Source organism: Streptomyces sp. NPDC054834 (assembly GCF_053611185.1).
Map to the genome: position 1 here is coordinate 1 of NZ_JBSGZV010000055.1, position 57671 is coordinate 57671.

The 57671-nt window shown below is 74.2% G+C and carries 23 protein-coding genes (1 of these 23 running past the window's edge); 16 read left to right on the forward strand and 7 right to left on the reverse strand.

The window, feature by feature from the left end:
* From ACWGJM_RS42180 to ACWGJM_RS42210, 7 genes are all read left to right on the forward strand, one after another.
* A partial coding sequence (locus ACWGJM_RS42180) for an SDR family NAD(P)-dependent oxidoreductase (protein WP_453417062.1) occupies window positions 1–10493 on the forward strand: 10493 nt, incomplete at its 5' end.
* Window positions 10494–10584: 91 nt separating this feature from the next.
* The gene (locus ACWGJM_RS42185) at window positions 10585–11469 is read left to right on the forward strand and encodes a hypothetical protein (protein WP_453417063.1); all 885 of its coding nucleotides are present in this window, start codon (window positions 10585–10587) and stop codon (window positions 11467–11469) included.
* A gap of 53 nt (window positions 11470–11522) precedes the next feature.
* On the forward strand, window positions 11523–14744 hold the full coding sequence (locus tag ACWGJM_RS42190) for a non-ribosomal peptide synthetase (RefSeq protein WP_453417064.1): 3222 nt from the start codon (window positions 11523–11525) through the stop codon (window positions 14742–14744).
* A complete protein-coding gene (locus ACWGJM_RS42195; protein ID WP_453417065.1) occupies window positions 14741–17866 on the forward strand; it encodes a type I polyketide synthase in 3126 nt (1041 codons plus the stop codon). Before ACWGJM_RS42190 ends, ACWGJM_RS42195 begins: the two co-directional genes overlap by 4 nt.
* A 12-nt stretch (window positions 17867–17878) precedes the next feature.
* Window positions 17879–32269: an SDR family NAD(P)-dependent oxidoreductase gene (locus tag ACWGJM_RS42200; protein WP_453417066.1), complete on the forward strand. Its 14391-nt coding sequence runs from the start codon at window positions 17879–17881 to the stop codon at window positions 32267–32269.
* A gap of 17 nt (window positions 32270–32286) precedes the next feature.
* Window positions 32287–33318 (forward strand): ketoacyl-ACP synthase III family protein, encoded by a 1032-nt coding sequence (locus ACWGJM_RS42205; protein WP_453417067.1) that lies wholly within the window; start codon window positions 32287–32289, stop codon window positions 33316–33318.
* Window positions 33319–33512: 194 nt separating this feature from the next.
* Window positions 33513–34349, forward strand: coding sequence for an alpha/beta fold hydrolase (locus tag ACWGJM_RS42210; protein ID WP_453417068.1), 837 nt, complete (start codon window positions 33513–33515; stop codon window positions 34347–34349).
* A 72-nt stretch (window positions 34350–34421) separates the two neighbouring features.
* On the opposite strand, the gene ACWGJM_RS42215 is transcribed toward ACWGJM_RS42210, so the two are convergent.
* The 4 genes from ACWGJM_RS42215 to ACWGJM_RS42230 form a co-directional block, all read right to left on the reverse strand.
* Window positions 34422–35378: a hypothetical protein gene (locus ACWGJM_RS42215; protein WP_453417069.1), complete on the reverse strand. Its 957-nt coding sequence runs from the start codon at window positions 35376–35378 to the stop codon at window positions 34422–34424.
* Window positions 35375–36259, reverse strand: coding sequence for a hypothetical protein (locus ACWGJM_RS42220; protein WP_453417070.1), 885 nt, complete (start codon window positions 36257–36259; stop codon window positions 35375–35377). The genes ACWGJM_RS42215 and ACWGJM_RS42220 overlap by 4 nt, the downstream gene beginning before the upstream one ends.
* A 66-nt stretch (window positions 36260–36325) precedes the next feature.
* A complete protein-coding gene (locus tag ACWGJM_RS42225; RefSeq protein ID WP_453417071.1) occupies window positions 36326–36469 on the reverse strand; it encodes a hypothetical protein in 144 nt (47 codons plus the stop codon).
* Window positions 36470–36620: 151 nt separating this feature from the next.
* Window positions 36621–39221, reverse strand: a complete 2601-nt coding sequence (locus ACWGJM_RS42230) for a BTAD domain-containing putative transcriptional regulator (RefSeq protein WP_453417072.1) — start codon at window positions 39219–39221, stop codon at window positions 36621–36623.
* 380 nt (window positions 39222–39601) lie between these two features.
* Here ACWGJM_RS42230 and ACWGJM_RS42235 point away from each other — a divergent pair, with 380 nt between their 5' ends.
* The 8 genes from ACWGJM_RS42235 (at window position 39602) to ACWGJM_RS42270 (ending at window position 51232) form a co-directional block, all read left to right on the forward strand.
* Window positions 39602–41857 (forward strand): AMP-binding protein, encoded by a 2256-nt coding sequence (locus ACWGJM_RS42235; protein ID WP_453417073.1) that lies wholly within the window; start codon window positions 39602–39604, stop codon window positions 41855–41857.
* Window positions 41851–43611, forward strand: a complete 1761-nt coding sequence (locus ACWGJM_RS42240) for an acyl-CoA dehydrogenase (protein ID WP_453417074.1) — start codon at window positions 41851–41853, stop codon at window positions 43609–43611. The genes ACWGJM_RS42235 and ACWGJM_RS42240 overlap by 7 nt, the downstream gene beginning before the upstream one ends.
* Before the next feature lie 35 nt (window positions 43612–43646).
* On the forward strand, window positions 43647–43931 hold the full coding sequence (locus ACWGJM_RS42245; RefSeq protein ID WP_453417075.1) for an acyl carrier protein: 285 nt from the start codon (window positions 43647–43649) through the stop codon (window positions 43929–43931).
* Window positions 43928–46849, forward strand: a complete 2922-nt coding sequence (locus ACWGJM_RS42250) for a type I polyketide synthase (protein ID WP_453417076.1) — start codon at window positions 43928–43930, stop codon at window positions 46847–46849. The genes ACWGJM_RS42245 and ACWGJM_RS42250 overlap by 4 nt, the downstream gene beginning before the upstream one ends.
* The gene (locus tag ACWGJM_RS42255) at window positions 46846–47904 is read left to right on the forward strand and encodes a 3-oxoacyl-[acyl-carrier-protein] synthase III C-terminal domain-containing protein (RefSeq protein WP_453417077.1); all 1059 of its coding nucleotides are present in this window, start codon (window positions 46846–46848) and stop codon (window positions 47902–47904) included. The genes ACWGJM_RS42250 and ACWGJM_RS42255 overlap by 4 nt, the downstream gene beginning before the upstream one ends.
* Before the next feature lie 253 nt (window positions 47905–48157).
* Window positions 48158–50116: an HAD-IIIC family phosphatase gene (locus ACWGJM_RS42260; protein ID WP_453417078.1), complete on the forward strand. Its 1959-nt coding sequence runs from the start codon at window positions 48158–48160 to the stop codon at window positions 50114–50116.
* Window positions 50106–50375, forward strand: a complete 270-nt coding sequence (locus ACWGJM_RS42265) for a phosphopantetheine-binding protein (RefSeq protein ID WP_453417079.1) — start codon at window positions 50106–50108, stop codon at window positions 50373–50375. Before ACWGJM_RS42260 ends, ACWGJM_RS42265 begins: the two co-directional genes overlap by 11 nt.
* On the forward strand, window positions 50372–51232 hold the full coding sequence (locus ACWGJM_RS42270; RefSeq protein WP_453417080.1) for a 4'-phosphopantetheinyl transferase family protein: 861 nt from the start codon (window positions 50372–50374) through the stop codon (window positions 51230–51232). Before ACWGJM_RS42265 ends, ACWGJM_RS42270 begins: the two co-directional genes overlap by 4 nt.
* Here the strand turns inward: ACWGJM_RS42270 and ACWGJM_RS42275 are convergent.
* The 3 genes from ACWGJM_RS42275 to ACWGJM_RS42285 all read right to left on the reverse strand — a co-directional run bounded on the left by ACWGJM_RS42275 (window position 51212) and on the right by ACWGJM_RS42285 (window position 56303).
* A complete protein-coding gene (locus ACWGJM_RS42275; RefSeq protein WP_453417081.1) occupies window positions 51212–52231 on the reverse strand; it encodes an AfsA-related hotdog domain-containing protein in 1020 nt (339 codons plus the stop codon). The genes ACWGJM_RS42270 and ACWGJM_RS42275 overlap by 21 nt on opposite strands.
* A 146-nt stretch (window positions 52232–52377) precedes the next feature.
* The gene (locus ACWGJM_RS42280; protein WP_453417082.1) at window positions 52378–53397 is read right to left on the reverse strand and encodes a hypothetical protein; all 1020 of its coding nucleotides are present in this window, start codon (window positions 53395–53397) and stop codon (window positions 52378–52380) included.
* A 503-nt stretch (window positions 53398–53900) separates the two neighbouring features.
* Window positions 53901–56303, reverse strand: a complete 2403-nt coding sequence (locus ACWGJM_RS42285; protein WP_453417083.1) for a LuxR C-terminal-related transcriptional regulator — start codon at window positions 56301–56303, stop codon at window positions 53901–53903.
* A gap of 496 nt (window positions 56304–56799) precedes the next feature.
* Here ACWGJM_RS42285 and ACWGJM_RS42290 point away from each other — a divergent pair, with 496 nt between their 5' ends.
* Window positions 56800–57671, forward strand: partial view of an MFS transporter gene (locus tag ACWGJM_RS42290; protein ID WP_453417087.1) — the 5' portion only. 463 nt of this gene lie beyond the right edge of the window; 872 of the gene's 1335 nt are visible here — the first part of the coding sequence; the start codon lies at window positions 56800–56802; its stop codon lies off the right edge, out of view.

Here is a 57671-nt window from a genome sequence, read left to right on the forward strand (position 1 = left end):
TGGGCGACCCGATCGAGGCGCAGGCGCTCATCGCGACGTACGGCCAGGAACGTGACGCCGAACAGCCCCTGTGGCTGGGCTCGTTGAAGTCCAACGTCGGCCACACGCAGGCGGCGGCGGGCGTCGGCAGCGTCATCAAGATGGTGTACGCCATGCGGCACGGCATGCTGCCGCGCACCCTGCACGTGGACGCGCCGAGCCCGCACGTGGACTGGTCGGCGGGAGCGGTGTCCCTGCTGACGGAGGAGCGCGCCTGGCCGGAGCTGGAGCGGCCCCGGCGTGCGGCGGTGTCGTCGTTCGGGATCAGCGGGACGAACGCCCACGTCATCCTCGAGCAAGCCCCTGAGCAGACGGTTGCCGAGGCCGAGCCGGAGACGGGTGCGCCGCTGCCCTGGGTGCTGTCGGCTCGTTCGGCGGAAGCGTTGCGGGAGCAGGCGGGGCGGCTGCGGGAGTTCGTGACCGCCGACTCCTCGCTCGGGGTGCGGGATGTGGCGTTCTCGCTGGCCGAGACCCGGACGGTGTTCGAGCACCGGGCCGTGGTGCTGGGTGGTGACCGTACGGAGCTGGTGGCGGGGCTGGGTGCGCTGGCGGCCGGTGAGGCACCGGTGGGTGCCGTGAACGCCGGTCGTACGGCGTTCTTGTTCACCGGGCAGGGTAGTCAGCGGGCCGGGATGGGGCGGGAGCTGTATGCCTCGCAGCCGGTGTTCGCGGAGGCTTTCGACGCGGTGTGCGCGGCGGTCGACCCGCATCTGGATCGGCCTCTGAAGGACATCGTCTTCGGTGACGCTTCGGGGCTGATCGATCAGACCCAGTACACGCAGGTAGCGCTGTTCGCGGTGGAAACGGCGTTGTTCCGGCTGGTGGAGTCCTTCGGGGTGCGGCCGGATGTGCTGATCGGGCATTCGGTCGGTGAGCTGAGCGCCGCGCATGTGGCGGGGGTGCTGTCCCTGGCCGACGCGGGGGCGCTGGTGGCGGCTCGGGGGCGGCTGATGCAGGCCGCGCGTGGGGGTGGGGCGATGCTCGCCGTCGCCGCACCTGAAGCCCAGGTCGCGCCGGTGATAGCGGAGTTCGCGGGCAGGGTGGACCTGGCGGCCGTGAACGGGCCGGCTGCGACTGTCATCTCCGGGGACGCGGACGCGGTGGAGGAGATCGCCGAGCGGTTCACCGGTGAGGGCGTGAAGGTGAAGCGGCTGACGGTCAGTCACGCCTTCCACTCCCCGCACATGGACGAGGCACTGGAGGAGTTCACACAGGTCGCCTCGACCCTGACCTTCAACCCGCCGACGACTCCGGTCGTCTCCAACGTCACGGGCCGGCTCGCGACAGCCGAGGAGCTGACCGACCCCGCGTACTGGGCCCGTCACATCCGTGGCACGGTCCGTTTCCACGACGGCGTCCAGACCCTCGCCGCCGACGGCGTCACCACCTACCTCGAACTCGGCCCGGACCCGGTCCTGACCGCGATGGTCCAAGGAGTGCTGGAAGCTGGGGAGTTCACGGCAACGGCTGTCCTGCGCAGGGACAGGGACGAGGCGCGTACGTTCCTGTCCGCGCTTGCGGGCGCCTACGAGTCCGGAGCCGAGGTCGACTTCGGCCCGCTGCTGTCCGGTGGTCGCCGAATCCAACTTCCGACGTACGCCTTCCAGCGCCAGCGCTACTGGCTGCTAGGCATCGCCCGCACGGACGTCACCACCGCAGGCCTGGAAACGGCGGGACACCCGCTGCTGGGTGCGCAGGTGGAGCTGGCCGACTCCGGTCATCTGCTGCTGACCGGCCGTCTCTCCCTCACCGCCCAGCCGTGGCTGGCCGACCACGCCATCGCCGGCACCGTCCTGCTGCCCGGCACCGCGCTGGTCGACCTCGCCCTGCACACCGCCACCCACACCGGCCACACCACCGTCGACGACCTCACCCTCCACGCCCCCGCCACCCTCGACGAAGACACCACCCTGACACTTCAGGTCACCGCCCAGCCCCCCGCCGAGGACGGCACCCGCGCCCTGACCATCCACACCCGCCCCGACGGCGACGACACCACCTGGACACTGCACGCCACCGCCACCCTCACCACAGCCCAGATCGCCAAAGCCCCCACCCCCGCAGCCTGGCCCCCGCCCGGTACCCACCCCGTCGACCTCACCGGCCTCTACGACCGCCTGAGCGACCACGGCTACCACTACGGCCCCGCCTTCCAGAACCTCACCCACCTCGCCCAGGACCCCACCACCGGCACCCTCTACGCGACCGTCACCCTCCCCGACACCCTCACCCCCACCGGCCACACACTCCACCCCGCCCTCCTCGACGCAGCCCTCCACGCCCTCCTCGCCACCAGCACCGACCCCACCACCACCCTCATCCCCCACACCTGGACCGGCATCACCACACACACCCCCACCGAGACCGCAACCACCACCCTCCACGTCACCCTCACCCCCACCACCGACACCACCCTCACGATCACCACCCCCCACCTCACCATCACCCAACTCACCCTCCACCCCATCACCGCCGACCAACTCCGGACCGCGTCTCCGGCCTCCCGCGACACGCTGCACGTACTGAACTGGGTGCCGCTGTCGGCCGAGGAGGGCCCGGCGTCCGGTCTCCGTGCCGCCGTCATCGGCGCGGAGGGATCGACGCTCGCCGACGCCCTGGGCGGGGGAGCGACAACGCACTCCGGTCCGGACGAGTTGCTCGCCGACGGTGCCGCCGTGCCGGACGTCGTGTTCGTCGACCTCCGTCGTACGACGGCCGGAGACGATGACGTCGTGGCGGCCACGCACACCGCCGTGACGGAGGCGCTGTACCTGGTCCAGCGGTGGCTGGCGGACGAGCGGTTCGGCGCCGGGCGGCTGGTCGTGGTCACCCGGGGCACGCAGGCGACCCGGGCCGGTGAGGACGTCACCGACCTGGCCGGTGCTGCTGTGTGGGGCCTGATCCGTACCGCGCAGAGCGAGTCGCCCGGTTGCTTCACGCTGCTCGACCTGGGCGCCGACGGGGAGGAGCCGTCCGCCGGTGCCCTGTGGGCGGCGGTGGCCACGCAGGAGCCCCAACTTGCCTTTCGGAACGGTGATCTGTACGCCAACCGGCTGGCCAAGGCGTCCGCGGACCCCGTCCTCGTACCGCCCGGTGACACTCCCGGCTGGCACCTCGGCAGCACCGGCAAGGGAACCCTGGACAACGTCGCCCTCGTCGCCTCGCCCTCGGCGACCGGGCCGCTGGGCGAGGGCGAGGTGCGGGTCGCCGTACGGGCGGTCGGCCTGAACTTCCGGGATGTGCTGATCGCCCTCGGCAGTTACCCCGGCGATGCGCCCATGGGCAGCGAGGGCGCCGGTGTCGTGATCGAGACCGGGCCCGGGGTGAGCCGGTTCGCGCCCGGGGACCGGGTGATGGGGCTGTTCGCCGACGGCGGGGGCCCGGTGGCCGTCACCGACCACCGTACGCTGGCCCGCGTTCCGGACGGCTGGACGTTCGCGCAGGCGGCGGCGACCCCGATCGTCTTCCTGACGGCGTACTACGGGCTGGTGGACCTGGCCGGCCTGCGGGCCGGGGAGCGGCTGCTGGTGCACGCGGCGGCCGGCGGTGTCGGCATGGCCGCCGTGCAGATCGCCCGCCACCTGGGTGCCGAGGTCTACGGCACCGCCTCACCCGGCAAGCAGGACACCCTGCGCACCCTCGGCCTGGACGACGCCCACCTCGCCAACTCCCGCACCACCGACTTCGAACAGCACTTCCTCACCACCACCGACGGCCGGGGCATGGACGTCGTCCTCGACGCCCTGGTCAAGGAGTTCGTGGACGCCTCGCTGCGGTTGCTGCCGCGCGGCGGACGCTTCCTCGAGATCGGCAAGGCGGACATCCGCGACGCCGACGAGGTCGCCGCACGTCATCCGGGAGTGACGTACCGGGCGTACGACCTCATGGACGCCGGTCCGGACCGTGTCCGGGAGATGCTGGAGGAGCTGCTGGCCCTGTTCGAGGCCGGGGCGCTGACGCCGCTGCCGGTCGCCGCCTGGGACTTTCGCCGGGCCCGTGACGCCTACCGCCACATGAGCCAGGCCCGGCACACCGGAAAGGTAGCGCTGACGGTCCCGCGGGAGCTGGATCCGGAGGGTACGGTCCTGATCACCGGTGCCACTGGTTCCCTCGGCCGTCTCCTCGCCCGTCACCTCACCACCCGGCACGGCATCCGCCACCTGCTCCTGACCAGCCGCCGCGGCCCCGACGCCGACGGCGCCACCGACCTCCTCGACGACCTCCGCGAAGCCGGAGCCGAAGCGACGCTGGTCGCCTGCGACACCGCCGACCCCCACGCCCTCGCCCACCTCATCGACACCATCGACCCCGACCACCCCCTCACCGCCGTCATCCACACCGCCGGCGTCCTCGACGACACCCTCCTCACCCACCTCACCCCCACCCAGCTCACCACCGTCCTGCGCCCCAAGGTCGACGCCGCCTGGCACCTGCACCACCTCACCCGCCACCACGACCTCGCCGCCTTCGTCCTGTACTCCTCCGCCGCCGGCCTCCTCGGCAACCCGGGACAGGCCAACTACGCCGCCGCCAACACCTTCCTCGACGCCCTCGCCCACCACCGTCACGCCCACGGCCTGCCCGCCACCTCCCTCGCCTGGGGCCTGTGGCACACCACCCACGGCATGGGCGGCACCCTGACCCCCGCCGAACTGGAGCGGATGACCGCCACCGGTGTCGCCCCCCTGACCGAGGAACAGGGCCTCGCCGCCCTCGACGCGGCGCTCGGCCACCATCGGCCCTCCCTCGTGCCGGTGGCCGTGGACACGCCCGCGCTGCGCGCCCGCGCCGCGCACGGCCCGCTTCCCCCGCTGCTCAGCGGCCTGCTGCGGACCCCGGCCCGCCGCCGCACCGGGACGGCCGCCCCGAGCGGCGACCAGGCCCTGTCCGCCCGGTTGGCCCGGCTGTCCGACGCCGACCAGCTCCAAGCGCTGCTCGACGTCGTACGTACCGAGGTGGACGCCGTACTCGGCCGCACCGGTGGCGAAGTCCTGGACCCCGGGCGGGCCTTCAAGACGATGGGCTTCGACTCGCTGTCCGCCGTCGAACTGCGCAACCGCCTCAGCGCCGCCACCGGCCGCCGCCTGTCATCGACCCTGATCTTCGACCACCCCACCCCGGCCGCGCTCGCCGCCCACCTGCGCGAGACCCTGGTCGACACCCCTGCCGCCGTCGCCGCGGCACCGGCCGGGCGGGCCGCGGCCTCCGTCACGGACGACGACGACCCGATCGTCATCGTCGGCATGGCATGCCGTTTCCCGGGTGGCGCGGACAGCCCCGAGGCACTGTGGCGGGTGCTCGCCGACGGCGTGGACACGGTCGGGGAGTTCCCCGCAGACCGGGGATGGGCTGAGGATCTGTACGATCCCGACCCCGAGTCGGCCGGCCACTCCTACACCCGCCAGGGCGGTTTCCTCTACGACGCCGCCGAGTTCGACGCGGACTTCTTCGGCATCAGCCCGCGCGAGGCCCTGGCCATGGATCCGCAGCAGCGGCTGCTCCTGGAGACCTCCTGGGAGGCACTGGAACGGGCCGGCATCGACCCGCGCACCCTGCGCGGCAGCGACACCGGCGTCTACGCCGGCGTGATCACCGGCGACTACGTCACCCGTGTCGGCGCGCTCCCCGAGGGAATCGAGGGATACGTCTCCACCGGCACCACCACGAGCATCGCTTCCGGCCGCGTCGCCTACACCCTGGGCCTCGAGGGCCCGGCGATCACCGTCGACACGGCCTGCTCCTCCTCCCTCGTCGCCCTGCACCTGGCCGCCCAGGCGCTGCGTCAGGGCGAGTGCTCCCTCGCCCTGGTCGGTGGCGCCACCGTCATGGCGGGTCCCGTCAACTTCGTGGAGTTCAGCCGCCAGCGGGCCCTGTCACCCGACGGCCGCTGCAAGGCCTTCGCCGAGTCCGCCGACGGCACCGGCTGGGGCGAGGGCGTCGGCATGCTCCTCGTCGAACGCCTCTCCGACGCCCAGCGCAAGGGACACCCCGTCCTCGCCGTGGTCCGCGGCAGCGCGGTCAACCAGGACGGCGCGTCCAACGGCCTTACCGCGCCGAACGGCCCCTCGCAGCAGCGGGTGATCCGGCAGGCCCTGGCCAACGCCCGGCTGACCGGCGCCGACGTGGACGCGGTGGAGGCGCACGGTACCGGAACGAAGCTGGGCGACCCGATCGAGGCCCAGGCGCTCATCGCGACGTACGGCCAGGAACGTGACGCCGAACAGCCCCTCTGGCTCGGCTCGTTGAAGTCCAACGTCGGCCACACCCTCGCCGCCGCCGGTGTCGGCGGAGTGATCAAGATGGTGCAGGCGATGCGGCACGGAGTCCTTCCGCGCACCCTGCACGTGGACGCGCCGAGCCCGCACGTGGACTGGTCGGCGGGAGCGGTGTCCCTGCTGACGGAGGAGCGCGCCTGGCCGGAGCTTGACCGCCCGCGCCGGGCAGCCGTCTCCTCCTTCGGAATCAGTGGGACGAACGCACACATCATCCTGGAACAGGCACCGCCGGAGGAGACGGTCGCCGAGGCCGAGCCGGAGGCGGCGGGTGTGCTGCCCTGGGTGCTCAGCGCGCGCTCCGAGGCGGCGTTGCGGGACCAGGCGGGGCGGCTGCGGGAGTTCGTGACCGCGGACCCGTCTCTGGGGGTGCGCGACATCGCGCGGTCCCTGGCCGAGACCCGGACGGTGTTCGAGCACCGGGCCGTGGTGCTGGGTGGCGACCGTACGGAGCTGGTGGCGGGGCTGGGCGCGCTGGCGGCCGGTGAGACACCGGTGGGTGCCGCGAACGCCGGTCGTACGGCGTTCTTGTTCACCGGGCAGGGGAGTCAGCGGGCCGGGATGGGGCGGGAGCTGTATGCCTCGCAGCCGGTGTTCGCGGAGGCTTTCGACGCGGTGTGCGCGGCGGTGGATCCGCATCTCGCACACCCGCTGAAGGAGGTGGTCTTCGGCGAGTCCGAGCTGCTGCACCAGACGCAGTACACGCAGGTGGCGCTGTTCGCGGTGGAAACGGCGTTGTTCCGGCTGGTGGAGTCCTTCGGGGTGCGGCCGGATGTGCTGATCGGGCATTCGGTCGGTGAGCTGAGCGCTGCGCATGTGGCGGGGGTGCTGTCTCTGGCCGACGCGGGGGCGCTGGTGGCGGCTCGGGGGCGGCTGATGCAGGCCGCGCGTGGGGGTGGGGCGATGCTCGCTGTCGCCGCCCCTGAAGCCCAGGTCGCGCCGGTGATGGCGGAGTTCGCGGGCAGGGTGGACCTGGCTGCGGTGAACGGGCCGGCTGCGACTGTCATCTCCGGGGACGCGGACGCGGTGGAGGAGATCGCGGAGCGGTTCACCGGTGCGGGTGTGAAGGTGAAGCGGCTGACGGTCAGTCACGCCTTCCACTCCCCGCACATGGACGAGGCGCTGGAGGAGTTCACACAGGTCGCCTCGACCCTGACCTTCAACCCGTCGGCGATCCCCGTCGTGTCGAATGTGACCGGCCAGCTGGTGGAAGCAGAGCTGACGGACCCCGCGTACTGGGCCCGCCACATCCGTGGCACGGTCCGTTTCCACGACGGCGTCCAGACCCTCGCCGCCGACGGCGTGAGCCGATTCATCGAGCTGGGCCCGGACCCCGTACTGACCGCGATGGTCCAAGGCACCCTGGGATCAGGCGAGTTCATCGCAACCGCCGTACTCCGCAAGGACAGGGACGAGGAGCGCACCTTCCTGTCGGCGCTGGCAGCGGCCTACGAGTCCGGAGCCGCAGTCGACTTCGGTCCCCTCCTCTCCGGTGGACGCCGGATCACCCTGCCCACGTACGCCTTCCAGCGTCAGCGGTACTGGCTTCAGGGCACCGCCCGCGCGGACGTGACGGGCGCCGGTCTCGAGAGCCCCACGCACCCGCTGCTGGGTGCGCAGGTGGAGCTGGCCGACTCCGGTCATCTGCTGCTGACCGGCCGTCTCTCCCTCACCGCCCAGCCATGGCTGGCCGACCACGCCATCGCCGGCACCGTCCTGCTGCCCGGCACCGCGCTGGTCGACCTCGCCCTGCACACCGCCACCCACACCGGCCACACCACCGTCGACGACCTGGCTCTCCTCGCGCCCGTGGTCCTGGACGAGCACACGCACCTGACGCTTCAGGTCACCGCCCAGCCCCCCGCCGAGGACGGCACCCGCGCCCTGACCATCCACACCCGCCCCGACGGCGACGACACGACCTGGACCCTGCACGCCACCGCCACCCTGACCACAGCCCAGATCGACAAAGCCCCCACTCCCGCAGCCTGGCCCCCGCCCGGCACCCACCCCGTCGACCTCACCGGCCTCTACGACCGCCTGAGCGACCACGGCTACCACTACGGCCCCGCCTTCCAGAACCTCACCCACCTCACCAAGGACCCCACCACCGGCACCCTCTACGCAACCGTCACCCTCCCCGACACCCTCACCCCCACCGGCCACACCTTCCACCCCGCCCTCCTCGACGCAGCCCTCCACGCCCTCCTCGCCACCACCGACCCCGACCAGACCCTGATCCCGCACACTTGGACCGGCATCACCGCCCACACCGCAACCGAAGCAACCACCGTCCACGTCACCCTCACCCCCACCACCGACACCACCGTCACGATCACCACCCCCGACCTCACCATCGCCCAACTCACCCTCCACCCCATCACCCCCGACCAACTCCGCACGACGGGCAGGACGAACAACCCGCTGCACGAGGTGGTCTGGAACCGACTGGAACTGCCCCCGTCCGAGTCGCCCCGCGACCACGTGTTCCTCACGTGCGGCGGCAATACTCAGGACGCCGCCGGTGCCCTCGCCGGGACGGAACGGCTGCTGGCCGGGGTCCAGGAGTGGCTCGCGGACCCGGAGCAGGACGGTTCGGTGCTGACCGTCCTCGGCCGGGCCGCCGTACCCGGTGGCGATGTGGCTCTCGACGTCACCGCCGCCTGGGGCCTGCTGCGCACCGTGGCGTCGGAGAACCCGGGCCGGGTCGTGCTCGTCGACATGGACCCGGAGGACGAGGCCGGCCGTCGGATCCTGCCGCGTGCCCTCGCCGCCGGGGAGTCCGAACTGCGTGTCCGGGGCGAGGAGGTGACCGTTCCCCGCCTGACCCCGGCTGCGGGGACCGCCGGAGCGGCCCCCGCCCTCGACCCCGAGGGCACCGTCCTGATCACCGGAGCCACCGGTGCCCTGGGCGGGGCCGTCGCCCGGCACCTGGCCGCCGTACACGGCGTACGCCACCTGCTGCTGACGAGCCGGCGGGGGCCCGACGCCGACGGCGCCACCGAGCTGCTCCACGACCTGGAAGCGACCGGAGCCGAAGCGACACTGGCCGCCTGCGACACCGCCGACCCCGACGCCCTCGCCCGCCTGATCACCTCCGTCGATCCCGAGCACCCCCTGACCGCCGTCGTGCACGCCGCCGGCGTCCTGGACGACGGTGTGGTGCAGTCACTGGACGCGGTGCGGCTGGCCCGGGTGTGGCGGCCGAAGGCGGAGGGTGCCTGGCAACTGCACCGGCTCACCCGTGACCTCGGCCTGGCCGCGTTCGTGCTGTTCTCCTCGGTCGCGGGGCAGGTCGGCAACGCGGGTCAGGCCAACTACGCGGCCGCCAACTCCTTCCTCGACGGGCTCGCCGAGTACCGGCACGCGCGAGGCCTGCCCGCCACCTCCGTCGCCTGGGGACTGTGGGGCGGCACGGGAGAACAGGACGGCATGGGCGCGGCGCGGGCCGGGCTCGGCGGGCTGCGGGCGCTCACCGTCGGCGAGGGGCTGGCACTGCTGGACGCCGCGCTCGGCGACCCGCGGCCGGTGCTCGTCGCCGCCCGCTTCGACCGGCCGGCGCTGCGGGAGCGGGCGGAGGCGGGCGGACTGGCACCCAGGCTGCGCGGGCTGGTCCCGCGTTCCGCGCCCCGAGGCTCCGGGCGGACGGCGCAGTCGCTGTCCGAGCGGCTCACCGGGCTGGCGGAGGAGGAGCAGCGGCAGGTCTGCCTGCGGCTGGTACGCACCACGGTGGCGTCGGTGCTCGGGCACCCCGACGACAGCCGTGTGGAGGACGAACAGCCCTTCAAGAGCCTCGGGTTCGACTCGCTCACCGCCGTCGAGCTGCGCAACCGGCTGAGCGCGGTCACCGGCGGCCCGCTGCCCGCGACGCTGGTCTTCGACTACCCCACCCCCGTCGACCTCGCCGATCACCTGTGGGTGACGCAGCGTCCGCAGGGCGCGCCCGAGCCGGTGCTCGCCGAACTGGACCGGCTGGAGGCCGCGTCGACGGCCGACGCCGACGCCGACCTGCGCCGGACGGTCACCGCCCGGCTGGAGCGGCTGCTCGCCGTCTGGTCGGCGGACGCCCACGACGGACCGGACGGGGCCGCCGAGGAGGCCGACGCGGTCGCCCGCATCCAGGGGGCGTCGGCCGCGGAGATCCTCGAGCTGATCGACGAGGAGTTCGGACGCCCCTCCTGAGACACCGATCGCGCACCGCCTCCTGCCCCACCCCCTGCCCCACCCCTCAGCCCAGCCACCGCCCCAGCCACCGAGAGAACGGGACCACCCCATGACCGAGGCACCCACCGCCAACGCGAACGCGACCGTCCGCGCGTCCACCGGCAAGGCACCCACCACCTGGAACGTCCTCACCGGGGGCGACCCCACCTCCGTGGTGCTGGCCGCCGACTTCGACGCCAGCGGCCGCGCCGAGGCCCGGTTCACCGACTTCGTCGGACACCTCGGCGGCGGCCTGACCGTGTGGGAGACCGTCCCGCAGGCCGTCGCCACTCGCCCCGACCTGCCCGCCGAGGCGTACGTCAAGCAGTGGACGGACGAGGTCAGGGCCAGTGGGCGCACGGTCCGCGCGGTCCTCGGGTTCTGCGCCGGCAGCGTCTACGCCGCCGCCCTCGCCCACGAGGTCGAGGCCTGGCAGGGCAGCTTCCCGCTGACCGTCCTGTTCGACCCGGAGCGTGCCTCCGCGGCCAGCATGTACTGGCAGTTCCACAAGGCCGTGGACCAGATGACGCCGACCCTCGGGCCCGCCGAGACCGGCGCCGCCCAGGACGCCGGGCAGCGCGCCCAGGAGGACAGCCCGAACCTGTCCGACCTGGCCCGCCGGCTGCTGCTCATCTACCACTCGGTGGCCGGCAAGGCGTTCGACAAGCTGGGGCTCGACGCCGCCCGTCGGGCCGAACTGACCGAGACCGCGGGCGCGTTCCTGTCGTACCTGGCCACCGCCGAGCAGATCGAGCCGCTGCCCGCCTGGCGCCGGTCCACCGTGATCACCTCCGCCACGCCGACCAGCGGCCTCAACGCGCTGCGTGCCCTGCACCCCGGCCAGTTCGACGACCTCCCGGCCGAGGAACTGCGCTTCGACGTCGCCCACGTCGACCTGCTGCGCACACCCGAGATCGCCCGGGCCGTCTCCCGCCTGATCACGGACCGCGCCTGACCCCTGGTCAACAGCCCGCCCGCGCCTTTCGACCTGCGAAGAAGGAAACCGGAATGCTCACCACTCCCACGTCGCCGGTGAACGGCCCGGCGCCCGCTCTCGTCGCGGCCAACCGCAAGGAACAGGCGCTGTGGCTGCTCGAACAGCTCGTCCCGGCCAGCGCGGTCAACAACCTCTCCATCGTCTTCACCGCCGAGGGAACGCTGGGGGAGTGGGAGATCCAGCAGGCCCTGGACGCCCTCCTGGCCCGGCACGACATCCTGCGCACCGTCTTCTACGGCACGGCGGCCGGCCTGGTGAAGCAGGTGGTGCCGGCCGACCGGTTCACCGTGGAGCTGGAGAGCCGGGCCATCGACGGGACCGACGGGAACGACGGGACCGACAGGAACGACGGGACCGACGGGACCGACGGGAACGCCGTCGACGCGGAGATCGACGCCGTGGTGCGCAGGCCGTTCGCCTTCGACGGGCAGCCGCTGGTGCGCGCCGCCCACCTCCAGGGCCCCGACGGCGACGTGGTGTGCATAGTCGTCCACCACATCGTCTTCGACACCATCTCCTCCGCGATCCTCCTCCAGGAGTTCATCGAGGCGTACGAGGCCGTCTCGGCCGGGCTCGGCATCCCCGACAGCCTGCTGGAGGTCCAGCGCCCGCTGCGGTCCGCCCCGTACGAGGAGGCGAGCCTCGCCTACTGGCGCGAGCACCTCAAGGGCTTCGACCCCAGCGCGCTCGGCCTCGCCTGCGGCACCGAGGACGTGCCGGAGCCCACCCTGACCGGCGACTACGTCCTGCACTCCCTGACGCCCGAGGCCCACGAGGCGGTGCGGCGGCTGCAACGCGAACTGCGCGCCCCCGAGGCCGTGATCCTGCTCGCCGCCTACTACCTGCTGCTCGCCCGGCACGGCGCCGGTCCCGACCTGGTCGTCGGTTCACCCGTCAACGTCCGCGGCCCGCAGGCCCCGAGGGCCATCGGCTACCACGTCAACACGCTGCCGCTGCGCGCCCACGTCGACCTCGCGGCCGGCTTCGGCGACCTGACCGCCCGGGCCCGCGACGCCTTCTTCGGCGCGATGACCCACACCGACGTCCCCGTCGACGCGCTGCTGCCCGAGGTCCAGCACACCGGGGCGACCTGGCGCAACACCGTCTTCCGGCACCTGTTCAACTATGTGCCCGACGCGGGTCCCGAGCACTTCGAGATCGACGGGACGCCCGCCCGCCGGCTGCTGGTCGAGAACGGGCACAGCAAGTTCGACCTCGAGTTCTTCTTCTTCTCCTCGCCCGAGGAGATCAGGATCCGGGGCGTCTTCTACACCGAGATCCTCAGCCGCACCGACACCGAACTCCTGCTGGAGCGCTACGACGCCCTCCTGGTCGCCCTCGGCGCCGACCCGGAGCGGCCGATGGGCGAGATCCCGGTGCACGGCGCCCGCGACACGGCCGTCATCGCCGCCGCCAACGCCACCGCCCGCGAGGTCACCCCGGCCACGCTCCTGGAGTCGGTGGCCCGCGGCGTCCGTACCGCGCCCGAGGCGCCCGCCGTCGTCAGCGGCGACCGCGAGGCCTCCTACGGCGCCCTGTGGGCGGCCGCGCTCGCCGACCGCGACCGGCTCACCGCGGCCGGCGTCACCCCGGGTTCCGTGGTCGCCGTAGCCGGACGCCGGGGCCCCGAGCTGGCCGCCGCCGTCCTCGGCACCTGGCTGGCCGGAGCCGCCTATGTCGCCCTCGACCCCGACCACCCCGCCCGGCGGATCGCCTATCTGCTCCAGGACTCCGGGGCCACCGCCGTACTCGCCGCCGACGGCGTCGACGTCGAGGCCGCGCCGGGCGTGCCGGTGCTCGCCATGGCGACGGCCGGCGCCACCACCGCCGTACCGCGCGACGAGGACCTCGCCGCCGTACCCGGCCCGGACGACACCGCCTTCCTGATCTACACCTCCGGCTCCACCGGACAGCCCAAGGGCACGGTCATCACCCACGCCGGCGTCACCAACGTCATCGCGCACTTCGCCGGCGAACTGCGCGCCGCCCCCGGCGAGACCACCCTGTGGCTGACCACCTTCACCTTCGACATCTCCTCCGTCGAGCTGTTCCTGCCCCTGGTCAGCGGCGGCCGGGTCGCCGTGGCCCCGGACACCGCCCGCACCGACGGCGAGGCCCTGCGCGAGATTCTCACCCGGTACGGCGTCGACATCATCCAGGCCACCCCCACCACCTGGCGGATCATCGTCGACGCGGCCGGCGACCTGCTCGGCGGCCGCCGCGCCCTCACCGGCGGCGAACCCCTGCCACCCGCGCTCGCCCGGAAGATCACCGCCGCCGGCTGCGAACTGCGCAACGCCTACGCCCCCTCCGAGACCACCGTCTACTCCACCTCCGGCCTGGTCCCCGACGGCACCGACCGCGTCGACATCGGCGTCCCCATCGCCAACACGGTGGCGTTCGTCGCCGACGACGCGGGCCGCGAACTGCCCGTCGGGGTGCGCGGCGAACTGTGCGTCGCCGGACGAGGAGTCGCCGCCGGCTACCACAACCGGCCGGAACTGACCGCCGAACGCTTCGCCGTCCACCCCGTACACGGGCGCTACTACCGCACCGGCGACCTCGCCTGCTGGCTGCCCACCGGCGCCCTCGAACTGCACGGCCGGGTCGACCGGCAGGTCAAGGTGCGCGGCAACCGCATCGAACTCGGCGAGGTGGAGGCCGTACTCCTGGAACACCCCGACGTCTCGGGCGCCGCCGTCGTCGTCGACGACGCCCCCTCCGGCCCCGCGCTGGTCGCCTTCCTCGTGCCCGAGGACGGCGCCGACCCCCACGGCCTCGCCGGACGGCTCTGGCAGCACGCCCGCGCCGCCCTGCCCGGCGCCGCCGTACCGCAGGAGTACGAGACCGTGGACGCCTTCCCCACCACCGTCAGCCAGAAGACCGACCACCTGGCCCTGACCCGGCTCGCCGGCGAACGCCGCACCGCCCGCACCGCCGAGGGTCCCGGCACCGAGGAGAGCGACGAGGTCGTCGCGGGCCTCGTCGGCCTGTGGCGGGAGCTGCTGCACCGCTCCGACATCGACGCCGGCGCCAACTTCTTCGCCCACGGCGGCCATTCGCTGCTCGGCGCCCAGCTGGTGCAGCGCATCGAGAGCCGCTTCCACGTCACGGTCCGCATGGTCGACCTCTACAACGACGCCACCCCGAAGGGCATCGCCGCGCGCGTCCGGGCGGCCCAGGCCGCAACCCGGGCCCAGGCCGGCGCCGAGGCCACGGAAGGAGCCGCGTGATGAACGACCAGGACCCCAAACTCCTCGAGTACCTCAAGCGGATGACCCTCGATCTGCGCGAGGCCCGCCGCCGCATCGACGAACTCGAGGGGGCCCGGCACGAACCCGTCGCCGTCATCGGCATGAGCTGCGCCTACCCCGGCGGCGTCACCTCCCCGGACGACCTGTGGACGCTGGTCGCCGAAGGCACCGACGCCGTCGGCGACTTCCCCGCCGACCGCGGCTGGGACCTGGACGGCCTCTACGACCCCGACCCCGACACCCCCGGCACCTGCTACACCCGACGGGGCGGCTTCCTCGCCGACGCCACCGCCTTCGACGCCGGCCTGTTCGGCATCACCCCCAAGGAAGCCCTCGCCATCGACCCCCAGCAGCGGCTGCTGCTGGAGCACAGCTGGGCCGCCGTCGAACGCTCCGGCACCGACCCGCGCACCCTGCGCGGCAGCCGCACCGGCGTCTACGTCGGCGTCATGTACAGCGACTACGGCTCCCGGCTGCGCCCCGCACCCGACGGCTACGAGGGCTACATCGGCGCCGGCAGCGCCCCCAGCGTCGCCTCCGGCCGCATCTCCTACTCACTCGGCCTCGAAGGCCCCGCCCTCACCCTCGACACCGCCTGCTCCTCCTCCTTGGTCGCCCTGCACCTGGCCTGCCAGGCGCTGCGCCGCGGCGAGTGCACCACCGCGCTGGCCGGCGGAGTCACCGTGATGGCGACCCCCGGCACCTTCGTCGAGTTCGCCCGCCAGCGGGGCCTGGCCCCCGACGGGCGGTGCAAGTCCTTCTCCGCCGACGCCGACGGCACCGGCTGGGCGGAGGGCGTCGGCGTGCTGTACCTGCAACGCCTGAGCGACGCCCGCCGCGAGGGACACCGCGTACTCGGGCTGCTGCGCGGCAGCGCCGTCAACCAGGACGGCGCCAGCAGCGGCCTGACCGCACCCAACGGGCCGTCCCAGCAGCGCGTCATCCAGGACGCGCTGGCCGACGCCCGCCTCACCACCGCCGACATCGACGCCGTCGAGGCCCACGGTACCGGCACCACCCTCGGCGACCCCATCGAGGCCCAGGCCCTCCAGGCCGTCTACGGCCAGGGCCGCGACACCGCCCGGCCGCTGCGGCTGGGCTCCCTGAAGTCCAACATCGGCCACGCGCAGGCCGCGGCCGGCGTCGGCGGCGTCATCAAGATGCTCATGGCGCTGCGCCACGAGACCCTGCCGCCCACCCTGCACGCCGAACGCCCCACCACCCACATCGACTGGACCGCGGGCACGGTGGAACTCCTCCACGACCCCGCCCCCTGGCCCCGCACCGAACGCCCCCGCCGCGCCGGGATCTCCTCCTTCGGCATCAGCGGCACCAACGCCCACCTGATCGTGGAGGAGACGCCCCGGGAGGACACCCCCGAGCCCGAGGCCCACGAGCTGTCCCCCGCCCCCCTCGCCTGGCCCCTGGCCGCCCGCACGCCCCGCGCCCTGCGCGACCAGGCGACCCGGCTCGCCGCGCACCTCACCGCCCACCCGAAGACGCCCCTGGCCGATGTCGCCCGCACCCTGGGCACGGGCCGCACCCCCTTCGAACACCGCGCCGTGGTGGTCGGCGGAGACCGCGACACCCTCGCCCGGGGCCTGGCCAAGCTGGCCCGCGGCAGCGGCGCGCCCCAGATCGTCCGGGGCGCCCCCGCCCCCACCGCCCGGGACCCGCTGGCCGTGCTGTTCTCCGGCCAGGGCTCCCAGCGGCCCGGCATGGGCCGCGACCTGCACCGACGCTTCCCCGTCTTCGCCCAGGCGTTCGACGAGGCGTGCGCCGCGCTCGACCCGCACCTCGAAGTGCCGCTGCGGGACGTCGTCTTCGGCGAGAGCGAGCTGCTGAACCGCACCGCCTACACCCAGGCAGGCATCTTCGCCTTCGAAGTCGCCCAGTACCGGCTGCTGGAGGCGTTCGGCGTGCGACCCGCCTTCGTCGCCGGACACTCCATCGGCGAACTGACGGCCGCGCACATCGCGGGTGTGTGGACGCTGTCCGAGGCGGCCGCGCTGGTCGCCGCCCGGGGCCGCCTCATGCAGGCCCTCCCGCCCGGCGGCGCGATGCTCGCCGTCCAGGCCTCCGCCGACGAGGTACGGCCGCTGCTCACCGGCCAGGAGCAGCACCTGGCCCTCGCCGCCGAGAACGGCCCCGCCTCCGTGGTCGTCTCCGGCGACGCCGACGCCGTCGCCCGCCTCGGCGCGCACTTCGCCGAACAGGGCCGTCGCACCAAGCAACTGACGGTCAGTCACGCGTTCCACTCGCCCCACATGGACCCCATGCTCGACGAGTTCGCCACGGTGGCCAAGGGGCTCACCTACGCGCCGCCGCGCATCCCCGTCGTCTCCAACCTCACCGGCACGGCCGCCACCCCCGAGGACCTGGCCTCCCCCGACTACTGGGTACGCCACGTCCGCGACACCGTCCGCTTCGCCTCCGGCGTCCGCTGGCTGTCCGAGCAGTCCGTCAGCACCTACCTCGAGGTCGGCCCCGACAGCGTGCTCACCTCCATGGTCACCGAGTGCATCAGCGGCCAAGACGCACCCGCCGGCCGGGCCGAGACCGTCCCGCTCGCCCGCCGCGACCAGGACGAGACCACCGCCTTCCTCACGGCCCTCGCCCGCCTCCACGTGCGCGGCACCCCCGTCGACTGGTCCGCCCAGACCGACGGCCACGCCGCCGCCCTGGCCGAACTGCCGCCGTACGCCTTCCAGCACCGTTCCTACTGGCTCGACGAAGTGGCCCCGGCCCCCCGCACCGCCCCCGCACAGCGCGCGGCGGCCACGGAGAGCGCCGAGCCCGCCGGCCCGGACGAGCCGACCACGGCAGCCCGCCTCGCTGCCGCCTCCCCCGAGGAGCGGCCCTCGCTGCTGCTGTCCCTGCTGCGCGAACTCGCGGCCGAGGTGATGGGCGCGGATTCCGCGACCGAGGTACGCCCCGAAACACCCCTGCTGGAAATCGGATTCACCTCCCTCATGGCGGTCGACCTCCGCAACAAGACCGCCGAGGCGACCGGCCTCGATCTCCCGCCGACGATCGTGTACGACTGCCCGACCCTCGAATCCATAGCGGGATATGTGGATTCGCTCATGACCAAGGAATGAGGCTCGCCCGTCATGTCGAAGAAGCAGGACACCGTTGTGACTGATGCCATTGCCGTGGTCGGAATGTCGTGCCGCCTTGCCGGTGCGGAGGACACGGGCCGTTTCTGGGAGTTGCTGGAGGCGGGCCGGGAGGCGGTGGGTGAGGTGCCGTCCGGGCGGGGTGATGTGGGGGTGTCCCGGGGTGGTTTCCTGCCGGTGGTGGATGCTTTCGACGCGTCGTTCTTCGGGGTCAGTCCGCGTGAGGCGGCGGCGATGGACCCGCAGCAGCGGTTGATGCTGGAGTTGGTGTGGGAGGCGTTGGAGGGTGCGGGTGTGGTGCCCGGGGCGCTGCGTGGTGAGCGGGTGGGTGTGTTCGCCGGCGTCATCCAGGACGATTACGCGGCGTTGACGCGGGCGGCGGGTGCGGGGCGTTTCGGGACGTTCACGTCGACGGGTCTGCACCGGTCGATCGTGGCGAACCGGGTGTCGTATTTTCTCGGTTTGACGGGTCCGAGTCTGGTGGTGGATTCGGGTCAGTCGTCGTCGTTGGTGGCGGTTCATCAGGCGTGTGAGTCGTTGCGTAAGGGTGAGTGCTCCGCGGCGATTGCGGGTGGGGTGAATTTGCTGCTGGCGCCGGAGACTTCGGTGGCGGTGGAGCGTTTCGGGGGGCTTTCCCCGGAGGGCCGTTCGTTTGTGTTCGATGCGCGGGCCGATGGTTATGTGCGGGGTGAGGGCGGCGGTGTCGTCGTGCTGAAGCGGCTGGCGGACGCGGTCGCCGATGGTGACGAGGTGGTGTGTGTCATCCGTGGCGGTGCCGTCAACAACGACGGCGGCGGCACGGGCCTGACCGCACCCCGGTCGGCCGCCCAGGCCGAGGTGATCGGCCTGGCGCTGGACCGGGCCGGGCTGTCGGCGGCGGACGTGGCCTATGTGGAGCTGCACGGTACGGGCACGCCGGTGGGTGACCCGGTGGAGGCACGGGCGCTGGGGGAGGCCTATCAGGCTGACCGGTCGACTCCGCTGGTGGTGGGGTCGGCGAAGTCGAACGTGGGTCATCTGGAGGGTGCGGCGGGTGTCGTCGGCTTGATCAAGGCGGCTTTGTCGGTGCGGGCGGGGAAGGTTCCGGCGAGCCTGAACTTCGTCTCGCCGCATCCGGACATCGATCTGGAGGGCTGGGGTCTGCGGGTGCAGACCGGGCTGGGGGAGTGGCCGGTGGAGGGCGTGCGAAGGGCGGGCGTTTCGTCCTTCGGCATGGGCGGCACCAACGCCCACCTCATCCTCGAACAAGCCCCCGAGCCGGGCACCGGTGACGAGCCGGGCACGGCCGACGAGGGCCGGCTCGTGCCGTGGCTCGTCTCCGGCCGGACCCGGGCCGCGCTGCGCGAGCAGGCCGCGCGACTGCTCGACCACGTCGGCGCCGACGACGGCCCCGACCCGGTGGACATCGCCTTCTCACTGGCCGCCACCCGCACCGCCTTCGACCACCGGGCCGTCGTCCTGGGCGCCGACCGCGCGGAACTGCTGGCCGGCCTGGCCGCCGTCGCCGACGACGAGGCCCGGCCCGGAGTCGTACGCGGCAAGGCGGCCGGCGGCCGCACGGCGTTCCTGTTCACCGGCCAGGGCGCACAGCGCCTCGGCATGGGCCGGGAGCTGTACGGGCTGTCGCCGGTGTTCGCAGAGGCTTTCGACGCGGTGTGCGCGGCGGTGGATCCGCATCTGGAGCGGTCGCTGAAGGAGGTGGTCTTCGGCGAGTCCGAGCTGCTGCACCAGACCCAGTACACGCAGGTCGCGCTGTTCGCGGTGGAGACCGCTCTGTTCCGGCTGGTGGAGTCCTTCGGAGTCCGCCCGGACGTCCTGATCGGCCACTCGGTCGGTGAGCTGAGCGCCGCGCATGTGGCCGGGGTGCTGTCCCTGGCCGACGCGGGCGCGCTGGTGGCGGCTCGGGGACGGCTGATGCAGGCAGCGCGGGCCGGCGGCGCGATGCTCGCGGTTGCCGCTCCCGAGGCCGAAATCGCACCGGTTCTCGAGGAGTTCGCGGGCCGGGTGGACCTGGCGGCCGTGAACGGGCCGGCTGCGGTGGTGGTCTCCGGGGACGCGGACGCGGTGGAGGAGATCGCGGAGCGGTTCACCGGTGCGGGCGTGAAGGTGAAGCGGCTGACGGTCAGCCACGCCTTCCACTCCCCGCACATGGACCAGGCGCTGGAGGAGTTCACCCGCATCGCCTCGACCCTGACCTTCGGTCCTCCGGCGATCCCGGTGGTCTCCAACGTCACCGGGCGACTCGCGACAGCCGGGGAACTGACCGACCCCGCGTACTGGGCCCGTCACATCCGCGGCACCGTCCGCTTCCACGACGGCATCCAGACCCTCGCCGCCCAAGGTGTCACGACGTTCCTGGAACTCGGCCCGGACCCGGTTCTGACCGCGATGGTCCAAGGTGCCCTGGAATCAGCCGAGTTCACAGCAGCCGCTGTGCTCCAGAAGGGCAAGGACGAGGAGCGTGTCCTGCTGTCGGCGCTGGCCGTCGCACACACCTCCGGAGCCGAGGTCGGCTTCGGCGCGCTGCTCTCCGGGGGGCACCGCGTCCCCTTGCCCACCTACGCCTTCCAGCGCAGGCGCCACTGGATCGACCTGCCCGACGATCAGCCGCGCACGACGACGGCCACCGCCGTCCGCCCCGAGGCCGACACCACCGAGGACGACGAGGAGCAGGGGCAGCGCGCCGAGTGGGCGGCCCGCCTCACCGGGCTCACCGAGCGCCGACGGCACGAGCGGCTGACCGACCTCATCGCCCGGCACACCGCGGAGATCCTCGGGTACGAGAACACGGGCGAGGTCGACCCGGCCCTGACCTTCAAGGACCTGGGCTACAACTCCCTGACCTCGGTGGAACTGCGCGGCCGGCTCGTCACCGAGACCGGACTGGCGCTGCCCGCCTCCCTCCTCTTCGACCACCCGACGCCCAACGTCCTCGCCGCCCACCTGGTCCAGGAGCTGCTCGGCACCGCCGACGCGGCCCGGACGACCCACACTGCCACCGGCGCCGACGACGAGCCGCTGGCTGTGGTGGGGATGGCGTGCCGGTATCCGGGTGGGGTGGCCTCGCCGGAGGAGTTGTGGCGGTTGGTGGCCGACGGGGTGGACGCGATCGGCGGCCTGCCCGAGGACCGTGGCTGGGACGTGGAGGGTATCTACGATCCCGAGCGGGGTGTGAGCGGCAAGACGTATGCCCGGCACGGTGGTTTCCTGTACGACGCGGGGGAGTTCGACGCCGAGTTCTTCGGGATCAGCCCGCGTGAGGCGGCCGCGATGGACCCGCAGCAGCGGCTGTTGCTGATGACCGCGTGGGAGGCGCTGGAGCGCGCCGGAATCGACCCGCACACTCTGCGCGGCAGTGACACCGGTGTCTTCGCCGGCGTGATGCAGCAGGACTACGGGCCGAGGCTGCACGAACCCGCCGACGGTTTCGAGGGCTATCTGCTGACGGGTGGGACGGCGAGTGTCGCCTCGGGGCGGATCTCGTACTCGCTGGGTCTGGAGGGTCCGGCGATCACGGTGGACACGGCGTGTTCGGCGTCGTTGGTGGCCCTGCATCTGGCGGTGCGGGCGCTGCGGGGCGGGGAGTGCTCGCTGGCCCTGGCGGGTGGTGCGGCGGTGATGGCGACGCCGGGGATGTTCGTGGAGTTCTCCCGGCAACAGGGGCTGGCTCCTGACGGCCGCTGCAAGGCCTTCTCGGACACGGCGGACGGCACCGCGTGGGCCGAGGGCGCGGGTCTGGTCGTTTTGGAGCGGCTGTCGGACGCCCAGCGCAACGGACACAACATCCTGGCGGTGATCCGGGGCAGTGCGATCAACCAGGACGGCGCTTCCAACGGGCTGACCGCGCCCAATGGTCCCTCGCAGCAGCGGGTGATCCGGCAGGCGCTGGCCGACTCCGGTCTCACGGCCGCCGATGTGGATGCCGTCGAGGCGCACGGCACGGGGACGAGGCTGGGTGACCCGATCGAGGCGCAGGCCCTGATCGCCACCTACGGCCAGGAGCACAGCCCTGAACGGCCGTTGTGGCTGGGCTCGTTGAAGTCCAACATCGGTCACTCGCAGGCGGCGGCCGGCGTCGGCGGTGTCATCAAGATGGTGATGGCGCTGCGCCACGGTGTGCTGCCGCGCACCCTGCACCTGGACGCGCCGACCACGCACGTCGACTGGACGGCCGGCGCGGTCTCTCTCCTCACCGACCAGCAGGAGTGGCCGGACCTGGACCGCCCGCGCCGCGCGGCGGTGTCCTCGTTCGGTATCAGCGGCACCAACGCCCACCTGATCCTGGAACAGGCCCCGGACCCGGAGGCACAGACCGACCCGGTCGAGCCCGAGGCTGCGGTTCCCTGGGTGCTCTCCGCCCGCACGGAAGAGGCCCTGCGCGACCAGGCCGCCCGCCTGCACGCCCACGTCGAGGCCGACCCCGGCCTCACCCCCGCCTCCGTGGCCCGGGCCCTGGCCACCACCCGCGCCACCTTCGAACACCGCGCCGTCACCATCGGCACCGACCGGGCAGACCTGCTGGCGTCGTTGTCCGCGCTGGCCTCCGGCAACAGTGCGTCGAATGCCGTGACCGGTGCCGCGACCCCTGGCAAGACGGTGTTCGTCTTCCCCGGACAGGGCTCGCAGTGGGTGGAGATGGCTCGCGGGCTGTTCACCTCCTCCCCGCAGTTCGCCGCCCGGCTGCGCGAATGCGCCGAGGCCCTCACCGAGTTCACCGACTGGGACCTCCTCGACGTGCTGCTGACCGGCGACGGAGCCGCTCTCGAGCGGGTCGACGTCGTGCAGCCGGCGCTGTGGGCGGTGATGGTGTCACTGGCCGAGGTGTGGCGTTCGGTGGGCGTCGAGCCGGACGCGGTGGTCGGACACTCCCAGGGTGAGATCGCCGCCGCGTGCGTGGCGGGCGCGCTGAGCCTGACGGACGCGGCCCGCGTCGTCGCCCTGCGCAGCCAGGCCATCGGCGCGCTGGCCGGCCGGGGCGGCATGGTGTCGGTCGCTCTGCCGGTGGCGGAGGTACGGCCGTATCTCACGCCGTACGAGGGCGAGGTGGCCGTCGCCACCGTCAACGGCCCCCGCTCCACGGTGGTTTCCGGCGGCACCGCCGCCCTGGACGCGCTGATGGACCGCTGGCAGGAAGACGGTGTGCGGGCCCGCCGCATCCCGGTCGACTACGCCTCCCACTCCCCGCACGTGGAGGGGATCCACGACGAGGTGCACCGCCTGCTGGAGCCCGTCGCCCCCGTCTCCGCCCCCGTCGCGTTCTACTCCACGGTCGAGGTCGGCCCGATCGACACGGCCGGGCTGACGGGCGAGTACTGGTTCCGCAACCTGCGCCGGACCGTCGAGTTCGAGGACACTGTCAGGCTGCTCCTCGCGGACGGCTTCACCGGGTTCGTCGAGTGCTCGCCGCACCCCGTCCTGACCGTCGGCCTCCAGGAGACCTTCGAGGCGGCTGGCGTCGAGGGCCAGGCCGTCGCGGTCGGTTCGCTGCGCCGCGACGAGGGCGGCTGGGAGCGGTTCCTGCTGTCGGCCGGTCAGGCCTTCGCGCAGGGAGTGCCGGTCGACTGGTCCACCGTCGTACCCGAGGCAGCCCCCGCCGACCTGCCCACCTACGCCTTCCAGCACCGGCACTACTGGCTGACCGCCCCGGACCCGCAGGGCGACGCCTCCTCGATCGGCCAGGCGCCCGCGGGACACCCGCTGATCGGCTCGGTCGTGGAACTGGCCGGTTCGGCCGCCACCGTGCTCACCGGGCGGCTGTCGCTGCGCACCCACGGCTGGATCGCCGACCACGCGGTGGCGGGCCAGGTGCTGCTGCCCGGTACGGCGTTCGTGGAGCTGGCGCTGCGGGCGGCGGACGAGGTGGGCTGCGAGCGGGTGGGCGACCTGACCCTGCTGGAGCCGCTGGTGCTGCCCGAGCGGGGTGGTGTGCAGCTGCGCGTGGAGGTCGGGGAGCCCGACGGGGACGGGCGCCGCACGGTGTCCGTGCACTCCCGCCCGGACAGCGAGGCCAAGGGGCTCGCCTGGACCTGCCACGCCACCGGCGTGCTGGAGGAGACGGCCGGCTCCCCGGACATGGCAGCGGACCTGACCGCCTGGCCGCCCACCGGCGCCGAGGCCGTCGACATCGAGGACCTCTACCCGCGGCTGGCCGAGCACGGCTACGGCTACGGACCCGCCTTCCGCGGCCTGCGCGCCCTGTGGCGGCGGGGCGAGGAGGTGTACGCCGAGGTCGCCCTGGCCGACGGGCAGCACGCCGACGCCGCCGCCTTCGGCCTCCACCCGGCCTTGCTCGACGCAGCCCTGCACGCGGTGCTGGCCACCACCGGTGCCCTCCCGGCCGACGGGATCCGGCTGCCCTTCTCCTGGCAGGGCGTCGGCCTGTACGCCTCCGGCGCCCAGTCGCTGCGCGTGGCCGTCACCCCGGCCGGCGCGGACGACACCGTCACGCTCACGGTCGCCGACCCCACCGGCGCTCCGGTCGCCACCGTCGACGCCCTGGTGTGGCGCACCGCCGACCTGGCCCGGCTCGGCGCCGCGAACGTCGCCGACGCGCTGCTGCGCGTGGACTGGACGGCGCTCGCCGCCGACCCCGCGCAGGTCGCGGCCTGGAGCCTCCTCGGTCCCGACCACCTGGGCCTGGCGGCCGGCACCGCGCCCGAGCACCACTTCGCCGACCTGGCCGCGCTGACCGCCGCCCTGGAGGACGGCGCCGCCGTCTCCGGACCGGTCCTGGTGTGCCGAACCCCGTCGTACGACGCTGTCGACCCGGCGGGCGGCGCCCACACCGCCGTACGGGACACCCTGGCCCTCGTCCAGCAGTGGCTGGCCGACGAACGGCTGGCCGGGCTGCGGCTCGGCCTGGTCACCCGGGGCGCGGTCGCGGCGCCCACCGCCGACGCGCTCACCGACCTCGCCAACGCGCCGCTGTGGGGCCTGCTGCGATCCGCGCAGGCCGAGAACCCCGGGCGGTTCCTGCTGGCCGACGTCGACGCCGACGAGCGGTCCGTGGCCGCCCTGCCCGCCGCCCTGGCCGCCGGCTCTGCCCAGATCGCCCTGCGCGGCGGGGACGTACTCGTGCCCCGGCTGGCGCGGGCGGCCACCGGCGCGGCGCTGGTGCCGCCGAGGGACCGTCCCTGGAAGCTCGATGTGGTCGGCCAGGGCATGCTCGAGTCGCTCTCCCTGGTGCCGTGCGACGAGGCCGCCGCACCGCTGCGCCCGCACGAGATCCGCATCGCGGTCCGCGCCGCCGGCCTCAACTTCCGCGACGTGCTGATCGCCCTGGGCGTCCACCCGGGCGACGCCGACATGGGCGAGGGCGCCGGCGTGGTCACGGAGGTCGGCTCCGAGGTCACCTCGCTCAGGCCCGGCGACCGGGTGCTCGGCATGCTGCCCGGCGCGTTCGGGCCCGTCGCGGTGGCCGACGCCCGCTGGGCCGCGCGCATACCCGACAGCTGGACGTACGAGCAGGCCGCCTCCGTGGGCATCGTGTTCGCCACCGCCTACTACGGCCTGGTCACCCTCGGCCGGGTACAGCCGGGCGAGTCCGTCCTGGTGCACGCGGCCGCGGGCGGCGTCGGCATGGCCGCCGTGCAGCTCGCCCGCCACCTGGGCGCCGACGTGTTCGGTACCGCGTCCACCGGCAAGTGGGACACCCTGCGCGCCTCCGGCCTCGACGACCGGCACATCGCCAACTCCCGCACCCTCGACTTCGAGCACGAGTTCCGGGCCGCCACCGGCGGACACGGTATCGACGTCGTACTCGACTGCCTCGCCAACGAGTTCGTCGACGCGACCCTGCGGCTGACGGCGCCCGGCGGCCGGTTCGTCGAGATGGGCAAGGTCGACATCCGCGACCGCGAGCAGGTCGCCCGCGACCACCCCGGTGTCGACTACACCGCCTTCGACCTCATCCAGGTCGCCCTGCACCAGCCCGACGAGTACCAGCGGATCCTGCTGGCCCTGGTCGAGCTGTTCGAACGCGGCGACCTCAGCCCGATCCCGGTGCGTGCCTGGGACGTACGGGAGGCGCCCGACGCCTTCCGGTACGTCAGCCAGGCCAAGCACATCGGCAAGATCGTGCTGACGATGCCCCGGCAGTGGGACCCCGACGGCACGGTTCTGATCACCGGCGCCACCGGCACCCTCGGCCGGCTCGCCGCCCGCCACCTGGTGACCGAGCACGGCATACGCCACCTGCTCCTGGTCAGCCGGCGCGGACCGGCCGCCCGGGGAGCGGAGGAACTTCTCGAGGAGCTGCGGGCGCTCGGCGCCGACGCCACCGTCGCCGCCTGCGACGTCACCGACCGCGCGGCCCTGGCCGCACTCCTGGAGGCCGTCCCGGCCGGCCGGCCGCTGCGCGCGGTGGTGCACACCGCCGGCGTCCTCGACGACGGGCTGGTCTCCGCCCTCACCCCGGACCGTGTCGACGCCGTGCTGCGCCCGAAGGCCGACGCGGCCTGGCACCTGCACGAGCTCACCCGCGACGCCGACCTGACCCACTTCGTCCTCTACTCCTCCGTCATGGGCGCCCTCGGCAACGCCGGCCAGGGCAACTACGCGGCGGCCAACGTCTTCCTCGACGCCCTCGCCCAGCAGCGGCACGCCCAGGGGCTGCCCGCCACCTCGCTGGCCTGGGGCTTCTGGGAGGAACGCAGCGAGATGACAGGCGAGCTGGACGAGGTCGACCTGGCCCGCATCGCCCGCACCGGACTGATCCCGGTCACCTCCGGCGAGGGAATGGCGCTGTTCGACGAGGCCACCGCGGGCAGCGACCCCGCGCCGGTCGCCACCCGCCTCGACACCGCCCGGCTCGCGGCCCAGGCCTCCTCCGGCGTGCTGCCGGAGGTGTTCGCCGGACTGGTACGGGTCCGCACCCGGCGCACCGCGGGTTCGGCCGCCACCGCGGGCGGCGGCGTCATCGGACGGTTCGCGGGGCTGTCCCCGGCCGACCGCGACCGCGCCCTGATGGACCTGGTCCGCGAGCACGCCGCGACCGTCCTCGGCCATGCCTCCCCCGCCACGATCGGCACCGAGGCAAAGTTCAAGGAGCTCGGCTTCGACTCGCTGTCCGCGGTCGAACTGCGCAACCGGCTCGGCGAGACCGTCGGCGCACGACTGTCCTCCACGGCCGTCTTCGACTACCCGACCCCCACCGACCTCGTCCGGCACCTGCGCGGCGAACTCTTCGGCGACGAGGACGACCTCACCGCCGCACCGGCCGCGCCCGTACCGGCCGCCGCCGGCGACGCCGCCGACCCGGTCGTGATCGTCGGCATCGGCTGCCGGATGCCCGGCGGCGCCGACTCGCCGGAGGGCCTGTGGCGGCTGGTCGCCGACGGCGTGGACGCGATCGGCGCCATGCCCACCGACCGCGGCTGGGACCTGGAGAACCTCTACGACCCCGACCCCGACCGCTCCGGCAAGAGCTACGCGGTCGAGGGCGGCTTCCTCTACGACGCCCCCCGGTTCGACGCCGACTTCTTCGGCATCAGCCCGCGCGAGGCGGCCGCGATGGACCCGCAGCAGCGACTGCTGCTGGAGACCGCGTGGGAGGCGCTGGAGCGCGCGGGCATCCTGCCCGGCGGGCTCAAGGGCAGCCAGACCGGCGTGTTCATCGGCGCCCTGTTCCAGGAGTACGGCTCGCCGCTGCACGGCGCCGACGAGAAGGTCGACGGCTTCCGCCTCACCGGCAAGACCACCAGCGTCCTCTCCGGCCGTATCGCCTACTTCCTGGGCCTGGAGGGCCCGGCGATCACCGTGGACACCGCCTGCTCCTCCTCCCTGGTCTCCCTGCACCAGGCCGCGCAGGCACTGCGGCAGGGCGAGTGCTCGCTCGCCCTGGCCGGCGGGGTGTCGGTGCTGGCCACCCCCGGCATCTTCGCCGAGTTCAGCCGGCAGCGCGGGCTCGCCGCCGACAGCCGCATCAAGGCCTTCGCCGCGGCCGCCGACGGCACCGGCTGGGGCGAGGGCGCCGGCGTCCTCGTCCTGGAGCGGCTGTCGGACGCCCGCCGCAACGGTCACCAGGTGCTGGCGGTGATCCGGGGCAGCGCGGTCAATCAGGACGGCGCCAGCAACGGGCTCACCGCGCCCAACGGTCCCTCGCAGCAGCGGGTGATCCGGCAGGCGCTGGCCAACTCCGGTCTCACGGGCGCCGACGTCGATGTCGTCGAGGCGCACGGCACCGGCACCAAGCTGGGTGACCCGATCGAGGCACAGGCCCTGATCGCCACCTACGGACAGGACCACAGCGCCGAACAACCGCTCTGGCTGGGCTCGCTGAAGTCCAACATCGGCCACACCATGGCTGCCTCCGGCGTCGCCAGTGTCATCAAGATGGTGATGGCGCTGCGCAACGACGTCCTCCCGCGCACCCTGCACGTCGACGCGCCCACCCCGCACGTCGACTGGAGCAGGGGAGCGGTGGAGCTCCTCGCCCAGGAGCAGCCCTGGCCGGAACTGGACCGCCCGCGCCGGGCGGCCGTCTCCTCCTTCGGTATCAGCGGCACCAACGCCCACCTGATCCTGGAACAGGCCCCCGCGCCGGAGGCACAGGCGGACCCCGCCGAGCCCGAGGGAGCCGTCCCGTGGGTGCTCTCGGCCCGCACCGAGGCCGCCCTGCGCGACCAGGCCGTCCGGCTGCGCGCGTTCGTCGACGCGCGCCCCGGCCTCACCCCGGCCGCCGTCGGCCGCGCCCTGGCCACCACCCGCACGGCCTTCGAACGCCGTGCGGTCGTCGTCGGCGCCGACCGCACCGAATTCCTCGGCTCCCTGGACGCGTTCGCCGCCGGCGAGGCCTCCGCGAACGTGGTCTCCGGCACCGCGGTCCCCGGCAAGACGGTGTTCGTCTTCCCCGGACAGGGCTCGCAGTGGGCGGGAATGGCCCGCGGACTGTTCGCCTCCTCCCCGGTGTTCGCGGCCCGGCTGCGCGAATGCGCCGACGCGCTCGCCGAGTTCACCGACTGGGACCTCCTCGAGGTACTGCTCTCCGCGGACGCCGCCGCGGCGGACCTGCTGGAGCGGGTCGACGTCGTGCAGCCGGCGCTGTGGGCGGTGATGGTGTCACTGGCCGAGGTGTGGCGTTCAGTGGGTGTGGTACCGGACGCGGTGGTCGGGCACTCCCAGGGTGAGATCGCCGCCGCGTGCGTGGCGGGCGCGCTGAGCCTGACGGACGCGGCCCGCGTCGTCGCCCTGCGCAGTCAGGCGATCGGCGCGCTGGCCGGCCGGGGCGGGATGGTGTCGGTCGCTCTGCCGGTGGCGGAGGTACGGCCGTATCTGACCCCGTACGAGGGTGAGGTGGCCGTCGCCACGGTCAACGGCCCCCGCTCCACGGTCGTCTCGGGCGGCACCACCGCCCTGGACGCGCTGATGGAGCGGTGGCGGACGGACAAGGTGCGGGCCCGCCGCATCCCGGTCGACTACGCCTCCCACTCCCCGCACGTGGAGGGGATCCGCGACGAGCTGCTGAGGCTGCTGGAGCCGGTCGCGCCGGTGTCGTCGCCGGTGGCCTTCTACTCCACCGTCGAGGTCGCCCCGATCGACACGGCCGGGCTGACGGGCGAGTACTGGTTCCGCAACCTGCGCCGGACCGTCGAGTTCGAGGACACCGTGCGCACCCTGCTGGCCGAGGGCTTCACCGGGTTCGTCGAGTGCTCGCCGCACCCGGTGCTGACCATGGGCCTCCAGGAGACCTTCGAGGCGGCGGGCGTCGAGGGCCAGGCCGTCGCGGTCGGTTCCCTGCGCCGCGACGAGGGCGGCTGGGAGCGCTTCGTGCTGTCGGCCGGGCAGGCGTACGTCGAAGGCGTGCCCGTCGACTGGTCCACCGTCGTACCCGCGGCAGCCCCCGCCGACCTGCCCACCTACGCCTTCCAGCAGCAGCACTACTGGCTGGCCCCGCACGAGCCCGCCGCCACCGGCGCCGGCCTGGGCGCCGCCTCCCCGGACCACCCGCTGCTCACCGCGGCGCTGGAACTGCCCGGCTCCGAGGCGGTCCTGCTCACCGGCCTGCTCACCCCGCGCACCCTGCCGTGGCTCACGGACCACACCCTCGCCGAACGGGCCGTGCTGCCCGGTACGGCGTTCGTGGAGCTGGCGCTGCGGGCGGCGGACGAGGTGGGCTGCGAGCGGGTGGGCGACCTGACCCTGCTGGAGCCGCTGGTGCTGCCCGAGCGGGGTGGTGTGCAGCTGCGCGTGGAGGCCGGCGAGCCGGATGCCGACGGGCGCCGTACGGTGTCCGTGCACTCCCGCCCGGACAGCGAGGCCAAGGGGCTCGCCTGGACCTGCCACGCCACCGGCGTCCTGGAGGAGACGGCCCGGGAACCCGAGACGGCACCGGACCTGACGGTCTGGCCGCCGACCGGCGCCGAAGCGGTGAGCATCGAGGATCTCTACCCGCACCTGGCCGAGCACGGCCACGGCTACGGACCCGCCTTCCGCGGCCTGCGTGCCCTGTGGCGGCGGGGCGAGGAGGTGTACGCGGAGGTCGCCCTGGCCGAGGGGCAGCACGCCGACGCCGCCGCCTTCGGCCTCCACCCGGCCCTGCTCGACGCAGCCCTGCACGCGGTCCTCGCCGCCTTCCCGCGGGACGGCATCCGGGTGCCCGCCGCCTGGCAGGGCGTCACCCTGCACGCCTGCGGAGCGCAGACCCTCCGGGTCGCCGTCACCCCGGCCGGCCCGGACGGCACCGTCGCCGTCACCGCCGCCGACGCCACCGGCACCCCCGCCGCCACCGTCGACGCCGTCACCCTGCGGCCGGTCACCGCACACACCGTCCGGCACGCCTCCGCAGCCCAGCGGGACGCCCTGTTCCACGTCACATGGACCGACGCACCGGCCGTACGGCCCACCGCACAGGCGCCCGCCGCCTGGGCCGTGATCGGCGCGGACACCTTCAAGGCCCGCTCCGGGCTGATGGCGGCCGGCACCTACGCCGAGGCCTACGCCGACCTCGACGAACTCGCCGCCCGGATCGAGTCGGACGGCACCGCCCGGCCCGACGTGGTGCTGCTGTCCGCCGGACCCCAAGGCGCCGCGGGCGTCCTGCACCCGCTGCGCACCTGGCTCGCCGACAGCCGCTTCGCCGACGCGCGCATGGTGGTCCTCACCCGGGACGCCGTCCCCGCCCACGGCACGCCCGACCCGTACGCCGCCGAGGTGTGGGGACTCGTACGCGCCCTGGAGGCGGAGGCACCCGGCCGGTTCGTGCTCGCCGACACCGACGGCAGCAAGGCGTCCTGGCGCACTCTCGTGGCCCAGCTGTCCGGCACCGAGCCCCAACTGGCCCTGCGCCGCAGCGCCGTCCGGGTGCCGAGGCTGGCCCGCCTGCGGCCCGCGGCACCGGCCCCGGTCGTCGACCCGGGCGGCACCGCCCTGATCGCCGGGGCCGACGGCCCCCTCGGCCGGCTCGTCGCCCGCCACCTCGTCACCGCGCACGCAGTACAGGACCTCCTGCTGCTCGAAGCCGCGGGAGTGAGCGAGCTGTCGGCCGAACTGACCGGACTGGGCGCCCGCGTCACCGTGGCCGCACCGGACCCCGCCGACCCCGCGGCGCTGGCCGCACTGCTGGACGGCCTGCCCGCCGACCGCCCGCTGCGGACCGTGCTGCACATCACCGAGCCGGCGCCGTACGCGGTCGCGGCCGACCTCGGCCCGGACACGCTCGGACCGGCCCTGGCCGCCCGGGCCGAGGCGGTTCGAGCCCTGCACGAGGCCACGGCGGGCCGCGAGGTCAGCGCGTTCGTGCTGCTCGCCCCGGCGGCCGGCCTGCTCGGCGGCACCGGCCGCGCGGCCGACGCCGCGACCACCGCCCACCAGTCCGCGCTCGCCCACACCCGCCGCACCACGGGCGACACGGCGACGACCGTGACCTACGGCCCCTGGACGGACGGCGGCACCCCGGCGCTGCCCCCACTGGAGGAGACCGAGCTGCTCGACCTGCTCGACGCGGCCTGCGGGCTGGACCAGGCCGAGGTGGTCGTGGCCCGTCCCGCCTTCGAGGAGCTGGCCCGCCAGGCGGAATCCGCCCCGGCACCGGCACTGCTCCGCTCGCTGCTCGGCCGCCCCGCCAGGCGCCGGGCCCGGGACACGGCCGCCGACGAGGGACCGACGTTCAAACAGCAGCTGGCCGCACTCGACGACGACGCCCGCGACCGCACCCTGCTCGACCTGGTCCGCTCGCACGCCGCCGCCGTCCTCGGCCACGCCACACCCGACGCGATCGATGCGGAGCAGAAGTTCCGCGAGCTCGGCTTCGACTCGCTGCTCGCGCTCGCCCTGCGCAACGCGCTCAACGCGGTCACCGGCCTCAGGCTGCCGCCCGGAGTGGTCTTCGACCAGCCGACCCCGGCCGAGCTGGCACAGCACCTCAAGAAGCAGATCCTCGACTACTGACGGGCAAGGAGACCGGCATGAAAGCAGAAGGCGTCTTCATCGACTCCGTCGGCGTGTTCCTGCCCGACTGGGTGAGCGCCGAACAGGGCGTCGCCGACGGCCTGTACGACGAGGAGGTCTACAAGGCGAGCGGGCTGACCGGCACGCACGTCGCCGAGGACCTCCCGGCACTGGATATGGCGGTGACCGCCGCCCGCACCGCCCTGGAACGCGCCGGGCTCGACCCCGGCGACATCGAGTCGCACATCCACAGCGGCGTCTACCACCAGGGCCCCGACGGCTCCTACCCGCCCGCCTACATCCTGCGCGAACTCGGCGTCGGCAACGTGCCCTCCCTGCACATCCGGCAGGGCTGCAACGGCATGCTCGCCGCCCTCGAGATCGCCGTCGGGCAGATCACCGGCGCCGCCGAGATCGAGACCGCGCTGCTGACCACGGCACAGAACTTCAGCACCCCGCTCATCGACCGCTGGCGCGGCTTCGGCGACTCCTACATCCTCGCCGACGGCGCCGCGGCGGCCGTCGTCAGCGCTGACAGCGGCTTCGCCGAACTGCGCGCCATCAACTCCGGCACCCTGCCGGAACTCGAGAAGTGGCACCGCGGCGACGAGTCCCTGCTGCCGCCCCGCGACGGCACCCGGGCGGAGGTCGCCGTGGCCGAACGCGCGGCCCTGTTCAACGAACGGGAGATGCCCCTGGCCGAAACGGTGGAGCGTATCGGTGAGTTCGACCTGTCGATCATCCACCGGTCCCTGGTCGACGCCGACCTCAACGCCTCCGACCTGGCCCGCGTCATCCCGATCAACCAGGACGGCCGCATGATCGAGTTCTCGGTGCTCGTCCCGCTCGGCCTGCCGATGTCCCGCTCCAGCTGGGACTTCGGCCGCTCCGTGGGCCACGTCGGCGCCGCCGACCTGGTCATCTCGCTGGACCACCTGATCCGCGCCGGCGAACTCGAACCCGGCGACCACGTCCTGCTGCTCTCCCAGGGCCCGGGCTGGATCAGCTCGTCAGCGGTCCTGACCATCACCGACCGACCGACCTGGTAAGAGCCTGTGTCCGAACCCCGGCCGGGCGTCCGCCGCCCGGCACGCACTCACCCACGCTCGACTTCGCTCGGGGGACCCCCATCGGAGGACCTTCCGGCGCCTTGCGAGCGCACGTACCAGACGACGTGCGCTGATCCGACCGGAGTTCGGACACAGGCTCCACCACCGCCCGCGACCCGCTCCAGGAGCACCCCATGACCGAGGCAAGGTCCGCCGTCCTGCACGCCCCCGGCTGCGACATCCACTACGACGTCCGGGGCGCCGGCCCCCTCCTCCTGATCATCCAGGGCGGCGGCGGAGACGCCACCCGCACCGACGACCTCGTCTCACTGCTGACCGCCGACCACACGGTGGTCACGTACGACCGCCGGGGCCTGTCCCGCAGCCGCCTGCGGGAACCCGTGCACGCGGTCACCCCGGAGACGAACGCCGAGGACGCCCACCTGCTGCTGGCCGCCCTCACCGACGAACCCGCACGCGTCCTCGGCTCCAGCATCGGCGCCAACATCGCCCTCCACCTGGCCCTGCGCCACCCCGGACAGGTCCGCCGGGCCGTCGTCCACGAGCCCCTCGTCCTCGGCCTGCTCACCCCCGGCGAACGCGTGGAGGCCGCCCAGGCCCTGACCAAGCTGGAGGCGCTGCACGCCGCAGAGGGCTGGCCCGCGGCGGTGCGCGAGATGGCGGCCTTCAACAACATCGACCTGACCGTCGCCGACGTCGAACCGGGTGTCGTCCTGGAACCCACCAGCGCGGACCAGACCGACAACATCGAGTTCTTCCTCGCCAAGGAAGTGCCGCAGTTCCGCCGCAACCAGTTCGACGACGAGATGCTCGACCGTCTCAAGGCGTCCGGCGCCCGCGTCGTCCCCGCCGCCGGCGCCGCCTCCGGCCGCAACTGGTCCTGGCGCTGCGCCGAGGCCCTCGCGGCCCGTCTCGGCACCCCCCTGGAGCCCTTCCCCGGCGGCCACATCGGCCTGAAGACCCACCCCCGCGCCTTCGCGGCGAAGCTCCGGGAGGTCCTGACCGACTGAGCGTCACGCACCCGTCGTGCCGAGGGCCCCACGGAACGGTCTCCGTGGGGCCCTTCACGCGCGAGGCGCGCCTCACGTCCGACGGCGCGGCAGCAGACCCGCCACCTCCTCCAGCAGCTCCCGGCCGGGCCGGGCGAGCGCGTCACGGTGGCCGGTGAGACTGTTCAGGAGCTCCCGGGCGCAGGCACGGGCCGACCGCAGCGCCTCCTCCAGCAGCGCGGCCCGCGGGCCGGAGGTCCGCTCCAGGGCGGCCGCGCGCAGCGTCGGCAGGTGCGCGAACACGAACAGCTCGCGCAGGCAGCGCTCGGCGCTCCACCACTCGTTCTGCCAGGACACGTACACACTGGTGGCCCGGCCCCGCGCCGACCGGAAGGGGTCCGCGACCCGCCGGGCCTCGTTCAGCCACAGCAGCAGCGCCTCGTGGAACAGCGACTCCTGGAGGCTGTAGACCGAGGGCTCGGTGAACATGAACCCGGGCGGCAGCCGGTGCAGGCCCAGCCCGGTCAGGAACACGGTGAACGGCAGGCCCTCGAAGGAGCACGACGACATCGTCTCGCCCAGCGGAGCCAGGTCGGGCCGCGGCTTGAGCAGCACCACCGCGCCGGCGAAGTCCCCCACCACGCGCGCCGCCCACGGCGACAGCTCGGGCAGGGTGTCGACGGCCTCCGTCAGCCGGGCGGTGGTCCGCGGCCCCGGCAGCACCGTGCGGTAGCCGGACAGCGCCAACTCCCGCAGGACGTCCGGGCTCAGCCCGGTCGCGTACCGCAGCCGCAGCTGTCCGCCGCCGAACTCCACCAGCGAGGCGTCCGCCACTCCCAGCGCCTCGCCACCGGGCGGCGGGGCGGGCCAGCGGCCGTGGTTGAGCCACCCGCACAGGTACGGCGGCGGTGTACCGCCCGGCTGCCCGGCCCGGCCGGCGGGCGCACCGCCGTCCCGGGCGAGCAGGGCCGCGTAACGGGCACGTACGGCCTCGAGACCGGCCGGGCCGGCGGAGACCTCCGGCGCGGCGGCGGGAGAGTTGGCGTTCATCGTGTCCTTCCTGCGGCGGGCAGCCGGGCCAGGGAGGCCCGCGCGTACACCACCTGATAGCCGGGGAGGGTGAACAGCGACTCCCGGAACGTGCTGGTGGCGTCCAGGGCCACCGGGGCGGCGGGGGCCGGGTCCGGGCGGCCGTACAGCTCGGCGCGCTCGGCCAGGAAGTAGTGCAGGTTCAGCGCGTCCTGCCGGCGCTGGCACACCCACCACTGACGGCCCTCCTCCGCGCTGCCGTACCGGCGCAGGTAGGCCGCGACCGCCTGTTCCTCCAGCCGCTGCGCCAGCCGCTCGGACGCCAGCTGGCCCAGCACGTCACGCACCGGGCGGGCGCGCTCGTACAGGCAGTGGCCCAGTTCGTGGGCGAGTCCGGCGAGCGCCTCCAGCGTGGGCGCGTCCAGGCCGTGCACCACCAGCCGGCCGTCGTCGTCCACGCTGCGGAACGGCACCGGCACGTCGAGCCGGGACTCGGCGAGCACCTGCCGCACCTGCCGGGCGCGCGGCCCCAGGAGGCCGGGCAGGAGCTCGGCGGCGGTGGCGTGCGTGGGGTGCCGCAGCACCGTCGTCTGAGCGAGGAACGGCAGCCGCAGCTCCATGAACGGCAGGAAGTCCTCGACACGCAGCGGGATCAGCTCCCGGTACCGGCCGCTGTCCAGCACCGCCGCCACCTGCCGGTACGTCACGTCCGACAGCCGCCGCAGCCACACCGCGTCCCGCAACCGGGCGAGCGCCGCACGCCGTCCCGCCAGCAGCGCCGCCAGCAGCGGACCCCGTCCGAGGACCGACTCCTTCTGCAACTGCCGCCGGTGATCGCGGTAGGCGGCCACGGCGGGGGCGTACCCGCGCAACAGGGCGCCCCGCGCGGTACACGGACCCAACTGCCCACCCCCCCCGCTCGCGATCCGTTGGGCGGGGCGCCGTCAGGTGGGCCCCGCCCGGCGGGGTCAGCCTCCCAGGGCCTCGCCCTCGTCGAGTTCGGCGACCAGCTCCTCGAGGTCGGCCGTCACCGCGCTCTGCAAGCGGGGCGCGCTCTCCTCGGCCTCCTCCTCGGCCGCTGCCGGGGCGGGAACGTCGGCGGGGTCGGACATGGAACCTCCTCACGCTGTACGGACGAAGACCGAGCCCGGACGCCCACCGTCGAGCGTCCGGAACCCGCCCCGCATCAACGCGCCCCCCGCTAAAGCGAGGCCAGCCCGACGGCTGGCCCGGCGGAACGGGCCCGGCGCGTCCGGACCGTCCTCACACCTCGCAGCCCTCCAGCCGCCACACCCCCGGCCGCACCTCCGACCATCCCGCGGGCCGGCCCTCCGCCCCCCGTACCCGCTCCAGCCACCGGTCGGCGTACGACTGCAACCGGCGGTCGCGCAGGCCGGCCGCCAGGTCGTGGCACTCGGCGAAGTGGGGCCGGGCCGCCGTGGGGCCGTCGGTCTCCAGGGCCAGCAGGCCCCACACGCGGTGCGCCTCATAGCGGCCGCGCGGATCGTCGCCCGCGGCGTCCAGCGCGGGCGGGAGCAGGGCCGCCGCGCCCTCCAGCCCGCCGGCGTCGAGCTGGAGATCGGCGAGGCCGACCAGGGCCCGGCCGCGTTCGGCGGCCGCCGGTGCCGCGTCGGCCGTCAGCAGTGCCCGCTCGTAGTACTCGGCCGCCCGGTCCAGCCGCCGCCGCTGCCAGGCGAGGTCGCCCAGCGACCGCAGCAGCCGGGCCTCGGCCGCCAGGTCCTCCCGCCGGCGCGCCGCGTCCAGCGCCAGGGTGTGGCAGGCCTCCCACGCCTCCCAGGCGGCCCGCGCCTCCAGCAGCCCGGTCAGCGCGTCCGCCAGCTCCACGGCCTCGGCCCACAGCCCGGCCGCGTGACAGCGCCGTACGACGGCCACCAGACCGTCCTGCCGCTCGGCGAACCACTCCAGCGGATGCAGCCCGTCCACCTCGGCGGCCCCGTCGGCCGCGGCGGCCTGCGCGACGCATGCCGCCGCCAGCCGGGCGGTGGCCGCCCGCGCCTCCTCGGCCGGCGTCTCGGCGGCCAGACACTCCAGGGCCAGCAACCGCCACAGCCCGGGCAGCCGATGGGCGCCCCGGGCGGGCCCGTCGGGCACCCGGCTCGCGAGCCGCGCCTCGGTCAGCTGCCGCAGCACCTCCTCGGTCTTGACGATGTCCTCGCCGAGCACCGCGGCCGCCGTCTGCGCCCCGAACGGACCGGAGGGCACCAGACCCAGCAGCCGGAAGTCGCGCCGCAGCGCCGGCGGCGCCTCCTCGTAGGAGGAGCGCAGCCGGTCGTGGAAGCCGGGGGCCGCGGCCGTCAGCTCCGCCAGCCGCCGCGGCTCCTCGCGCAGCCGGGCGGCCAGCATCTCCAGGCCCCAGTGCGGGCGGGAGGCCAGTCGGGCGGCCGCCGCCCGCAGTGCCAGCGGCAGCCCCCCGCACAGCGCGGCGATCTCCCGCACCGCCGCCTCGCCGCCGCGCCGCGGGACCAGCCGGCCCGCCGCCGCGGTGAACAGCCGACGCGCCTCCGCCTGGGGCAGCACGTCCAGTTCCAGCACCCGGCCGGTCAGCTCCTCCGGAGTCCGCCGGCAGGTCAGCAGTGCGGTGCTGCCCGCGGTGTCCGGCAGCAGCGACCGCACCTGCACCGGGGAGACGGCCCCGTCCAGGACCAGCAGCATCCGCCGGTCCCTGGTCAGCCGGTTCAGGATGCGGCGCAGCTCGGCCTCCTGCGGCGGCAGCGGCCCGGACACCCCGAACCGGCGCAGCAGTGCCGTCAGCGCCTCCGTCGGATCCGCCGGGCCGGGCCCGCCCAGCTCCAGGAAGACCCGGCCGTCCGGGAAGAGGCCGCTCAGCTCGTGCGCGGCGGCAACGGCCAGCGCGGTCTTGCCGGAGCCCGCCGCACCGGTGACCGCGACGCAGCCGCCGGCCGGGACGTCACGCAACAGTGAGCCGAGCCGCTCCAGTTCCTCGGTGCGCCCGACGAACACCGGGTCCCGGGCGGGCAGCCGGTCCAGCGCCTGCCCGGGCAGCCGGACCTGCGCGGAGGCGGACCCGCCGGCCGGCGCCGCGGGCTCGGTCCGCGCGGCCTCCTGCGCGGCCGGCCGCAACAGCTCGGGGTCGCCGGCCAGGATCCGCTGCTGGAGCTGCTGGAGGCGGCGGCCCGGCTCGATGGCCAGCTCCTCCACCAGCGCCTGGCGCAGCTGGGTGAAGACCCGCAGCGCGTCCGCCTGCCGTCCGGTGCGGTACAGGGCCACCATCAGCAGTGCGTGGAACTCTTCCCGCATGGGCATCTCGGCGACGGTGGCCTGGAGTTCGCCGACCAGGTTCTGATGGCCGCCGAGCTGGAGTTCGGCCCGGAAGCGCTGCTCGAGGGCGGCGGTGCGCACCTCGGCCAGCCGTACGGCGGTCCTGGCCAGCAGCGCGCCGTGCGGGGTGTCGGAGGCCAGCGGCGCCCGCCACAGGGCCAGCGCCCGGCTCTGGAGATCGGCCGCGGCCGCGTGTTCGCCGCGCAGCAGCGCCTCCCGGCCGCTGTGGTGCAGCTCCTCGAACACCGTCAGGTCCAGCTGCGCCGGATCGAGGTACAGCGCGTACCCGGGCGGCCGGGTGACCAGCGTGTCCCGTCCGTACTCGGGATCGGCGGCGTGCAGCAGCTTGCGCAGCTGCGAGATGTAGACCTGGAGCGTGGTCGTCGCGGTGCGCGGGGGGTTCTCCCCCCACAGTTCGTCGATGAGGCTGTCGACCGAGACGACCTCGTTGGCCCGCACCAGGAGGGTGGCGAGCACCGCGCGGATCTTCGCGGCCCGGGGTGTGACCGGTACGGCCGTCCCGGGCGAGGTGACTTCCAGTGGACCCAGTATCCGAAAACGCATGTTCCCCCGCCTTCTTCGGCAATCACGCGGTCGCCGGGCGGGCCGTGCGGCCGGGTTCCCGGCAGCCGGTCCGCGCCCGGCGCCGTCGTACGCCGGCTCGACGGAGCCCGTTGGTACCGCTCGAGCGGTGGACGGGACCCGCCGGACGCCGTCGGCCCGCGCACGAGGGGGCCGACGGGAGGCCGGGGCCCGAACGGCTCCGTGCCCCCAACTGTAGGTCGCGGCCACCCCCTAAATTCGGACAGGCGTACCCCTAATTCCCCAGGACCGGTTGCCGTATCGCAAGCGGCACTTTAGGGCGCGAACCGAGCATGGGCAGGCCTTGGCGGCAGGAGGGGCGTCGTGTGCCCCGTAACGAAAGCGCCACGAGGGGGCCGACCTTGACCGCTGCATCCATCACTTTCACCGAACTGCTCCGGGACCGCGCCGACGCGCTCGGCGCCGCGGACGCCCAGGTGTTCCTGAGCGATCCCGGCGGAGCCCGGCACCTCACGTACGCCGAACTCGACCGCCGGGCCCGCGCCTTGGCGGTCCGGCTGCGCGAACACGGCGCCCAGGGCCAGCCCGTGCTGCTGCTGTACCCGCAGGGGCCGGAGTTCCTCGTCGGGTTCGCCGGCTGCCTGTACGCGGGTGCGGTCGCCGTGCCCGCCCCGTTGCCGGGGGACCGGGGAGAGCGGCTCCAGCGGGTGTCCGGGATCCTGAAGGACACCGGGGCCCGACTGGTGCTGACCGACGCCGAGCACGCGGCGGACACCTCGCTGTGGCTGGCCGTCTCCGGCCGTGGAGAAACGGTTTGTCTGGCGACGGACCTCGACGAGGCCGACCCCGCCGCCTGGCGCGCCCCACGCACCGGCCCGGACGACCTCGCCTTCCTCCAGTACACCTCCGGCTCGACCAGCAGGCCACGCGGCGTGATGGTCACCCACCGCAACCTGCTGGCCAACCAGGAGGCACTCCAGCACCTCCTGGGCACCTCCGCCGCCGACCGCTTCACCAGCTGGCTGCCGCACTACCACGACATGGGTCTCATCGCGCACGTGCTGCACCCGCTGTGGCTCGGCACCTTCTGCGTCCAGCTGCCGTCGGTCTCCTTCATCAAACGGCCCATCAGCTGGCTGCGCTCGATCGGCGAGTACGGCCTGACCGTGGGCGGCGGCCCCAACTTCTGCTACGACCTGTGCACCCGCCGCGTCACCGACGCCCAGCTCGCCGAACTCGACCTCACCAGCTGGCGACTGGCACTGTGCGGAGCCGAACCGGTGCGCGCGGCGACCCTGGACGCCTTCGCCCGCCGCTTCGCCCCCGCCGGACTGCGCGCCGAGAGCCTCTACCCCGGCTACGGCCTGGCCGAGGCCACCCTGGTCGTCTCCGGCGGCGAACCCGGCGTGGCCGGCCGCCGGCTGACCGTGGACGCCGCCGCCCTGGAACAGGACGAACTGCGCGCCCCCCGCCCCGGCGCGGCCACCCGCACCCTGGTCGGCAACGGCCGGGCGCCCGACTTCGACGTACGCATCGTGGACCCGGTCGCCGGCCGGGAACTGCCCGCCGGCCGCGTCGGCGAGATATGGCTCCGCGGCGACAGCATCGCCCAGGGCTACTGGCGCCAGCCCCTGGAGTCGGCCCGGACCTTCCACGCCACGCTCACGGAGTCCCGTGCGGGGCTCGACCGGGAACCGGACGCCCTGCACGCAGCGCCGGGTGCCGAGGGCGGCACGCCCGGTACGGCGCTCGACGCGCAGCCGGCCACGGCGTCCGCGGCGCAGACCGCGGTGTCCCCCGCGGGCACCGGCGGGGCGTCGGGTGACGCGTCCGCAGCGTCGGATGCCGAGGGCGGCACGCCCGGTACGGCGCTCGACGCGAAGCCGGCCACCCGGCCCACGGCACCCCAGGCCGCCGACGCGGCCCCCGGGGCCACGCGCCCGGACGGTACGCCCCACGACGCGCCCGCCACCCCTCGCATCCCCCACCCCGTCTTCGGCGCCGCCGGCGCCGGCCGCTGCCCCGTGCTCGGCGTCACCGGCGCCATGCCCGGCCACGCGGCCGCTCACCGTCCCGCGGCCACCGCCGTACCCCCCGCCACCACCAGCACCGCCCCACCCCCGGCCCCTCCCGTCACCGCGCCACCCGAAGCCCCCGGCGGCTTCCTGCGCACCGGTGACCTCGGCGCCGTGCAGGACGGCGAGCTGTACATCACCGGGCGCCTGAAGGAGGTCATCATCCTCAACGGGCGCAACATCTACCCGCAGGACGTGGAGTGGGCCATCCGCGACCTCAGCCCCGCGCTCGGCGCCGGACACGGCGCGGTGTTCACCGTCGACGCCGACCGCGAGCAACTCGTCGTCGTGCACGAGGTCCGCGCACCCCGTGCGGACACCGAACGCCTGCGCGCGCTGGCCCGCCGGATCCAGTCGCTGGTCGGCCAGAACTTCGACGTACCGGCCGCCAACATCACACTGGTCCGCCCCGGAACCCTGCGCCGCACCACCAGCGGCAAGATCCAGCGCACCCTGATGCGCCGGCTGTTCCTGCACGGCCAGCTCTCCCCGCTCTACGAGGTCCTCGACCCGGCCGTCCGCGCGCTGACCCAGCCCGCCACCGTCCCGTCGGGCGACCCGGCACGGAGCACCTCGTGGTGAACACCGCGCTGCTCGACCGCCCCGACCGGCCCGAGACCCCGGTGAACGACACCCCCGCCCGTGTCGCCCGCCTGGAACGGCTCCTCGGCGACCCGGCCGACGCCGGCAACCCGGTCGGCTACGGGGCCCTGCTCCGGGCCGACCGCCGTGCCGTGCTGTCCGCCGACGCCGAGGCGCTCCTCGACGACTTCGGCATGAACCTCGAGTTCGTACCGAGGGACCTGGGCGGCCGCTTCGACTCGGCGGAGACCCTGCTGCGGGTGATGCGCCCGGTCTTCCGCCGCGACGTCTCTCTCGGCGCCGGCTACGGCATGACCACCTTCATGGCCGCCTCCGACGTGTGGATGCACGGCAGCGAGGCCCAGCGGCACTGGCTGGCCGGCCTGCTGCTCGGCGGCTCCAAGGCGGCCATCGCCCAGCACGAGACCGCCCACACCAACGACTTCGTGCGCAGCCAGGTGCGCGCCGAGGTGCTCCCCGGCGCCCTGTCCATCACCGGCGGCAAACCGGTCGTCAACAACCTGCACCGCGCCGACGCCCTGGTGCTGTTCTGCCGTACCGCCTCCGAGGGCCTCACCGGCTGCCACTCGGCACTCCTGCTGGACCCGCACACCCTGCCAGCCGGCCGCTACCGGGTCACCCGCCGCCCGGCCGCCCTGGGCCTGCGCGGCTGCTACTTCGCCGGCGTCGAACTCGACGGCTGCGTCGTCCCGGACGACACGCTGCTCGGCCCGCTCGGCAGCGGTGTGGTGACCGCCCTGCGCTCCTTCCAGGTCAGCCGCACTCTCATGGCCTCCCTGTCCTCCGCGGCCGTGGACACCGCGCTGCGCGTCGCCGTCCTGGTCGACCGCACCCAGGGCCCCGGCCGGTCCGGGCTCGCCCCCGCCGACCCGCAGCACACCGCCACCACGCTCGCCGGAGCCTTCGTCAACCTGCTGCTCTACGACTGCCTGGCGGTGGTCGCCACCCGGGCGCTGCACCTGCTGCCCGCCGAGACCAGCGTGTACTCCTCGGCGGTCAAACTGCTGCTGCCCCGGGTGCTCAGCGACACGATGTACGACCTGGCGACCGTGCTCGGCTCCCGGATCTACGCCCGAGAGGGCACCGTGGGCGTCTTCCAGAAGCACCTCCGGGACGTGCCGGTGGTCAGCCTCGGCCACGCCGGCACCGTCGCCTGCCAGGCGACGATCATCCCGCAGCTGCGGACGCTCGCCGAGGCCTCCTGGTTCACCGGCGCCGAGGCGCCCGCCGCGCTGTTCCGGCCGGGCGCCCCCATGCCGCCCTTCGACTACGGCCGGCTGGCGCTGGCCTGCGGCCGGGACAGCGTCAGCGCCACGCTCCTGGCGGCGGCCGGATCGCTGCCCGGCGCCAGTCCGGTCGAACGCGCCCTGCGCGATCTGGCCGGGCAGATGACGGCCGAGCTGTTCGAACTGCGCGGCCGGGTGCTCGCGCTGCCGCCACCGGACCCCGCCCGGCCGGTCGGCCCGGCCTGGTTCGCCCTGACCGACCGCTACGTGCTGCTGCTCGCCGCCGCCTGCGTCCTGGGCGTGTGGTGGCACAACCGCGGCGGCCCCGACCCCTTCCTGGCCGACCCGTCCTGGGCGGCCGCCGCCCTGCACCGCATCGCCCAGCGGCTGGGCACCCCCGCCGTGGGCCTGCCGGCCGAGTGCACCGCGCGGATCCACCAGGAAGTCCTGGCCCGCTACGGAGACCGGCGCAGCTTCGACCTGTACAACACACCGCTCCAGGGCTGAGGGGCCCAGAGCATCAGGACAAGGAGCCTTCAGGGATGACCCTCTCCCCGCCGCGGCACAGTGAGGCCCCGCTGCACCAGTGGCTGACCACCCACCTGGCGGTCTACCTGGACCGGCTGCCAGAGAACATCGATCCGACCGTGCCGCTGGCCGAATACGGCATGGACTCGGTGTGCGCGCTCAGCCTGTGCGGCGACATCGAGGACGAGTTCGGCATCACCGTCGAAGCGTCACTGGCCTGGGACCACCCCACGGTGTCCGACCTCGCCGTCCACCTGGCGGCCCGCGGCGCGGACCCGGCGAACGGGCGGCAGCGGTGAACCCCGTGGCCGTGGTGGGGCTGGACTGCGTCTTCCCCGCGGCCCACGGCATCGAGGCGTACTGGGACCTGCTGATGCGCCAGGGCGACGCGATCGGCCCGCTGCCCGCCGACCGCGGCGGCCCCGGCTTCGACGCGGACGTGCACGGCGGCTTCGTCGACGACGCCGCCGTCTTCGACAACGACTTCTTCACCATCGCGCCCCGCGAGGCCGCCGCCATGGACCCGCAGCAGCGGATCCTGCTCCAGTGCGCCTGGCGGGCCCTGGAGGACTCCGGCCGCTCCCCGTCCTCACTCGCCGACAGCGACACCGGCGTGTTCGTCGGCGTGATGGGCAGCGAGTGGGCCCAACTGCACATGGGCGACTACGCGCGGGTCACCCCGCAACTGGGCGCCGGCAGCAGCGCGGGCATGACCGCCAACCGGATCTCCTACCACCTCGACCTCAAGGGCCCCAGCCTCGCGGTGGACACCGCCTGCTCGTCCTCCCTGGTCGCCGTCCACCTGGCGGTCAACTCGCTGCTGGCCGGCGAGTGCTCCACCGCGCTGGCCGCCGGCGTCAACCTCGTGCTCACCCCCGCGCTCGGCCTGGTCTACCGGCAGATGGGGCTCGCCGCCCCCGACGGCCGGTGCAAGCCGTTCAGCCTGGACGCCGACGGCATCGGCCGCAGCGACGGCGCCGGCGTGGTGGTGCTGCGCCGCCTCGAGGACGCGCTCGCCGACCACCAGCGCGTCTACGCCGTCATCCGCGGCACCGCCGTCAACCAGGACGGCCGCAGCAACGGCGTCACCGCGCCCAGCCGCTGGTCCCAGCGGGACGTGGTCGCCGCCGCCTACCGGCGCGCCGGCGTCGGCGCGGAACAGATCCGCTTCGTGGAGGCGCACGGCACCGGCACCACCCTCGGCGACATCATCGAGTGCGCGGCCCTGGGCGAGGTGCACGCGGTGCCCAGGGAACAGCCGTGCGCCATCGGCTCGGTGAAGGGCAACATCGGCCACACCGAGGGCGCCGCGGGCATCGCCGGCCTGATCAAGACCGCGCTGGCCCTGCACCACCGCATCGTTCCCGCCAGCCGCTTCGCGAACCGCGAGAACCCACAACTCCGGCTCGCCGAGCGAGGCCTGACCCTGCTCAAGGCGCCCGTGCGGCTGCCCGCCGGTGAGGTGCTGGCCGCGGTCAGCAGCTTCGGCATGGGCGGCACCAACGCCCACGCCGTGCTCGCCACCGGCCCCCGGCTGCCGCGCCCCGCCGAGCGCGGACCGGCCGCCGCCGGGGTGTTCACGGTCTCCGGCGACACCCCGGAGGCGCTGCGCCGCAACCTGGCCGCGCAAGCCGAGACCCTCGCCCGGCGGCCACGCGGCGACGCCGCCGCCGTGTGCTGGACCAGCAACAAGGTCAAGACCGGCCTGCCCTACCGGGCCGCGTTCACCGCCCGTGACACCGACCGGCTCGCCGACGCGCTGCGCCGGGCCGCCGACGACGAACAACTGCGCGCCTCCGTCGCCGACCGCGCCTGGCGCCCCCCGGTGGTGGCCTTCCTGTACTCCGGGCAGGGCTGCCAGGAGCCCGGCATGACCGCCGCCCTCTACCGCGAGTCCCCGCACTACCGGCGCCACCTGGACGACGCCGACGACGCGCTGCGCCCGTACACCGGCGACTCGGTGCGCGACCTCGTCCTCGACGAAAACCCCGGGGTGCACCTCACCCGGTGGGCGCAACCCGCCCTGTTCGCGGTCGCCTACGCCCTCACCCGGACCCTGGCCGACCTGGGCGTCGTACCCGACGCCGTGCTCGGCCACGGCATCGGCGAGTACCCGGCCGCCGTCGCCGCGGGCGCCCTCGCGCTGCCCGACGCCGCCCGCCTGGTCGCCGCGCACGCCGAGGCCGCGTCCGGGCTGCCGGACGGCGGGATGCTCGCCGTGCGCGGCACGCGCGAGGAGATCGCGGACGTGCTCGCCGACCACCCGGACCTGTGCGTGGCCGCCGTCGACGGACCCCGGGACACCGTCGTCACCGGCCCCACGGGATCCCTCGACGCGGCCGCCGGGACACTGGCGGAACGCGGGCTGCTCACCCGCCGGCTGCGGACCGCGCACCCCGGCCACGGCCCGGTGGCCGCAGCCGTCGCCGACCGCCTCGCCGCCGGCCCCCGGACGTTCACTCCCGGCCGGCCCCGGATCGCGCTGGCCTCCGCCCGGCACGGCCGCATGCTCGGCGAGGAGGTCCTGGACACCGCGTACTGGGCCGGACTCGCCGTCGAACCGGTGCGGTTCGCCGACGCGTTCGCCGCCCTGATGGCCGAGGCCGCCCCGACCTGCCTGGTCGAGATCGGCCCCGCCGCGCACCTGCTGGGCCTGGCCGAACGCTCCGACCTGCCGCCGGGCGTCCGGCTGCTGCACCCGGCCTCGGGCCGGTCCGCCGGCGCCGCCGAACTCGCCGAGGCCCTCGGCGGGCTGTACCTCAGCGGTGTGGAGCCGTGCTGGGACGCCCTGTACGAGCCCTCGCACCGGCGCACCGAACGGCTCGCCCCGTACGTCTTCTCCGACGCCCGGCGCTTCTGGCAGACGGCCCCGGCACCCGCGCCGGCCACCCCGGCCACCCCCGCCGCCGGCCCCGCCGCGCAGCCGCAGCCGTCGGCGCCCTCCGTGGCCGCCGCCCACGACCCCGTACTGGACGCCGTCGTCGAGGCCGTCGTGGAAGTCGGCGAGTACCCGCGCGAACAGGTCAACGCCCAGGCACGGTTCTACGAGGACCTCGGCTTCGACTCCGTGATGATCATGCAGCTCAAGGACCGGATCGAGCAGCGGCTGCCGCAGACCGCGGGCCTGACCGTGCAGCAACTGCTGCCCGCCCTGCGATCGGTGGGCACCCTCGCCGCACGGGTGCGGGAGATGACCACGGTGGAGGTCACGGCATGACCGGGAACACCACGCCCATGCACCTCGCGGGCACCGGCACCGCGCTGCCCGGCGACCCCGTGGGCAACGCCGAGCTGAGCACCGCGTTCGGGATCAGCGAGGAGTGGATCGACCTGTTCGTCGGCACCCGCACCCGCCACTTCGGCTGGGACCTGGCCACCGGGAAGGTCACCCACACCCTGACCGACCTGTGCGCCGAGTCCGCCGCCCGGGCGCTGGCCGCCGCCGGCCTGGGCCCGGCCGAGCTGGACTTCCTGGTCCTGGCGACCGCGACCCCGGACTCGCTGCTGCCCACCACGGCCAACGAGACCGCGGACCGGCTGGGCCTCAACCACCTGCCCACCTACCAGATCCAGGCCGGCTGCTCCGGCGCCGTACAGGCCCTCGACGTGGCCCGCGCGCTGCTCGCCGGCGGCCACCGCACCGGGCTCGTCGTCGCGGGGGACGTCACCGACCGGTTCCTGGAGGCCGGACGGGACGCGACCGCGCTGGCCACCCAGGAGCTGGTCAACTACGTCCTGTTCGGCGACGGAGCCGGGGCCGCCGTGGTCACCGCCGACCCGCACGACGACGCGGTCGCGGTGCGCGCGCTGCTGCACCGCTTCACCGGACAGGGCCGCCCGCCGGGCCAGGTCGTCGGCTGGCACGGGGCCGTCCCGCCCCGCCCGGACCGGCAGATGCTCCACGAGGACTACCGGACCATCGAGGAAGTGGTGCCCGCCCTGGCCGGCGAGATCGTGTGGGAACTGCTGCACACGGCCGGCTGGCAGCCGCAGGACGTCGACCATCTGCTGCCGCCCCAGCTGTCCGGCCACATGACCGAACGCATCGTGGCCGGGCTCGGACTGCCGCCCACCACCCGTGAGGTGTCCTGCGTGCGCGACACCGGCAACACCGGCAACGCCCTGCCGCTCCTCCAGCTCGACCGCCTGCTGACCCGACTGGCCCCGGGGGAGCGCGCCGTCTCCGTGGTCGTCGAGTCCAGCAAGTGGATCAAGGCAGGCCTGGCCCTGGAACGGCCCGGCACCCTCAGGGAAGGGGAGCCGAACCGATGACCACCCACTTCCCAGAGCCCCACCCGACCCCCACGACCACCTCCCCCGGAGCCGCACACGCCACCACCCGGCAGGCGCCCGGCTCCCCAGGTACGCAGACCCCACCCGGTACCGCTGCGTCCCTGGGGCGTGTCTCCTGGCCCGGTGCCTCCGAGGGCCTGCGCACCGCGCGTGCCGCTGCCGGGTCGGGTGCCGGGGTATCGCCGGGGCTCCGCATCCCGCGCGGTGTCCCCGCCTCCCCGGAGGTGCCCCGATGACCGACGCGCTCGCCGAACTCCGTGCCCTGCACGCCGCCGGACGGCTGGCCGCCGACTACCCCGAGGTGGCCCCCCTCCTGGCCCGGCTCACCGACGCGGGCGACCAGCCGCAGGAGCGGACCGCCGACGACCTGACCCGCTGCGGCGGCCTGCTGGCCCGGCTGCGGCCCGAGGACGTCCTCGCCCACCACCCGGACACCCCCACCGTCACCGTGGCCCTCACCGGGCACTCCAGCACCGCCCAGCTGACCGACCCGCTGGTCGCCGAACTGGCCCGGCACGGACTGCTCGCCCGCCTGGTCACCGGCGACCACGGCGCCTACCTGCGCGACCTCACCGACCCCGGCAGCGAGCTACGCGGCTGCCGACCCGACCTGACGGTGTGCGTGCTCGGCGCCGACGCCGTGGCCGAACAGCTCCCGCTGCCGTGGACCGCCGCCGACGCCGAACAGGCCTGTGCCCGGCTCCTGCGGCGGCTCGAGGCCGTCGTCGCCGCGCACGACACCCGCGGCACGGGTGCCCTGGTGCTCAACACGCTGCCGCTGCCCCGCCATCTCACCCACCAGCTGGTCGACCAGCGGCAGCGCGCCGAACTCGGCGCCGTGTGGCGGGAGTTCAACGCCCGCCTGCTGCGGCTGACCGCCGCCCACCCCGCCCTCGCCGTCGTCGACCTGGACCCGCTGGTCGCCGAGACCGGCCCGGCCACCGACCCCCGCCTCGCCCTCTACACCCGCAGCGCCTTCGCCCCCGCCCTGTTCGCCGCGTTCGCCCGCGAGGCCGTGCACGTGCTGCGCGCCCGGATCGGCATGGGCAAGAAGTGCCTGGTCCTCGACCTCGACCACACGCTGTGGCACGGGGTGCTGAGCGAGGACGGTCCCGAGGGCATCGACTGCGGCCCCACCCTGCGCGGCGAGCCGTACGCCGCCGTCCAGCGGGTCGCCAAACAGCTCGCCGGCCAAGGCGTCCTGCTCTCCGTCAGCAGCAAGAACGACCCCGCCCCGGTCCACGCCGTGCTGCGCGACCACCCCGACCTGATCCTGCGCGCCGACGACTTCGTGGGCGTCCAGGCCGGCTGGGACCCCAAGGACACCGCCCTGCGCACCATCGCCGCCGAGCTGGGCATCGCCACCGACGCCCTGGTGTTCGCCGACGACAACCCCGCCGAGCGCGCCCTGATACGTCACCGCCTGCCGGGCACCCCCGTCGTCCCGCTGGGCACCGAACCGGCCCGGCACGTCGGCCGGCTGCTCGCCGACGGCTGGTTCGACACCCCGTTCGTCACCGACGACGACCGGGGCCGCACCGGCCAGTACCGGGCCAACGCCGCCCGGGCCCGGCTGCGCGAGACGGCCGACTCCTACGATGAGTACCTCCGGGAGCTGGACGTCGTCGTCCGCATCTCGCCGCCCCGCCCGGCCGAACTCCACCGCATGTCCCAACTGTCGCTGCGCACCAACCAGTTCAACCTCACCGGCGAGCGCGTCCCGCCGGAGAGCATCTCCGAGCTGTGCGCCGATCCGGAGCGGCGGCTGCTGGCGGTGCGGGTGAGCGACCGGTACGGCGACAGCGGCCTGGTCGGGGCCGTCTTCGCCCGCGACGCCACGGACGGACTGCACATCGACAACATGCTGCTCAGCTGCCGGGCCCTGGCCCGCGGCATCGAACACGGCTGCATGACCGCGGTCCTCTCGCACGCCCGCGCCCGGGGCCTGTCCGCGGTCCGCGGCCGCTTCCGCCCCACCCGCAGCAACGGGCGCTCCCGCAACTTCTACCCCTCGCTCGGCTTCGTCGCGGACGCCTCCGACGCCCACGACGCCGCCGACACCCCCGCCGCACCGGCCGCCGCTCAGGACGGCGAGGAACTGCTCTTCCGGCACGACCTCGCCGAGATCCCCGCCGTACCCGGGCACCTGACCGTGCGGGCCGACTTCGAAGGAGACACGGATGAGCCGTGACCGTACGGCCGACCTCGCGGGCTTCCTCGACGCGGTACGCGACGAACTCGGCCTGGACCTGACCGAGGACCAGGCCGCGGCGGACTTCGACCTGCTGCCCGAGTGGGACTCGGTGCACCTGCTGCGCCTGCTGACGCTGCTGGAACGCGAGACGGGCCGCAGCGTCCCGGTCGGCAGCCTGCTCCAGACCCGCAGCCTGCGCGAGATCCACGCACTGGTCACCAGCGACGGGCCGGACGACGGGACAGACACACGATGAACGCGGCGGGCGGCGACCTGATCGCCGTGACGGCGGAGGGTACCGACTGGTCGCTGGTCCACGACGACCTGCGCGAGTACGGCACGGCCGTGGTCCACGGGCACCTCGACGACTGGCGGCCCGGCGGCATGGACGGCCCCGCGCTGCGGGCGGTGCTGGGCCGCGACTGGTCGCGTTACCGGGACATCGAACACCCCGACATCCGCGGCCGGTACGCGGCCTCGCGGCGGCTGCTCAAACACGCGGCCGCCGCCGCGCTGCGCGCCGAGGCGACCGACCTGGAACTGGCCTACGGGCCGACCGGACGGCCGTACCTGCGCGGCTGCGACCAGATCGACATCAGCCTCAGCCACACCGACAACCTGCTGCTGGTGGGCCTGACCACCCGCGGACTGATCGGCGTCGACGCCGAGCGCGCCGACCGCAGCATCTACGCCCGCGGCCTGGACCGGCACATCTGCACCCCGCACGAGCGGCTGCTGCTGTCGGAGCTGCCCGAACCGGAGCGCAACCCCAGCCTGGTCCGCCTGTGGACCCTCAAGGAGGCCTACAGCAAGGCGATCGGCCAGGGCATCCAGTTCCGCTTCACCGAGTTCGGCTTCGGCCCGGACAACCGGCCCACCCAGGTCAACCGCCCGGACGGCACGGCCGGCACCGGCGAGGAGTGGGCGCTGCGCACGGTCGCCCTGGACAGCGGCGGCACCGCGTTCGTGATCAGCATCGCTGTCTACGACTCCGGTCTGGGCCGCACCCTGGACACCGAGATCACCACGATGCTCGACGCCGAGGCGGCCGCCGCCATCCAGGAAGCGCTGGACACCGGCAGCGCTCAGTGGTCACAGGTCCTCGACCACTGACACGGTCGCCTCCGTCACGGCCCGGCCCGCCTGGGTCAGCGTCAGCGTCAGCGGCACCAGCGGCCGCCCCAGGGCGTCCTGCCCGGCGTCCTGGGCCACCGCGACGCAGCGCAGCGGCAGGTCGGGCTCGGCGTATCCGCGGAAGTGCGTGTGCAGCGCCGCCGGCGTGCTGTGCCGGGGGTCCAGGCCGCGCAGCCGGTGCGCGGCCAGCAGCGCGGTCTGGCGCAGTACTTCGAGCAGGAGCGCCGGGGCGGGGACGCCGTCCTCCTGTGCCACCACGGCCGGCCAGGTGTGCGGGGGACGGACCGCGACGGACAGCCGGCTGCCGTCGACGGTCAGGGGCTCCCGCAGCAGGACGTTGCCGGGCGTCGACCGCCCCACCTCGGCGGCCCCGGGGCCGGCCGGGGCGGCGGTGTCCGGCTCCGCCGGGCGGTGCGCGCCGCCGTGTCCGGCCGCCTGTGTGTCCTGTCCGGCGGAGGCGAGCGCGGTGGCCCGGCTGTGCTCACGGTGGCTGCGGTGCAGCAGCGGCGCGAGGAAGAGCAGGCTCGCGGATCCGGTGCCCGCCGGGATCCCGTCGATCTCCAGCCGGGTGCCGAACTCCAGGGCTCGCGGGATCCCGGAGATCACCTTGTCCGGCCGCACCCGCATGGTCACCGCCAGCGTGCCGGGCCCGCCGTGCCGGCGCCAGGCGCCGACGTCGCCGATGTCCAGGCCGAACCGGTAGAAGACGCCGACCCGGTCCGCCGGGATGCCGAAGTGGCCCTGCCCGATGCCCTCGCTGACCTGACGGACCATCGCCAGCGCGGCCTGCGCGTCGTGGAAGTGCCCGGGACCGTCCCCGAACAACGGGTGTCCTGCGGGCAGTTCACCGGCGAGCACGAACTCCTGCACCCGGTCGGCGGGGGTGTCCACGGCCAGCGGGTCGAAGGAGTGCGGCCGGTGCACCAGGTGGCGGCCGGTGCGGCCGCGTGGGGCCGGCACGGGCGCGGAGTTGCTCATCGGCTCACCCTCCCCGGCCGGGATCCGGCCGCCTTGCGACAGTAGGCGCTCCAGCGTGCCGGGTGGCCGGCGGCCCGAACCAGGTTCGGGCGCTGGCACGTTGTGGACTGGCAGACAGTGGCGCCGGTCCGCCGTACGGGGGAGGGCTACTGGCCGTCGAGCAGTCCGATCAGCGCGATGTTGACCCCGGCCTGGAAACGGCTGGTGGCGTCGACACTCAGCATGATCTGTGAGATGTACCGGCGGCAGGTGCGCACCGACATGCCCAGCCGGCGTGCCACCAGCTCGTCCTTGTACCCCTGGGCCATGAGCTTGACGATGGACCGCTTCAGGTCGTCGGTGATCTCGGCACCGTCCTCGGCGCCGGGGTCGAACTGCGTGGCCCCGTCCCAGAGGTGCTCGTAGACCCGGCACAGGAAGGCCACCAGCGTCGGCTCGCGCACCACCACCGCCCCGGGCACCCGGCCGTCCACGTGCTGCTCGGGCAGGAACACCACCTCCCGGTCGTAGATGACGATCCGGTCGATCAGCTCGTCGGTGGTGCGCACCTCCGCCCCGTGCCGGGTCACCGCCTGGACGTAGGCGGTGGTGGCCAGATCGCTGCGCGCGGTGTGCTGGTAGAGGTGCCGGATCCGCACCCCGCGCCGCAGCCGTTCCAGGACCTTGGGGCGGGCGTTGGCCAGGAGGTTGGAGGGGCGGGCCCCGCCGGGCTGCGCGGTGAGCATCTCCAGGCGGCAGCGTTCGCCCTGCTCGTCCAGCATGGCCTGTAACGCGTCGATGTCACTGATGACGTCGAAGGCCTCGGCCTGATTGCGCTGCTGTCTGCTCTCGAAGTACGTCGAGCGCAGGGTACCCATCTGGTCGCGCACCTCGGCGACCGTCCGTTGCAGGTCACGGATGCGGTCCTCGGTTTCCCCCACCAGATCGGCCACCGCCGCGTCGGGGCTCACCGGCAGCAGCACCTCCGGCTCGCCGGGAAGGGAACGCAGCAGGCTGAGCGCCTTCAGCCGCTCCTCGATGGCGGCCGCCTTTTCCAGCGAGACCCCGAGGGTGGTCGCCATCTCCTCGCGTACAAAGCGCCCCAGCAGCACTGCATTGCGGTACGCGCTTGCCTCGGCATCATCCAGCATGGCGAAACCGCCGTCAGAGAGGGCGCTTTCAGACATTGCAGGCTCACTTCCCGCGTCCCGAGAACTTCTTGTCAGGCAACTTTACGACACCAGGAATGCCTTGGGTGGAAAACCGGGGTCGGCCAGCATTGCAGTCGTACCGCACGCCAACTGTCGAACTTGGGGGTAGACATGGGCAAGGTGCTGCGATTCGCGACAGCCGGACTTCTGACCGCGGCGGGAATCCTCGCCGCACTGGGATCGGACATGACGGAGGCTCGTATTCCGCATGCTGCGGTCACCGCGTCGGTCTTGAATGCCGGGACACCGGACACCCCGGGAGACGACCAGTGGGGCTAGGCCCCGCCCGTCGGGCGTCCCCGCGCATCAGAGCGGACCGGATCGATCCGGTCCGCTCGTTCGCGCGTGGGCGGGGCGGGCTTTAGCCCTTCGCAAGACACGCCTGGAACAATGAGTTCCGTGAGGCACACCGGATCCCCCGCCGGTGGACGCCTCCCGCCGCCCCGCCCTCGGTCCCAATACCGAGGGCGGGGCGATCTTTATTCGGGCGGGACCGACAGGAGATAAGTGACCTGGGCCCGGGATGTCGCCCCCATTTTCCGGAATATCCGGGCCATATGAGTTTCCACCGTCTTCACGCTGATATTGAGTCGCACGGCAATCTGCTGGTTCGTCAGGCCCGGTCCGATAAGCAGCGCTATTTCTCGCTCCCGGGCGCTGAGTAGAGCTATTCGATCACCTTCCGAATCCTTCGCCGCCGCCCGGTCGGCGCGTTTTGCGATTTCCTGTGCAATGGCTGTGAAGTCGGGGGCGGTGAGCCGCTCGAATTCCGCGGACGCAAAATGGGCGTGAATCACCGCGGCGACCGCGTCTCCGGTGTCCAGGCAGGCCTGTCCCAGCCCGAGCGCGAACCGGCCCAGCAAATGGCCCTGGGCGTGCCGCAGAGCCAGCTCGAAGCCGTACTGGAAGCAGCGCCGGGCCCGGGCCGCGTCACCGGCCGTCGCGGCGGCCTCGCCCAGCCAGCGCCACGCCTCCACGTGCGGCGCCGACCGCTCCGGGCCGAGCCCGGCGAGCAGCAGCTCGGCCTCCCGGGCCGCCTCCCCGCCGCCCGCGGCGGCCAGCAGCGCCAGGGCGTGTCCCCGCATGCCGACCTCCTCGACCGGCACCCGCCGCGCCAGGCGCCGCGCGACGGCCGCGGCGGCACCGCGCGCCGCCCGCCCCGACTCCAGCAACAGCGCGGCGAGTTCCGCGTCCACCTCCGGAACGGCGTCGCGCCCTTCCCCCGGCACCGCTCGCAACACGTCCCAGGCCTGCCGCCGCACCCCAAGCAACCGCAGGGCCCGCGCCCGCCACACGGCGGCCTCGGCCCGACCGGCGACGTCGCCGCGGCCGCCAGGAAAGCCCGCCGCGGGCGGGAACTGCGCCCGCGTTCGTCCCGCGTGCCCGCCGGCCGCGTCCGGGGCCTGTTTCGCCGGACTGTCCGATGCCGCCCGGTTCTCCGCCGCCGGCCACCGGTTTCCCCGTCCCTCCGTCGCGCCCGGAACCGGCACGGCCACTCGCGCGTACTCGCCCACCGCCTCGACGAGCCGCCCGCTGAGCACCAGCGCCTGACACAGCAGCAGCCGTACGCCGAGCGGGGCGTCGGGCTGCTCGGCCGCACGGCGGGCCATCCGGGCCGCCCGGGCGGGCTGGACGAACAGTGTGGCGTGCGCCTGCCGTGCGAGCAGCCCGGCGTCCTCGGCCGTCAACGCCGGTGCGGCCTCCAGCAGCGCGCCGAGCAGCGGCTCACCCCCGGCACCCGCGGCCCGCAGTACGGCCACCGCACCCTCGCGCACCGTCACGCGGAACGCGGCGCCCGCCGCCCGCTGCACCAGCGTCCGCACCGCGGGCCGCGCGAACCGGTACCGGCCTGCCCGGGCGTCGGGCCGGAGCAGCCCCTCGCCGTACAGCTCGTCCACCGCTCGAAGCACGTCCCCGGCGGCCAGCCGGCCCGCGCCGGCCACCAGTTCCACGGTGAACGGGTCCCCCACGACCGCCGCGACCGCGGCGGTCCGCCGGGCGAGCGGGGACAGCACCCGCAGATCCAGCGCGGGCGCCACCGTCGGCAGCGCCGACGACGGGGAGTCCCCCCGGGTCAGCTCGAGGCCGCTGTGCACACCCCACTCCTCCTCCGGGCCGCCGTCGGCCGACAGTGCCCGCAGCAGCCCCGGCACCCCCGCGGAGTCCCGCAGGACCAGCTCCCGGCGCAGCGGGGCGAGCCCGGCGGGCAGCAGCGTCTCCGCCTCGGTCCGCGGCAGGGGCCGCAGCACGACGTCACGTACGCCGTCGTCCCCGTGCGCGAGCGCCGTGAGCCGTCGGGCGCCCGGCCCGCCACCGCGATGGACGAGCAGCGTGAGCACCGCGCCGGCCGGCGGCCGCCGCAGGAGGTGCTCGGCGAACTCCGCGACCTCGGGCCCCGCCCGGTGCGCGTCGTCCAGGACCAGCAACAGCCCTTCCCGCCCGGCGAGTTCCTCCAGCAGAGCCCGCACCGCCCGCGACACCGCGTACACGTCGAGGTCTTCCGGCCCCGGCACAGCCTCGGCACCGAGTGCGGGGAAGACCTCGGCCAGCCGGCGGACCCGCGACGCCCCGAGCCGGCGCAGCACCCCGGGCTCCAGCGCGGCCAGCCGGTCGTCGAGCGCGTCCACCAGCGCGTGGAAGGGCCGCCCCGGCCCCTCCCCGCCCGCCGCTCGGCCCCAGGCCACGGCCCACTCCTGGCGTACCGCCTCCCGGGCCAGCCGACGTGCCAGACGGGTCTTGCCGATCCAGGGTTCCCCCGACAGCCGCACGATCCCGGCCCGCCCGCGAGCCCGGTGCAACTCCTCGACGAGAAAGGCGAGTTCGCGGGCACGCGGATCCGTCCGGGCAGTCCGGCCCGGCCGCCCGGTCGGCCCATGCGGCACGGGGCCTCCTTCGTCGCTGGCTGCGTGCAGGCTCACCCACGCTCGCGCGCGCGCCAAGCGGTCCCCGCTGGCCGCTGTCTGCATGGCAGGAAGTGCAGGTGGGGCGAGGTGCGGTGACGGGGAATTCCAGCGCGCGCGACGCGCCGCCAAGTTGAGCAAAGCAGGGGTATGTCAGCGGTAAAGCACGGGCAATCCACTGTCGGCGCGCCGGGATTCCTCTTCCGCCTGAGGATCGCTCAAGGATCACTCGAGGATCGCTTGAGTCTTCCTTGAGTCTCACGCGGCTCTTGCCCGCTTCTTACTTAGGCAAGGCTCAGCTCCCGAACCGGGCAGGCCGGGCACGGCCGCACCGGACACGGTTCACGACAAGCTGGCCGGGGCCCGATGCCAGGGAAATTCCCGACTGGCGTTCGACCGCATGGTTCCCATGATCGGAACACGTTCTCGGCTGTACCCCCGTGTGTAGGGAGAAACAGACGTGTCCCCTGCCCTCCGTGTGCGGAGTCGGGTCGGTTATGCCTGCGGATCCGCGGTGACCGGCGTCTTCACCACGCTGCCCGGTCTGCTCCTGCTGCCGTACCTGACCGACACCCTCGGCATACCCGCCGTGGCCGCGGGCGCGGCCGTACTGCTCCCCAAGGCGTGGGACGTGCTGGCCACCCCCTGGGCGGGCCGGCTCGGCGACCGCGCCCGCCGTCCCGGCATCCGCCGCGCCCACCTCACGGCCGGCGGCACGGCGACCGCCCTTGCCTTCGCCCTGACCTTCGCCGGAGTCGCCCATGGCACCGTCGGCGCCCTCTGGGCGACCCTGGCCCTCACCCTCGCCGCCACGGCCTTCGCCTTCTTCCACGCCTCCTACGCCGCACTGCCCGGCGAACTCGCCGCCGATCCCGAGGCCCGTACGAGTCTGGTCGCCGCCCGTGTGGCGGGCATAGCCGTCGCCGCCCTGACCGCCGGAGCCGCCGCCCCGGCCCTCGTCACCGCCACCGGAGGCGGCCTCACCGGCTACCGCTGGGCCGGCCTGTTCGGCGCCACCGTGATGGCGGCGGCCACCATCGCCGTCCGTATGACAGCCGCCCCACCACCCCGCTCCACCCGCCCGGAAACCTCCGTACCCGCCGCCGCCACTTCAGCCCCCGTCCCACGCCCCTGGACCCTCCTGCGCACCACCCCCCGCTTCGCCGCCCTCGTCGTCTGCACCGCCCTGGAGGTCACAGCCACCGGCTGCCTCCTCGCGGGCGGCCCCTACTTCGCCGAACACGCCCTGGGCCACAAGGACATGACCTCCGTCCTGGTCGCCGCGTTCGTCCTGCCCAATCTCCTCACCACCCCGTGGTGGACCCGCCGCAGCGCCCGCACCGGCCACCG

Bases quoted from the DNA above. Each gene is read 5' to 3' on its own strand.
- ACWGJM_RS42230 (WP_453417072.1), bottom strand. From the start codon at position 39,221: ATGCGTTTTCGGATACTGGGTCCACTGGAAGTCACCTCGCCCGGGACG.
- ACWGJM_RS42280 (WP_453417082.1), bottom strand. From the start codon at position 53,397: ATGTCTGAAAGCGCCCTCTCTGACGGCGGTTTCGCCATGCTGGATGAT.
- ACWGJM_RS42270 (WP_453417080.1), top strand. From the start codon at position 50,372: ATGAACGCGGCGGGCGGCGACCTGATCGCCGTGACGGCGGAGGGTACC.
- ACWGJM_RS42225 (WP_453417071.1), bottom strand. From the start codon at position 36,469: ATGTCCGACCCCGCCGACGTTCCCGCCCCGGCAGCGGCCGAGGAGGAG.
- ACWGJM_RS42255 (WP_453417077.1), top strand. From the start codon at position 46,846: ATGACCGGGAACACCACGCCCATGCACCTCGCGGGCACCGGCACCGCG.
- ACWGJM_RS42190 (WP_453417064.1), top strand. From the start codon at position 11,523: ATGCTCACCACTCCCACGTCGCCGGTGAACGGCCCGGCGCCCGCTCTC.
- ACWGJM_RS42260 (WP_453417078.1), top strand. From the start codon at position 48,158: ATGACCGACGCGCTCGCCGAACTCCGTGCCCTGCACGCCGCCGGACGG.
- ACWGJM_RS42185 (WP_453417063.1), top strand. From the start codon at position 10,585: ATGACCGAGGCACCCACCGCCAACGCGAACGCGACCGTCCGCGCGTCC.
- ACWGJM_RS42245 (WP_453417075.1), top strand. From the start codon at position 43,647: ATGACCCTCTCCCCGCCGCGGCACAGTGAGGCCCCGCTGCACCAGTGG.
- ACWGJM_RS42265 (WP_453417079.1), top strand. From the start codon at position 50,106: ATGAGCCGTGACCGTACGGCCGACCTCGCGGGCTTCCTCGACGCGGTA.
- ACWGJM_RS42210 (WP_453417068.1), top strand. From the start codon at position 33,513: ATGACCGAGGCAAGGTCCGCCGTCCTGCACGCCCCCGGCTGCGACATC.
- ACWGJM_RS42205 (WP_453417067.1), top strand. From the start codon at position 32,287: ATGAAAGCAGAAGGCGTCTTCATCGACTCCGTCGGCGTGTTCCTGCCC.
- ACWGJM_RS42200 (WP_453417066.1), top strand. From the start codon at position 17,879: ATGTCGAAGAAGCAGGACACCGTTGTGACTGATGCCATTGCCGTGGTC.
- ACWGJM_RS42215 (WP_453417069.1), bottom strand. From the start codon at position 35,378: ATGAACGCCAACTCTCCCGCCGCCGCGCCGGAGGTCTCCGCCGGCCCG.
- ACWGJM_RS42275 (WP_453417081.1), bottom strand. From the start codon at position 52,231: ATGAGCAACTCCGCGCCCGTGCCGGCCCCACGCGGCCGCACCGGCCGC.